At 43.7% G+C, this 42,017-nt stretch carries 37 protein-coding genes; 28 read left to right on the top strand and 9 right to left on the bottom strand.

All coding sequences use genetic code 11. From position 1 onward, the window contains the following. The first annotated feature begins 167 nt into the window (after positions 1–167). Positions 168–797 (top strand): tetratricopeptide repeat protein, encoded by a 630-nt coding sequence (locus tag H5300_RS13415; RefSeq protein ID WP_182796159.1) that lies wholly within the window; start codon positions 168–170, stop codon positions 795–797. 88 nt (positions 798–885) lie between these two features. On the opposite strand, the gene H5300_RS13410 is transcribed toward H5300_RS13415, so the two are convergent. Together H5300_RS13410 and nrfA are read right to left on the bottom strand one after the other, a co-directional pair. Continuing rightward, positions 886–1,230 (bottom strand): rhodanese-like domain-containing protein, encoded by a 345-nt coding sequence (locus H5300_RS13410; protein WP_182796158.1) that lies wholly within the window; start codon positions 1,228–1,230, stop codon positions 886–888. Positions 1,231–1,358: 128 nt separating this feature from the next. Continuing rightward, positions 1,359–2,789 (bottom strand): ammonia-forming nitrite reductase cytochrome c552 subunit, encoded by a 1,431-nt coding sequence (nrfA, locus tag H5300_RS13405; protein WP_017091593.1) that lies wholly within the window; start codon positions 2,787–2,789, stop codon positions 1,359–1,361. 481 nt (positions 2,790–3,270) lie between these two features. On the opposite strand from nrfA, the gene nrfB reads away from it, so the two are divergent. The 15 genes from nrfB (at position 3,271) to H5300_RS13330 (ending at position 18,005) form a co-directional block, all read left to right on the top strand. Further along, positions 3,271–3,855: a cytochrome c nitrite reductase pentaheme subunit gene (gene nrfB, locus H5300_RS13400; RefSeq protein WP_004733372.1), complete on the top strand. Its 585-nt coding sequence runs from the start codon at positions 3,271–3,273 to the stop codon at positions 3,853–3,855. A 3-nt stretch (positions 3,856–3,858) separates the two neighbouring features. Next, positions 3,859–4,545 (top strand): cytochrome c nitrite reductase Fe-S protein, encoded by a 687-nt coding sequence (gene nrfC / locus H5300_RS13395; RefSeq protein ID WP_004733373.1) that lies wholly within the window; start codon positions 3,859–3,861, stop codon positions 4,543–4,545. 2 nt (positions 4,546–4,547) lie between these two features. Then, the gene (gene nrfD / locus H5300_RS13390) at positions 4,548–5,522 is read left to right on the top strand and encodes a cytochrome c nitrite reductase subunit NrfD (RefSeq protein ID WP_065681530.1); all 975 of its coding nucleotides are present in this window, start codon (positions 4,548–4,550) and stop codon (positions 5,520–5,522) included. Between the two features lie 128 nt (positions 5,523–5,650). After that, the gene (locus tag H5300_RS13385) at positions 5,651–7,567 is read left to right on the top strand and encodes a heme lyase CcmF/NrfE family subunit (protein WP_182796157.1); all 1,917 of its coding nucleotides are present in this window, start codon (positions 5,651–5,653) and stop codon (positions 7,565–7,567) included. Further along, positions 7,548–8,102 carry a DsbE family thiol:disulfide interchange protein gene (locus H5300_RS13380; RefSeq protein WP_182796156.1) on the top strand — a complete coding sequence of 185 codons (555 nt, stop codon included), beginning with the start codon at positions 7,548–7,550 and terminating at the stop codon, positions 8,100–8,102. The genes H5300_RS13385 and H5300_RS13380 overlap by 20 nt, the downstream gene beginning before the upstream one ends. Beyond that, entirely contained in the window at positions 8,099–8,539 is a 441-nt protein-coding gene (gene nrfF / locus H5300_RS13375; protein WP_004733377.1) for a heme lyase NrfEFG subunit NrfF, read from the top strand. The genes H5300_RS13380 and nrfF overlap by 4 nt, the downstream gene beginning before the upstream one ends. A gap of 89 nt (positions 8,540–8,628) precedes the next feature. After that, positions 8,629–8,805, top strand: a complete 177-nt coding sequence (locus H5300_RS13370) for a hypothetical protein (protein WP_004733378.1) — start codon at positions 8,629–8,631, stop codon at positions 8,803–8,805. Between the two features lie 249 nt (positions 8,806–9,054). Next, the gene (gene ribA, locus H5300_RS13365) at positions 9,055–9,651 is read left to right on the top strand and encodes a GTP cyclohydrolase II (protein WP_004733379.1); all 597 of its coding nucleotides are present in this window, start codon (positions 9,055–9,057) and stop codon (positions 9,649–9,651) included. Between the two features lie 176 nt (positions 9,652–9,827). Beyond that, the gene (locus H5300_RS13360; RefSeq protein ID WP_102454259.1) at positions 9,828–11,087 is read left to right on the top strand and encodes an imelysin family protein; all 1,260 of its coding nucleotides are present in this window, start codon (positions 9,828–9,830) and stop codon (positions 11,085–11,087) included. Between the two features lie 110 nt (positions 11,088–11,197). After that, positions 11,198–12,586 carry a di-heme oxidoredictase family protein gene (locus tag H5300_RS13355; protein WP_182796155.1) on the top strand — a complete coding sequence of 463 codons (1,389 nt, stop codon included), beginning with the start codon at positions 11,198–11,200 and terminating at the stop codon, positions 12,584–12,586. Between the two features lie 158 nt (positions 12,587–12,744). Continuing rightward, positions 12,745–13,806 (top strand): imelysin family protein, encoded by a 1,062-nt coding sequence (locus tag H5300_RS13350; protein WP_182796154.1) that lies wholly within the window; start codon positions 12,745–12,747, stop codon positions 13,804–13,806. Beyond that, positions 13,796–14,884, top strand: coding sequence for a DUF1513 domain-containing protein (locus H5300_RS13345; protein WP_182796153.1), 1,089 nt, complete (start codon positions 13,796–13,798; stop codon positions 14,882–14,884). Before H5300_RS13350 ends, H5300_RS13345 begins: the two co-directional genes overlap by 11 nt. Before the next feature lie 80 nt (positions 14,885–14,964). After that, positions 14,965–16,503, top strand: coding sequence for a murein L,D-transpeptidase (locus tag H5300_RS13340; protein ID WP_182796152.1), 1,539 nt, complete (start codon positions 14,965–14,967; stop codon positions 16,501–16,503). Positions 16,504–16,702: 199 nt separating this feature from the next. Further along, positions 16,703–17,251, top strand: a complete 549-nt coding sequence (locus H5300_RS13335; protein ID WP_004733385.1) for a YcbK family protein — start codon at positions 16,703–16,705, stop codon at positions 17,249–17,251. A 100-nt stretch (positions 17,252–17,351) separates the two neighbouring features. Continuing rightward, complete coding sequence (locus tag H5300_RS13330; protein ID WP_004733386.1) at positions 17,352–18,005, top strand: MBL fold metallo-hydrolase; 654 nt, start codon at positions 17,352–17,354, stop codon at positions 18,003–18,005. 103 nt (positions 18,006–18,108) lie between these two features. Here H5300_RS13330 and H5300_RS13325 read toward each other — a convergent pair whose 3' ends face one another. Then, positions 18,109–18,924: a DUF2982 domain-containing protein gene (locus tag H5300_RS13325; protein ID WP_182796151.1), complete on the bottom strand. Its 816-nt coding sequence runs from the start codon at positions 18,922–18,924 to the stop codon at positions 18,109–18,111. Positions 18,925–19,144: 220 nt separating this feature from the next. Between H5300_RS13325 and H5300_RS13320 the strand changes: the two genes are divergently transcribed. The 9 genes from H5300_RS13320 to H5300_RS13280 all read left to right on the top strand — a co-directional run bounded on the left by H5300_RS13320 (position 19,145) and on the right by H5300_RS13280 (position 31,261). Beyond that, positions 19,145–19,537, top strand: coding sequence for a hypothetical protein (locus tag H5300_RS13320; protein ID WP_004733388.1), 393 nt, complete (start codon positions 19,145–19,147; stop codon positions 19,535–19,537). A 653-nt stretch (positions 19,538–20,190) separates the two neighbouring features. Then, a complete protein-coding gene (locus H5300_RS13315; RefSeq protein ID WP_102483140.1) occupies positions 20,191–21,285 on the top strand; it encodes a TRAP transporter substrate-binding protein in 1,095 nt (364 codons plus the stop codon). Positions 21,286–21,496: 211 nt separating this feature from the next. Further along, positions 21,497–22,084, top strand: coding sequence for a TRAP transporter small permease subunit (locus H5300_RS13310; protein ID WP_026012254.1), 588 nt, complete (start codon positions 21,497–21,499; stop codon positions 22,082–22,084). Positions 22,085–22,093: 9 nt separating this feature from the next. Continuing rightward, on the top strand, positions 22,094–23,377 hold the full coding sequence (locus tag H5300_RS13305) for a TRAP transporter large permease subunit (RefSeq protein ID WP_017083881.1): 1,284 nt from the start codon (positions 22,094–22,096) through the stop codon (positions 23,375–23,377). Between the two features lie 104 nt (positions 23,378–23,481). Then, complete coding sequence (locus tag H5300_RS13300; RefSeq protein ID WP_017078693.1) at positions 23,482–24,837, top strand: cache domain-containing protein; 1,356 nt, start codon at positions 23,482–23,484, stop codon at positions 24,835–24,837. After that, on the top strand, positions 24,830–25,468 hold the full coding sequence (locus H5300_RS13295) for a response regulator transcription factor (RefSeq protein WP_004733393.1): 639 nt from the start codon (positions 24,830–24,832) through the stop codon (positions 25,466–25,468). The genes H5300_RS13300 and H5300_RS13295 overlap by 8 nt, the downstream gene beginning before the upstream one ends. A 169-nt stretch (positions 25,469–25,637) precedes the next feature. Further along, the gene (locus H5300_RS13290; RefSeq protein WP_004733394.1) at positions 25,638–27,236 is read left to right on the top strand and encodes a BCCT family transporter; all 1,599 of its coding nucleotides are present in this window, start codon (positions 25,638–25,640) and stop codon (positions 27,234–27,236) included. A gap of 271 nt (positions 27,237–27,507) precedes the next feature. After that, positions 27,508–29,079, top strand: coding sequence for a BCCT family transporter (locus H5300_RS13285; RefSeq protein WP_004733395.1), 1,572 nt, complete (start codon positions 27,508–27,510; stop codon positions 29,077–29,079). Between the two features lie 298 nt (positions 29,080–29,377). Then, entirely contained in the window at positions 29,378–31,261 is a 1,884-nt protein-coding gene (locus tag H5300_RS13280) for a methyl-accepting chemotaxis protein (protein WP_017083880.1), read from the top strand. 349 nt (positions 31,262–31,610) lie between these two features. Here H5300_RS13280 and H5300_RS13275 read toward each other — a convergent pair whose 3' ends face one another. From H5300_RS13275 to H5300_RS13255, 5 genes are all read right to left on the bottom strand, one after another. Beyond that, complete coding sequence (locus tag H5300_RS13275; RefSeq protein WP_182796150.1) at positions 31,611–33,332, bottom strand: heme ABC transporter ATP-binding protein/permease CydC; 1,722 nt, start codon at positions 33,330–33,332, stop codon at positions 31,611–31,613. Further along, on the bottom strand, positions 33,325–35,109 hold the full coding sequence (locus tag H5300_RS13270; RefSeq protein WP_102455277.1) for a heme ABC transporter permease/ATP-binding protein CydD: 1,785 nt from the start codon (positions 35,107–35,109) through the stop codon (positions 33,325–33,327). The genes H5300_RS13275 and H5300_RS13270 overlap by 8 nt, the downstream gene beginning before the upstream one ends. A gap of 161 nt (positions 35,110–35,270) precedes the next feature. After that, positions 35,271–36,230 (bottom strand): thioredoxin-disulfide reductase, encoded by a 960-nt coding sequence (gene trxB / locus H5300_RS13265; RefSeq protein ID WP_012603688.1) that lies wholly within the window; start codon positions 36,228–36,230, stop codon positions 35,271–35,273. 392 nt (positions 36,231–36,622) lie between these two features. Beyond that, complete coding sequence (locus H5300_RS13260) at positions 36,623–37,351, bottom strand: oligogalacturonate-specific porin KdgM family protein (protein ID WP_060993197.1); 729 nt, start codon at positions 37,349–37,351, stop codon at positions 36,623–36,625. 66 nt (positions 37,352–37,417) lie between these two features. Next, a complete protein-coding gene (locus tag H5300_RS13255) occupies positions 37,418–38,974 on the bottom strand; it encodes a sulfatase-like hydrolase/transferase (protein WP_182796149.1) in 1,557 nt (518 codons plus the stop codon). A 411-nt stretch (positions 38,975–39,385) separates the two neighbouring features. Between H5300_RS13255 and agaR the strand changes: the two genes are divergently transcribed. Genes agaR through H5300_RS13240 form a run of 3 tightly spaced genes read left to right on the top strand, consistent with a single transcriptional unit; the run spans position 39,386 to position 41,915 of the window. After that, entirely contained in the window at positions 39,386–40,162 is a 777-nt protein-coding gene (gene agaR / locus H5300_RS13250; protein WP_060993199.1) for a transcriptional repressor AgaR, read from the top strand. Between the two features lie 47 nt (positions 40,163–40,209). Further along, complete coding sequence (gene kbaZ / locus H5300_RS13245; protein ID WP_114633704.1) at positions 40,210–41,511, top strand: tagatose-bisphosphate aldolase subunit KbaZ; 1,302 nt, start codon at positions 40,210–40,212, stop codon at positions 41,509–41,511. Further along, complete coding sequence (locus H5300_RS13240) at positions 41,508–41,915, top strand: SIS domain-containing protein (RefSeq protein WP_259397688.1); 408 nt, start codon at positions 41,508–41,510, stop codon at positions 41,913–41,915. The genes kbaZ and H5300_RS13240 overlap by 4 nt, the downstream gene beginning before the upstream one ends. Here the strand turns inward: H5300_RS13240 and H5300_RS13235 are convergent. Then, a partial coding sequence (locus tag H5300_RS13235) for an IS1 family transposase (RefSeq protein WP_220503464.1) occupies positions 41,916–42,017 on the bottom strand: 102 nt, incomplete at its 5' end.

Below are 42,017 nucleotides of genomic sequence, written 5' to 3'. Positions count from 1 at the left end.
TTATGGCTTATGGCTTATGGCTTATGGCTTAGGTCTGAGCACCAACCTTAACCCGTCGCTTTTATGCGAAAGTTTAAGCACTAAATCTCGAACGCTAAACTTTGATCAATAACGAGGCGGTGCGAAAACGATAGAGTAGGGATGGATCTAAATAAAAGGGATGTGGAATGGATATCTGGTTGTTGGTTGCTTTGATACTAATGAGCCTGTTTTTGATTGTGATCGTTATTGCCGCGAGCAACAATGGCAGCCATCTAAAAGGCAATGTGGTGATTTCTCTTACTGCAGTGGCTTTGAGCGTGCTGGTCTGGTCTCAACTGAAACAAGAGTTACCTCAACTTCCTTTGGATGATAGCAATAACTACACGGCGACAGACTTCGAAGATGATCTTCAGCAAAGCCTCAAACAAGACCCGAATCAATCCGACTTATGGTTTAAGCTTGGTGGTGTGTACATGCAGAAAGGGGAGTTTGATGCGGCATTCACTTGTTACGATTATGCGATTCGCTTAGATCCTCAAGCGCCTTCGGGCCTCTATGCTGCCAAAGCAACCGCACTTTACTATCTTCGTTCTCAAGCGATGAGCGATGACGTGAATGCGTTACTGGATCACTCCATGCAGCTTGATCCCAATGATCGTACGGCATTGATGCTGATTGCGACCGATCACTTCATTAGTATGCGCTATCAACAAGCGATTGATGCGTGGACTCAAATCTTAGATTCCAATCAAAAGGGCATTGATCGTGTTTCTATTATCCATTCGATCAACCAAGCCAAACAGATGATCCGCTAGGCTTGGTCAATAGGCTGTTCTTCCTGATTAGCCTTTGAAACGACTTACTTTTGAAGCGATTAGCCTCTAAAGCCATTAATCTCTCAAGTTATTGGCTTTCCTGCATTTCGATTAAGCCACCAGCATTGTGGATTTGAGTAAACCCTTGAGCGCGCAAGAATTGATAAGCTTGCCCTGAACGATTGCCACTGCGGCAATACAACACGATGGGTTGGTCTTTATCTATCTTAGCAAAGTGAGTAGCCACTTCAGAAAGAGGGTAGTTGATGGCGTTATTTAGATGCCCTTGTTCGAACTCTGCAGGTGTTCTGACATCAACCACTAATGCACCTTTCTCTATTAATTCCCACCCTGTCTCAGCACGCTCAGATGCGTGAACGCCTGAACTGAGTAGTGCAATACATAATGCCGAAAGCGAAAGTAAGATTTTCATTGTTTATTCCTTGAATTGGCGAGTGGATTAGGGGTATCGATATTGATGTGTCTTCCCCTAAAACCTAAAAAAACCAGCCACACAACAATAGTGTGACTGGTTTTTACTTAATGGTCTAATTGAAGAAACTAGTATTCGTAGTTGGCTTCACGCTTTTCAGCTTGCTCTTCCCATTTAGGAACAACCGTGTCTAAGAAGTGTTGTTTCTCAGCGTTCATCTTATCCATGTCCATTCCAAGCGCTTTTTGAGCCGCTTCTTTTGTCGAGATATCTGGAATTTCGATTGGATCGGTGATGCCTTTCTTCGCCAGTAGACGAACAATTTTAGTACGAGCATCCGCAGCGCGGTCAACGGCAGTACCTAGCACTTCTAGAGCGATTTCAGGTGCATGCATATGAATGCCGTGAGACGCAATAGCGTAGTCCCAACGCCATTGAGCGTGACGGATATCCAGTAGGATAGGCTCCATCTCTTGCTCTGTCGCACCCGCTTCCCATGCCGCGCCTGCTTCAAAGTGAGCGGCTACGATTTGTTTCTCAGCAGTCAGCTTCATGTTCAGAACTTGCGCTTTACGGCTTGAAACGATGTTACGCATGGTTTCTTTCGATTGAGTGTGACAGTTTGCACACGTATCTTCGAAGCGGTCGAATGGGTTACCCACTTTATGGTCGGTATAAACAGTGCCATCTTCTTTGGTCACTTTCGGCATATGACAGTCAGCACAAACGACTTTGTTCTTACCATGGATGCCTTCGCGCCATGTTTCAAAACCTGGGTGTTGTGCTTTCAGCATTGGTGCTTTCGATACTTTATGCGTCCAATCTTTAAAGTTGATTGCATCATAGTAGCGTTCCATGTCGCCAACGGTTGTACCTTGGTCCCAAGGGAATTTCACACCTTTGGTTGGCCCTGTGAAGTAGTATTCCACGTGGCACTGAGCACAAACAGAAGCTTGTTGGTCTAAGCGGCTTTGTTCATCAAACTTTTTACCAATCGTTTCAAATGCACGTTCAACGTAAGGACGAGTCACCTTAAGTGCTGGTTCACCATTTTTAAAGCCTTCGCTTTTGGTATCGTGACAGTCTGAACAGCCGATAGGGTTAATGATCTCGTTGCCAAGACGCGCCCACTTACCTTCGAAGTAACCATCTTCGCCACGTTCTTCAATAACACGTGCTACATCTGGGCTCTTACAGCTCCAACATGCCATTGGCATTGGGCCTGAGCTTTCGTCCGTTGGGCCGCCAGTACGAAGCGTTTGTCGTACATCGTCAATCGCATAAAAGTGACCACGTGCCTTGTTGTAATCTTTTGCGAAGCCGTAGCCAGCCCACATGATAACCATGTTGGGATCTTCTTTTAGTGCATCTTCAATAACTTCGCTTTCTGAAGTCTGTCTCCATGAATGATATTGATCTGGGTGGTTTTGCTCGAACTGGTCGTTACGAGGATCGCCAATTTCTTTTTGTTCAGACGCAGCAAAACTGGTCGCGCTTGCTAGTGATGCGCTAACCATTAATAGTGCTGTGACCGAATTACGTATCCAATGCTTTTTCACAGTGATATCTCCAATATACTGATTCTTATACCAAGCGTTGTGAGTTTGCTATTCAAATTAAGAACTGGAGAATTCCTGTTTATATTAATTCATAAACAAACACATTTTGTTACGTGTTGGATATAGCTTGTCTTAGATCAATTAATGGTAGTGACTTCAATCACGTTGAAGTTTATATACCCCTAAAGGGGTATTGGTTGGCAGTATTATTAAAATTTAATTGAGAATTATTATCATATATAACAATCAATTACCTAAATTGACCACGATATAAATAGGGTGATTGCGTTCACAGATTAACCCATCCAAATTTCGTATTACCCAATTAGAGGTATATTCTAACTATAGAAAGCGTTGTGGCTTATCCAAAATAAGAATTGATATCATTTAAGCGGTAATAATATCGTTTAAGGGTACTTTTGTTTAACCGGAATATTATTTAGTTGAGAGTTAAATAATGCCGGTATAAGGAAAGGATAAAATGGGCAATATTAAATTGGCCATAGTCATAATGCTTAAATCCCTTCTAGCATTCTGCCTCTATGGTTATTCCATTCATGCTGTTGCTGAGCCTGCTGTTACGCCAGTAGGAGAATCAACAAGACATGAAGTCGAATTAATCCGCGACAAAGACTACAAGTGTGTTCAATGCCATAAAGATTCAAAAGAAACGGTATTGGGTTCACATGGTGAAAGTGCACACGCTTTGCTTGGCCGCGAAGTAAATTGTACCGACTGTCATAGTTCTATTAGCCCCGATCACCGTGAAGGTGCGCCTGAAGTGGTGAAGTATCGCGAGGCTCAATCACAACCGGGAACTGAAAAGGTTTTCCTAGACCCTAGCTTAATTTTAGATGCCAATAGCCAATGTATCGATTGTCACAAGCCTGATGATCTGCGTGAAGCGAGTTGGACTCACGATGTTCACGCGCAAAACTTAACGTGTTCAAACTGCCATGATGTTCATGCGACTGAAGCAAAGGTGTTGGGCTTAGATAAGAAGCAAACCATCAAGCTGTGTGTGGATTGCCATTCAGACTTCAACCAGAAGAAAGAAGAGGAGTAATCTATGAGCTGCTCAAGAAGAAACTTTTTAGCAGGCGCTGGTGCCGTTATTTTTACCACAGGTGTAGCGGGAACTGCGGCGGTAACAAGTCGCAAGACGCTAGCCAATGTTCAAGAAGATGGCACTAAACGTTATGGAATGATTCATGACGAAACCGCTTGTATTGGTTGTACCGCCTGTACCGAAGCATGTCGTGAAGTAAATAAAGTACCTGAAGGTGTATCGCGCTTAGAAATTATTAAGAGTGAGCCCCAAGGCGAATATCCCAATGTTGATTACCGTTTTACTCGTAACTCTTGCCAGCATTGTGATAACGCACCTTGTGTGATGGTTTGCCCAACAGGCGCGGCCTACAAAGATGAAAAAACCGGCATTGTCGACGTTCATCAAGAGAAGTGTGTCGGTTGTGGTTATTGTCTATTGGCTTGCCCATATCAAGTGCGCTTTTTCCATCCTGAGAACAAGTCCGCAGATAAATGTAACTTCTGCCGTGATACCAATCTTGCACAAGGGAAGTTGCCTGCTTGTGTCGAATCTTGCCCGACCAATGCGCTGGTCTTTGGCGATCTAAATGACCCTGAGAGTGAGATAAACCAGGTGCTTCAATCTGAGGTGGTTTACAGAGATAAAGCTTATCTAGGTACTCAGCCAAAACTCTATAAAGTGCCACACCAAAAAGGGGAGATTTGATTATGAGTGCATGGGACGCAGCTTTTCAGTCTGGTACCGTGGTATGGGACTGGATTATAGCAATCTATCTATTTCTCGCGGGGATGTCGGCGGGTGCCGTAATGATCTCCATTTACCTAAAACGTAAGGTCATTGAAGGCGATCCTGCTCATAATGGTGTGTTAAAGGCCACGGCTTTTCTTGCGCCATTTGGGATCATTTCAGGTCTGCTTATCTTGGTTTTCCACCTGACAAAACCGTTATCCTTTTGGAAGATCATGATCTTCTATAATCCAACGTCTGTGATGTCGATGGGTGTGATCTTATTCCAAGTATATATGGTGATCTTATTCCTTTGGATCGGCATTATATTTAGAGATCAAATAGTCGTGTTCTTGAATGATCAAGCATGGCTAAAAGGCCGACTTGATTTTGTCGGTAATTGGATTGGCAAATTAGAAGTGTTTGAGAATGCTCTGGAAATATTCTTAGCTGTTCTTGCTCTGATGCTTGCCGCTTATACCGGATTCTTGCTTTCAGCTTTAAATACTTTCCCACTATTGAATAACCCAGTGCTGCCGATTTTGTTCTTATTCTCGAGCTTATCTTCGGGAGCGGCGGCGTGTATTTTATTTGGTGTGCTGGTCTTTAAAGAATCACCTCATAGCCTGACTATTTCATGGATTCACGGATTCGAACGTCCAGTCGTGATGTTTGAGTTGTTTGTTCTAATTACTTTCTTTACTGGGCTGATCTTCGCTGGTGGTCAAAGTGAACAAGCAGTATGGAATGCAATTGGTAGTGGTTTCTGGGCGAGTTGGTTCTGGTATGGTGTCATCGGTGTCGGTATGGTTTTACCGTTGCTGCTGAATGCCGTTACACCAACCTCAATCCGCCATAGCTCGGTGTATATTTTCTCCGTGACTTCGCTAAGCCTAATGGGCGTATTGATGCTACGAACTTTTGTTCTTTATGCAGGGCAGTTAACGATAGCTTAATTTTGCTCAAGTTTATTAGTGAGCAGATGTTGGATACTAAATATCTGCTTATTAATGAACATGCTTTAAACAAATATGAGATGCGTGTTCAGATCGGCTCTGCTCAAGCGGAGCCTTATTGAGGTGATATGGTCGGTTCTTTGGGGCTGTTTAGTTTAGTGTTGGTTGCTGTACTCAGTAGCATTATTGGTGTGCATTCGTTTTATCAAATGCTAAACAAACGGACGCAAAATATAGGTTTAATCCGCAGTTTCTCTCTTTCAAGTGCGCTGTTTTCTCTCACTTCTGTTGCATTGCTTGGCTATGCTTTTGTCAGTGATGACTTCTCTATTCTCTATGTCGCTGAACATTCAAATACTCAATTACCCTCATTTTTTAAGCTAGCAGCCGTATGGGCAGGCCATGAAGGTTCCTTGTTATTTTGGGTACTGACGATTAGCGTTTGGTCTGGCGTGATTGCCTTACAAAAACACTATTCGAATGAATACCAAAGCCGTGTGTTGTGGGTAATGAATCTACTGCTCGCGATATTTGCTTGGTTCACGTTATTCGCATCAAATCCATTTGAAATGAACTCGATCTTGCCGCTAGAAGGGCGTGACCTTAACCCAATGTTGCAAGATGTCGGGCTGATCTTTCATCCTCCATTACTTTACCTTGGCTATGTCGGTTTTTCTGTGGTGCTGGCATTTGCTGTAGCCGCTTTGCTGGTTGATCCTATTGAGTTTGATTGGGTTGCCCATTGTCGCAGTTGGTGTCTAGTCGCTTGGATCTTTTTAACTGCAGGGATCATTCTTGGTTCTTGGTGGGCGTATTACGAATTAGGCTGGGGCGGCTGGTGGTTCTGGGATCCTGTTGAAAATGCCAGCTTGTTGCCGTGGCTTACTTCAACAGCTTTACTGCACAGTCTAGGCGTTGCTAAGGGCAAACAACAGCTCTTGAAATGGTCTCTCAGCCTTGCTTTCATTACGTTTTGTTTGAGTATCTTAGGCACCTTTATTGTTCGTTCTGGCGTATTAACGTCGGTGCATGCTTTTGCCGTTGACCCAACCAAAGGTATCGCACTGCTACTTATATTAGTGTTGGTACTGGTGAGCTCATTTTCTCTGCTTATCATCAGAGGAGAATCTTTTGAATCTAATCCGATTACCAGCTTCGCCAGCAAAAGTTTTTTGAGCTTAGTTGCGGTACTCATTTTTGTCCTGGCGACCGCTGTTGTGGTGTTTGGTACGTTTTATCCAATGGTCTTTGAACTGCTTGGGTTGGGGAACATATCGGTAGGTGCGCCTTACTTTAATCTGTTGATTGCTCCTTTGGCTTTGCTTGCGTTAGCCGTCGTCGGCTTAGCCCCTTTACTGAGTATTAAACCTCAAGCGACTAAAGGTGTTATTACGCTGATCGCTCTAGTATCTATTGGTCTAGGGTTCGCCTGTTACGCTTTGCAAGTCGAGCAGACCCAAGTGATGGTATTAATGACATGGTCACTCGCATTTTGGGTTTTACTCACTCATGTGTATGGCTTGGCGGTAACGCGCGGCGCTAAGTTCCAAAGCAAAGTCTGGGTGATGACTTTTGCTCATGTCGGGGTTGCAGTACTCGCTGTAGGCGCTGCAATGAATAGCTATCACTCATTTGAGCGCAGCTATAAACTAAGCCCGGGCGCACAAGTAGAGTTCATGGATTGGACGCTTTCTCATCGTGATACCGAGCTTTATGTCGCCTCAAATTTTACCGCAGAGAAGGCGATACTAAACTTAGATGCCGACGATAAAAGATTTACCATAGCGCCAGAAAGAAGACACTACCAAGTTCGAGTCATGAACATGAGTGAGCCTGCAATGAAGTGGTTCTGGCATGGCGATGTTTATATCACCATGGGCGAGAAAGTAGATTCCACCGCTTATGCATTTCGAGTGCAGTACAAGGCGTATGCACGCTGGATCTGGTTTGGTGGGTTGTTCTCCATTCTTGGCGCTTTACTCTCATTGAGTCATCGTAAAAAGAAAACCGTTAAGGCGTCACAGTATGCATACCAGCGTTCGTAACAAGCTCATCACGTTAATTATCTTGGCATTAATGGTGGTGTTGGGTTTTGCCTTTGCGCTCAATAATAAGCAGCAATCGACGATTGTGTCGGAGCAAAAAAGGGCATTCCCAGAATTCATATCTACTGCGTTAGCGAATAGTGAAGGCATCAGTAGTAAACAGGAAATTACGTTGGCTGATGTCACTCAGCATCCTTATCAACTGGTTAATGTATGGGCTTCGTGGTGCGGTATATGTAAAACTGAGCACGCTTTTTTGCTCAAACTTCATGATAAAGGTATTCCAATTGTTGGGCTCAATTATCGAGATAACTCCGGGGCAGCGATCAATGTGTTATCGAGCGATGGCAATCCGTACTCAACGGTGATCAGTGATCCTCAAGGTAAGCTAGCGTTAGAACTCGGCGTAATCGGTACTCCTGAAACGTATCTGGTCGACGCTGACGGCCAAATCATTAAGAAGTTACTGGGCGTGATCAACAAATCAGTGTGGCAAGAAGAACTTGCGATGTATTTTGATGGTGCGAATGGATGATGAAGCCTTTAATACAAGCACTCGTTGTGCTGTCTACGCTTATGGTTATTAGTTTTCCGACTTTGGCAGAAGATCTGTTTACAGCCAGTAATAAGGATACGAGTATTCAAGTTGAACTGTTTGAGTTTGAAAACCCAGAACAACAGCAGCGCGCTATTACATTGGCAAAAACCCTACGTTGCCCGCAATGCCAGAATCAAAACTTGATTGAGTCGAACTCTCCAATTGCAAAAGACTTACGCCTCGTTGTATTCAATATGGTGAAAGCAGGGAAGAGTAATAATGAGATTACTCAATATATGACGGAAAGGTTCGGTGAATTTGTGCTCTATAAACCAGCAATGAGTGTTTCAAACTTATTACTTTGGCTACTTCCGAGCGTATTATTTCTCTTATTTATATATCTATCAGTAAAAAGTGTTAGAAAGAGCTCATAAAAATTATGTATTACTGTTTACCAATTGACCTGTATTTTGTAACATTAAAGGATTATAAAGGCTAAGCACTGTTATATAAGGATGTATCTGTGGATAACGTAATCTCAAATTTAAAGAAAGAGTTCCATACTCGTGTCCGATCTGACAAATGGGCAGAAAAATACAGTGCAAAGTCGAGCATTTCTACGCTTACTCAAGAAGAGTTAAACGAATTAGAGAACGCTTGGGTTCAGCTTGTCATCTGGAAGCAAACTCAAGTAAGTTGATCGTTCTGTAAAAAATCGTAGTCTTAGCCGCAACTGATTAATTTATAACCCCATGTTGGTCATTCCAATGTGGGGTTTTTTGTTACCTGAAAAATTATTGTTATAATATAACAATTAGTGCATGGTCGACCTTGAAAAAAATTGTTAACAGCCTCATAGTGTCTATCATTAGATAGTTAGCTACAAAATATTGCCTAGACATATAATGTAGTGTTGTTAAATACATCGAATTTTCAAGTGAGTATAGCTATGGCGGAAGTGCGTGCCAGAATAGATTTCAAAGTAGGGGTAACAAGCAGTATTGATGCTGAACTTCTGTCTTTTCATGGATTGAAAACAGATAAAGAGCATGTTGCTGTGATATTTAAATCAGCAGACAAGACACAAGACATACCTCTTGTTCGTATGCACTCTGAGTGCCTGACTGGTGATGTTTTCCATTCCTCTCGCTGTGACTGTGGCGAGCAGCTAGACGAAACCATTAGAATTATGGGTGAGACGGGTGGAGTGATTCTTTACTTACGCCAAGAAGGTCGTGGTATTGGTTTATACAATAAAATCGATGCATACCGCCTGCAAAGTGAAGGTATGAACACTTACGAAGCCAATAACCATCTAGGTTTCGGTGATGATTTGCGTGATTTTACTGAAGCGGCAGAAATGCTTCGTGCTTTAGGAACCACAAAAATTCGCCTAGTTACTAACAACCCAAAGAAAATCAATGAGCTGAAATCTTTTGGTATTGAGATTGAAGAAGTGGTGAACACCTCTGCTCATGTTAAGTCGGGTAATGAAAGCTACCTGAAGGCAAAAGTCTCACACGGTAAGCATAATCTGGATATCTGATTAGTCTCTTTGTTGCGCTTAACATAAAAATGTTTAAAGACCTCACATATGTGAGGTTTTTTTGTATTTATCTTGCAATAAAATTGTAAGTTTGTATTATTCCAATCCGTAGTGCAAATGATAATGGTTTGCACTATTACTACGAATAATAATTTAAAGCTCAACAAGGATGCTTCATGACTATTAAATCTTTAGTGACAAAAGCCGTAACTTCGTCACTCCTTTTTGCCTCTGCTTCTTCTTTCGCAGCAGTAACTCAAGATCAAGTTGTAGAACATTACGCAGATATTGCTCATGCCGTGTTTGCAGATTCCGTAATTACAGCAAAAGCGTTGAACTCTTCTATTGATACCTTCTTAGCTTCTCCTTCTGCTGGCAATTTCGAACAAGTAAAACAAGCTTGGCTTGAGTCTCGCGTACCTTACCAGCAGTCAGAAGTATTCCGCTTTGGTAACGTTGTTGTTGACGATTGGGAAGGCCAATTGAACGCATGGCCACTTGATGAAGGCCTAATCGATTACGTTTCGACTGATTACCAATATGAGCTTGGTAACGAAGGCGCTAGCGCAAACATCGTTGCTAATAAAACTTTCCAAATTGGTCAGACAACGGTAGACGCAACCAACATTACTCCAGAACTAATTGCAGATCTCAACGAGATCGGTGGCTCTGAAGCAAACGTAGCGTCTGGCTACCACGCGATTGAATTCCTACTTTGGGGTCAAGATTTAAACGGCACAAACAGCGGTGCAGGTGAGCGTGCTTACACTGACTTCGTTGTTGGCGCTGAGTGTACTAATGGTAACTGTGACCGTCGTGGCGCATACCTAAAAGCATCAGCTGAATTGCTTATCCAAGATCTAGAATGGATGGAAAAACAGTGGGCTGAAGGCGAGAAAGGTAACTACCGTCAAGAGCTTCTTTCTGAATCTAGCGACAACGGCTTACGTAAAATGCTATTTGGCATGGGTTCACTGTCTCTAGGTGAACTAGCGGGTGAGCGTATGAAGGTTGCACTAGAAGCAAACTCTACTGAAGACGAGCACGATTGTTTCTCTGATAACACGCACAACTCTCACTACTACAACGAGCAAGGCATCTACAACGTTTACACGGGTCTATATAAGCGTGAAGACGGTACTCTGCTTTCAGGTCCAAGCCTGTTTGACCTAGTAGAGCAAAAAGATGAGCAAGCTGCGAAAGAGATCCAAAAGCAGTTTGACCTAGCACGTGCACAAGTTGGTCAACTAGTAACGTCTGCTGAGAAAAACAACCAGCACTTCGATCAGCTAATTGCTGCTGACAACTCTGCGGGTAACGCACTAGTAAACAAAACGATTGTTGCGCTAGTGTCTCAAACCGCTGCGATTGAGCGTGCCGCTGGTGTTATTGGTATTGATAGCCTTAACCCAGACACGGCTGATCACGAGTTCTAAGAACCCGAGACGAAAACAATTAAGGGCTCTCATTGAGCCCTTAATTGTTTGTTATTCAAAAAAGTTACTCCCACATAAAAACTAAAATCAAAAACACCGCAAGGCAATGTATGAAGTCGTATCTATCAGCCTCACTATTAACCGCACTGTTTTTCTTATCGCCATTACATGCCCATGAAACTTACTCTGGTGGTAAAACGACTGTGAAGAAAGAGGGAGCGAATGCTTTTTCTCTTCCTGCAGCCAATCTACCAATGAGCAAACGCTTGGATTTCAGTGTTGGTAACAGTTTCTTCAGAAACCCTTGGGTACCTGCACCCTCATCAACCGATGCGCGTGATGGGTTAGGCCCACTATTCAACACCAACGGTTGTCAAAACTGCCATATTAAAGATGGTCGTGGTCATGCGCCTGAAAAAGGCGATGAGAACGCGGTTTCAATGTTAGTTCGCTTAAGTATTCCAGCCGAAACGCCAGAGCAGAGACAAGCCTTCATTCGTGATGGTGGTATTCCAGAACCGACTTACGGCGGCCAGTTACAAGATTTCGCGCTTCAAGGTGTGAAACCAGAGGGTAAAGTGAACATCAGCTACACAGATGTTCCCGTTGAATTAAAAGACGGCACAGTCGTGACTCTGCGTAAACCAACCCTAAAGATTATTGATCTTGCTTTTGGCGAGATGCACCCTAAAACAGAGTTTTCTGAGCGCGTTGCGCCGCCAATGATTGGCCTTGGGCTGATGGTGAGCATTTCAAAAGAAACGATTCTTGGATTTGCTGATCAGCAATTGGCCGACAAGCAAGGTATTTCAGGTAAAGCTAACTATGTTCTCGATGTTCAAACCAACGAAATGGCTCTAGGTCGTTTTGGTTGGAAAGCTGGACAGCCAAACCTAATGCAGCAAAATGCGGCGGCGTTTAACGGTGATTTGGGCTTAACGAGTCGCTTATTCCCGAATGAAAACTGCACATCAGCGCAATCAACCTGTGATGATTTTCCAAATGGTGGCAAACCAGAAGTCAGCGACAACATTCTAGATTTTGTTGAGTTTTATTCTCAGCATCTAGCGGTGCCTATTCGTCGTAATGTCGACAATCCAGTCGTTGTTCAGGGTAAAAAGCTGTTTAAAGACGCGGGTTGTCAAAGTTGTCACCAAGCTGAATTCCGCACGGCAGAGCGTGAAGGTTTACCGGCACTGTCTAAGCAGTTAATTAGCCCATATACCGATATGTTGCTGCACGATATGGGTGAAGGCTTAGCGGATAACCGTCCTGAGTATCTTGCGAATGGCCAAGAATGGCGCACAACACCTTTATGGGGATTAGGCTACACCAAAGAAGTGAATGGCCACACGTTCTTACTTCATGATGGTCGTGCGAGAAATATTATGGAAGCTGTGCTTTGGCATGGCGGTGAAGCAGAAATGGCGAAACAAAACGTTTTAGCTCTTAGTAGCAGCGAGCGTGAAGCGCTATTGGCGTTCTTAAACTCGTTATAGGCTGAGTTGAATTCAGTTTAGTTAACGGCTAATGACTTAAGAAAGCCGCTATCAAACCACTTAGCACCGCTGAACTTGTAGGAATACGAGTCCAGCGGTCGTTTCGTATTTAATGAACTCATATAATTAAAAGAAAAATTAGGAAGTAAGGTAACAGCATGACACATAAATTTTTGTTAATGCCTTTGTCGGTATTAATCATGGCAGGCTGCCAATCATCGGGTGAGCAAGCCGCTTCATCTGAGGTTAACGGTGTGTCTTATCAAGCAGACACGACCGACCACATCAGTCGCAGTGTCTATCAACAAGAGTTTGATTCTGCAGTCCTATTCGCCAAGCAAGCCAACGAGCTAGAAGTCTTGATGCAGGGTTACTGCCAAACTAATGATGTTGAGTTAGGTGCTTTGAAAAGTCAGTGGCAGCTCACCATGAACCGCTGGATGGCACTACAAGGCCAAGAAAGAGGCCCAACAGCAGCGCTTGAAGAGAGCTGGAATGTTCAATTCTGGCCAGACAAAAAGAACACGACGGGTCTTAAGATGCGTCAGCTAACTCAGCAGAAAAAAGCTTGGACTCAAGACGAAATCGCGCAGCAGAGTGTGACCGTTCAAGGGCTAGGTGCGTTGGAATGGTCGCTTTATGACGAGCAATCGCCACTGCTTCAAGACAAAGCGCTAGGTTGCCAATCATCACAAGCGATTACTGAAAACTTAGCGATTAAGTCATCTTCGATTGCACAGGCATGGCAGGTTAACCCTTGGCTAGCGCTAGACGAGACTCGCTGGGAGTCTGAATACATCGCTTTATTGACCAACCAACTTGATTACAGCATGAAAAAGCTGAGTCGCCCGATGGCGAAAATTGGTCATCCGCGTCCTTACTTCTCAGAATCATGGCGTGCACAAACCTCGATGACTCAACTAAAAGCGAATGTAGCAGCACTTCAGAATTTGTACCTTGCCGATGGCAATGGTCTAGACGGCTTGTTGAGAGAGAAGGGCTTAAACGACCTAGCTGATCGCGTTGCTGACCAGTTCACATTGACGCTAGATACTTGGCCTACAGACTCAAGCTTGTTTGAGTTATTGCAGAGCAAAGAGGGCTATAGAGATGTGCTGACTCAATACAACAAACTAGAACGTTTGAAGTACCTCATTCATGAAGAAGTGGCGATAGAGCTTGGCGTGGTAATAGGATTTAATGCTACCGATGGTGACTGATACTACTCGAAGAACGCTACTCAAAGCTGCACTGGGTTGTGCAGCTGTTCCATTGCTTCCGTTTGGCTGCGCTAGTCGCTCTGGTGCTGTGAGCTCCTCTAGTGAGCCTCAATTAATCGGTTGTGCGCTGAACGGGCGAGGCCAATATTCAGCGGTTGTGGCTGACGAATATGGAATGCCATTGAGTCAGCTGCCGATCCCAGATCGTGGTCATGGCGTCGCGATTTGCCCAACCTCATCACATGCGGTGGTTTTTGCTCGTCGTCCTGGTGACTATTTTATGGTGTTTGACTATAAAAACGGTCAGCAGATCAAAATGGTCGTAAAAGGTAACAACCGTCACTTCTATGGTCATGGCGTTTACTCATTAGATGGTAAGTTACTGTATGCCACTGAAGGGAAAACGGACAGCAGCCAAGGTGTGATTGGCGTTTACGATGTCGAACAAGGCTATCGTAAGGTCGAAGAGTTCAGCGGGTTTGGTATTGGGCCTCATGAAGTGATCATCATGCCGGATGGTAATCTCGCGATCGGCGTTGGTGGCGTTCATACTGATGGTAGAACACCGAAAAACCTCGATTCGATGCAGCCGAGCTTGAGTTATGTTTCTCCTGAAGGTGTGTTACTTGATCAGGTTGAATTGTTGGATAAGAAGCTGAGCATTCGACACTTAGCCCATGATGGTGCTGAAACCGTGCTTTGTGGCCAGCAATATCGTGGCGAACCAGATGAGTATCCTTCGCTATTGGCGATGCATACTAAAGGAGGACAGTTTGAATCACTTAACGCAGAGCCAGAGCAATGGGCAAGGTTCAATCACTATATCGCAAGTATTGCGGCGTCAGACGATTGGATTATTGCGACTTCGCCAAGAGGCAACTGCTACGGTATTTGGTCTAAAGAAACCAAAGAGTTAGTAGAACTCTCTGCATTATCTGATGCTTCTGGCGCTGTGCTGCTTGATGGTGAGTTTCGACTAAGCTCTGGGGCGGGAAGTGTGGTAAGCCAAAGCAAGCCTTATGAGAAATCAACTCAACAATCATCGGTCCAGTGGGATAACCATTGGAGTTCAATCTGATTTATAAAGCCTCTTAAAAATAACATGCTTACTCCTATTTCTTTGCCATACTTATGAGATGGTTGGTGATGGAGTTAAGCATGTTCGCAAAATACTTCTGTGGATTATTAGTTCTAGTTTCTGTGCACGCATGGAGCTATACGAGTTCTGACGAGAGCCGATTTATTCCGGCTGATTCAGAGCTCTCTTTTATGCTGATTTATCCAGAGCTTACCCAGAGTATTTATCAAGACTCTTCTCTGCCTATTCTTTGGGATTCACCTGAACTTGTTAAGGCGTTTGAATTTCAATTGTCGCTTCTCGAACAAGCTCAAATGGCACCACTCTTCGAGCGACAACTCAAGCAAATTCGTCACTATCAATCTAATGCTCAATGGCAAGAGTTGGACATATTACTCACCGATACCTTTATCTACTACCTGAGCTACGTTGAAAATGCGCCGCTTGCCGGTAAAGAGTGGTACTTCTCGGGCAAGCTGCATTCCAAATTACCAGCGCCTTCTCCGCATATTCTGATGAGATTAAAAAGCAGCGTTGCCAATGATTACTTATTGGAGATGGTGTTGTCTTACGCGCCGCCTGTTGGGGATTTTGACCAATTCAAAGCAACCTATTCGGTGTTAGAAACCGCCTCTGAACTCAATATTGAACGATATAGACAGAAAGGTTTGAAGCGCTTGGGTGACGAGCTTTCAGACAAAACGGTTCTTGTTGAGCGCATTGCCTTGGTTGGTGTTGATACCTCGATGATCGCGGTTGATTTTCCCGAGTTCGATCGAGATCTGCAAACGGCGATTAAATCTTTTCAGCGCATGCACGGCCTTACAGACGATGGGATCGTCGGGCCAGATACGATCAAATGGATCAACATGAGCTTTGATGATCGATTGACTTCATTGGCTCTGAATGCCGAGCGTGTTCGTTTGTGGCCTAGAGACAGAGACTCTCTCATCGTCGTCAATGTCCCTAGTTTTGATATGAAGTATTGGGAAGATGGTGAAGAGGTCTTTGAGTCCAAAGTCGTGGTGGGCAGAAAGTCGCGAAAAACACCACTTTTAGAGATAAATCTCGATTCGGTCATCCTAAACCCGACTTGGAATGTGCCATGGAAAATCATGGTCAAAGACATCTTGCCTAAGGTGAAAGCGGACGAAAGCTATCTAGATACACACAACTTCCAAGTGATTGACGGTTGGCGCACTATGGAGACGGTCGACACCACTGAGATCGATTGGCAGACCATCAATTTCAATTCTTTCCCATATCGAATGCGTCAACAGGCGGGCTCACGTAATGCACTAGGTTTGTACAAGTTCAACACACCTAACAAGCGAGCCATCTACCTGCACGATACGCCAAGTAAAGGTCTGTTTAATGACGACTTCCGTGCTTATAGCTCCGGCTGCATACGTGTTGAACATGCAGAGGAATTGGCTGAGTTGTTGTTTGCTACTAAGGTAAGGAAAGTGCCTAACCAAAGTGATGACCTTGCTCCTAATACTAAGGTGCGACTCAAGAAGCGAATCCCCGTACATATCATTTATCAAACCGTATTGTTTGAAGAAGGGGGCATACAGTATCGTGGTGACATCTATCAATATGATAAAGAGGGTGGTTAATTATCAGCGAAGCCAATAAGGGTGATCTTGACCAAAAAATGACAACTAAGCTTCTATTGATAAAATTATAATGTGGATCAATAACTAACCGTGCAAAGGTTACAAATACTAACTTTTTGGGCGGTTTTTGTACGTTGACGCAGCAATTACCATTATGTATCGTGCATTTTTCGTTCGATCTAATTGGTTTTTTTGCTGTATGTCTCAAAGTTTATTTTCACGCCGTCAGTTTCTGACTTACGCTGGTGGTACCGCTGTTGTCGCCTCAATTACTCCTTCTATCGCTTTTGCTTCATACCCTGATCAACCAAGAACGATTAGCATGAACAATCTTCACACTGGTGAACGATTAGAGACCTGTTATTTCGATGGCACTAACTATGTTGGTGACGAGATGGCACGCCTCAGCAAATTATGTCGCGATTTCCGCCGTAATGAAATTCACCCAATGGATAAGAACCTGTTTGATCAGATCACTCAGATTCAAAATGTCTTAGGTATTCAAAAAGAAGTTCAAATCATCTCTGGTTACCGTTCTCCTGCGACCAATGAAGCATTGCGCTCTAAGTCGAGTGGCGTAGCTAAGAAGAGCTACCACATGTTGGGTAAAGCGATTGATTTCCGTATTGATGGCGTCAACCTAAAAGAATTAAGAGACGTAGCTAAAAGTCTGAACGCGGGTGGTGTTGGTTATTATGCGCGTAGCAACTTTATCCATATCGATACTGGCCCAGTTCGCAGCTGGTAGCGCTAGGCTTAGATTGCGAGCGAAACGGTAGGGACTTGTCAAAGTAGACATCCAATGTCATAGTTTGCCCAAATTTCAGTTTGCCCTTTAAGGTTTGTATATGTCTCTCAAGTATCAAGTTGTCCCTGTTACCTCTTTCTCTCAAAACTGCTCAATTGTGTGGTGTGATGAGACAATGGAAGGCATCGTTGTCGATCCGGGCGGTGATGTTCAACAGCTGGCTGCGATCATTGAAGAGCTAGGTGTTAAAGTGGTGAACTTGGTTCTGACGCACGGTCACTTAGACCATGTGGGCGGCACTGTACCGCTTGCTGAGATCTTGAACGTGAACATTGTTGGCCCGCATAAAGCCGATAACTTTTGGCTTCAAGGTCTAGAGAATCAAAGCCAGATGTTTGGTTTCCCACTGTGCAAAGCCTTTGAACCAAACACATGGTTGGAAGAGGGCGACAAAGTGACTTTTGGTAACCAAGTGATTGATGTGATTCATACTCCGGGTCATACGCCTGGTCACGTTGTACTGTTCAGCGAGCAAGCGCGCATGGCGTTTGTTGGTGATGTTTTATTTAACGGTGCTATTGGTCGTACGGATTTCCCTCAAGGTGATTTCAACACGCTGATTGCTTCAATCAAGACTAAGCTTTGGCCACTAGGCAGCGACGTAACATTCGTTCCGGGTCATGGCCCTGAGTCTACATTTGGCCGTGAGCGCGCATCAAACCCATTCGTAGCAGATGAAATGCCTCTGTACTAGGTCTTTGATTTAATAGAAGAACGATTGAAAATGAAGCTTAGCTTTTCCTATGAAAGCTAAGCTTTTTTATTGCGTGCGAGTTTATTTTTAAACCTGTTTAATTTTAATCAGAAAGACGCCCGGCAGCCGCCAAGTAGCGTCGAGCAAGTCCAATAAACTCTTCTCCACTCATATTCAAATCTTGAGTTGATATGAAAATATCGTAGCCGTGGAAACCCCTCTGATATTTCATCCTATTCGCAAGCATCGCCTGCAATCCTGAATAGTCTTTAATCACTGCGTTTTGCGCATTCGATTTATGGGATTTCGATTCATGGGATGAATCTGGGCTAGTCTGTGTTTGGCTATCGTTGAAGATAACCTCGTCAGTATTTTGTGACTCTTTATATCTGTTCAGTTCCACACAACCGCTCTCAGTGCAGCGAGCATGGTAATGCGATGAGTCGAGCACCATATCTTCAAAGTTTGACTCTTTACCCGCTTGCTTGGCGCCCAGATACAAAAGTGCTCGCTGGCTCAGCAATAACTCGCAAGTGATTTTAGGGCAAATTGAATCGAGGTAGGGCGAGTAATCTTTAACCTTGATACCAACCCAAGGAAGAGGTTGATGCCACCCATCTTGTTCGTAAGTACATAGGCCAATCTTTTCAATATTACTCCACTTTAAAACCCACCCACCTTTATAAAAATGCTGCTGAAAATGCGTCGGTGTGAGAGTGAACATCACTCTGCTGCGCAACATTAAATAATAACCAGTTCCGAGTAGGGCAATAATGCAAAATGCACCCACGATCAGTAACTTTGGATTGTCACTGTACAGAGCAACGATCAAGCAAACGAAGCCTAAAACAACGGCCAGAATACGGTACGAACGTGTGAACGAAGGCAAAGAGAAATTTGTAAGGTGACGAGTGTCCATAGGCAACACCAAGTTTTCATATTTTTGTCTGGATGGATAACCAGTGTATATGACCCTGAATTGATAAGTCGATGATTAAATAATAGACGCTAGTAGACAATATCGGTATTTTTCGTCGACTTTCGGCGCTTCACTCTACAAATAGCTCCTGTTTTTTGGTATAAATCGCGCTTCAAATTTTCACCACTGCGAAAAGAGCAGTGAACTGGAGAAATATTCAATGAGACTTGCTCATAAGCGTAAGGTGCAGGCTAAACTGCAGAAACGCACTAAAGCGGCTGTAGTTAAAGCAGTGGCAACGCCGAAAAAAGCGAAGCCTGTCGCAGAGAAAGTTGTAGCAGAAAAAACTGTAGCAGCAAAACCAGCGGTAGAGAAAGCAGTAGCAGCAACTAAAGAAGTTGCAGTAGCACTGACTCCTAAGCAACAACAAGTTCTAGACATCGTTGTTAGCAATGCTGAAGGCATTAACCCTAAAGGTATCGGCCTAGCAGCTGGTCAAGAAGACGCGAAAGCAGCTTCATGGGCAACAGGCGCATTGAAAAAACTTCTTGAAGAAAACCTAGTAGCGAAAGAGCAACTTGCAGGTAACAAGGTTATCTACAAAGCTATCTAATCCCGCGGGATTACATTCGCTTCGTTAAAGTTTTTAAGCCTCGATTTTCGAGGCTTTTTTGTATCTGACGGATCATGTTAATCCCAAACCCAAAACCAGAACCCAATCCCAAACTCAAACTCAAACTCAAACTCAAACCCCTAAACCCCTAAACCCCTAAACCCATACTTATATTCAAACCTAGCATTCGAACCTAGCCCCAGAAGCCTTATTCCCAATCGGCTGATCTCTTTCGTTATTCATCTGTCTGTCGCGTGTCCCATGTTTCGAATCAGTAAGCACCAAAGTAGGGCGTCTGATTCTCTGAAACCTTGATTCTCATGGATTGAATGCATTTAGGTGCGTATTTGATCTGTGGTGTGAATAGAGCTTCATCACGAAATGGCAATCAATTGTTAACGGTATTTAATTATTAATACTTAGGTATTTATCAATAAGCATTTCCCTGATGAATGGAGTAAGTCCTTTAAAATCGACATAACTCAATTATCTCCTACGTAGTTCTACGTAATCCTTTGGTCTAATACGCAGTTTGTGTGGGCCTGTCGTGCGTGCTCTCCCTGATATCTAGTTGCCTCATCAAGGTGCACTCTTATGTTGAACCATAAAAAATACTCACAGAAAGAGTGTTAATCCAACAAAAGGACGTGAACATGAGTCTCATTTCTAACTCCCTCACACGAGTTTTTAAAAACGTTGCGGTTACTGCAGCGGCTTGTTTAGCTTTGGTCGCCACTGGCGCCACAGCTGCTGATAAGGTTTATCGCTTGAAGCTTGCTGAAACATGGGGACCAAACTTCCCTGTTTTCGGTGATGCAACCAAAAACATGGCTGCGATGGCTGAGAAAATGTCGAATGGTCGACTGCAAATCAGAATCGATTCAGCAAACAAACACAAAGCACCGCTTGGCGTTTTTGACATGGTTAAGTCTGGTCAATACGACATGGGTCACTCAGGCTCTTACTACTGGAAAGGTAAAGTTCCAAACACTCTTTACTTCACTTCTATGCCTTTCGGTATGACGCCAGCAGAACAATACGCGTGGTTCTATCACGGTGGCGGTATGGAGTTGATGGAGCAGGTTTACTCTCCACACAACCTAATGTCGTTCCCGGGTGGTAACACGGATATTCAGATGGGTGGTTGGTTTCAAAAAGAGATCAACAGCGTTGAAGATCTGCAAGGTCTGAAAATGCGAATCCCAGGCTTTGCTGGTGAGATCCTTGCGGAGCTAGGTGCTAAGCCGACTAACATTGCCCCTGGTGAGCTTTACACGTCTTTAGAGCGTCGCACAATCGATGCACTAGAGTGGGTGGGTCCATCACTTGATTTGCGCATGGGTTTCCACAAGATTGCGCCTTACTACTACACAGGTTGGCATGAGCCGGGTTCAGAGCTGCAATTCCTAGTGAACAAGCGTACATGGAACAAGCTTCCTGAAGACCTACAAGAAATCTTGCGTGTTGCAATGCGTACAGCGGCTTACGACATGTATACACAAGCAACGCACGAAAGTGGCAAGAACTGGGTTTCAATGAAAACAGAATACCCAGACGTACAAGTTAAAGATTTCCCGCCTGAAGTCATGTCGGCACTGAAAGAAGCGAACGATCGCCTACTTGCTGCACATGCTGAGAAAGATGAGTTGGCGAAAGAGATCCAAGCTTCACAAACAAGCTACCTAGAGCAAGTGCGCTCTTGGACGGATATTTCACATAGAGCTTATCTAAATAGCCAAGCGAAATAATCGACAGTTGTTGAACTGAAGCTAAATGAACCCAAAGCTGTTCTTGTTAGGTAACTAAGAGTGACTAAGCGGCGGGTTCATTTTAAACATAATAATTAAGCAGGATAAATCCTGTAACAAGATCCCAAGAACCCTTTCTACGTCGTGCATCTTGTTAGCGCTACTTGTTTTAGTTGCCCTAACTCTAATACGCGATGTCTTTTCAAATTCCATGGAGTCGGGAATGCGAAGTCTAATTTATATTGAACGCCTATTTAATCGTATCGGTGATGCACTGGGATGGCTTTCCAGTATGTTGTTTATCCTTCTTGTTGCGAACGTTGTGTATGACGTTGTGATGCGATACGCCTTTAACGATGTGTCTATCGCCTTCCAAGAAATGGAATGGCATCTATTCTCAGCTGTTTTCCTATTAGGTGTTCCTTATGCCATCAAAGCGGGTGGCCACGTGCGAGTGGATGTTTTTTACGAACAACTCAGCTTCAAGGCACAAGCGATTATTGACCTAATAGGCACCGTTGTCTTCCTGCTTCCTTTCTGTTTGCTGGTGGCTTGGTTTGGTATCGATGTGGCCAAAGAGAGTTATAACCTGGGTGAAACGTCGGGCGATCCCGGTGGCTTGCCGTATCGTTGGATCATTAAAGCGATGATCCCACTGTCGTTTTTCTTGATGGCAGTCAGTGGCGTTGGCTTGATTCTGCATTCGTTGAACAAGATTTTTAATCCGCACCTTATCCATGCAAATAACACGCATGCAAATAATACTCACACAAACAATACTCACACAAAGAATAAGTAGAGGCTGAACATGATTGGAATAGTAATGTTTTTCGTAGCCTTGTTTGCACTTTTACTTGGCTTCCCGGTCGCGTTCACCTTTGGTGGTATCGCGTTAATCTTTGGTGTTTGGGCTGAAGGCATCGAAATGTTCGCCTTCATGCCATATCGAATTCAATCGATCATGGAAAATACGGTGCTGATGGCCGTTCCATTGTTCGTTTTCATGGGGCTTGTTCTGCAAAAGACCAAGCTTGCTGAGCAGTTGCTTGAGTCAATGGGACGACTGTTTGGTGGTGTTCGTGGTGGTATTGCGATCTCGACGGTACTCGTGGGTTCACTGCTTGCGGCTTCAACGGGCGTAGTAGGTGCTTCTGTGGTTGCCATGGGTCTTATCTCGTTGCCAGTTATGCTCAAGTACAACTACGACAAAGGCTTAGCCTGCGGCACTATTTGTGCGTCTGGCACGTTAGGGCAAATCATTCCGCCTTCTATCGTACTGATCTTATTAGGTGATGTACTCGGTGTGCCAGTAGGGGACTTGTTTCAAGCGGCGATTTGGCCGGGCGTAATGTTGGTGGGCGCGTATATCGTTTATATCTTGATATACGCCAAGCTTAACCCAGAAGCGGCTCAACCAATTGAACGTGATGACTCAATTAGTCGTAAACAAGAAGTCATCAATGCACTGAAAGCTATCGTACCGCCACTCGCGCTGATCATTGTGGTATTGGGCTCTATCTTCGCGGGTGTTGCCACGCCGACAGAGTCAGCTGCATTAGGTGGCGCGGGTGCCTTGGTACTTGCTTTGCTGTACGGTCAATTCAGTTGGTCGATGGTGTATGAAGCGTCCAAAGAAACGGTGAAAGTCACGGCAATGGTCTTTGCTATCTTGCTTGGTGCGACGGCATTCTCGATGGCGTTTACCTATACTGGCGGTGACTATCTAGTTGAAGAGTGGATGCTGCAGTTGCCGGGTGAAAAATGGGGCTTCTTGATCATTACCATGTTGGTGATTTTGATTCTGGGTTTTTTCATCGACTTCGTAGAAATCTGTTTCATCATCGTGCCGATCATTGCGCCTGTTGCTGAACTGATGGGCATCAACATGACTTGGTTCGCTATCCTTATCGCGATGAACCTACAAACCTCCTTCTTAACGCCGCCATTTGGTTTTAGTTTGTTCTATTTGAAAGGGGTTGCACCGAAAGGCGTCACCACAAAAGACATCTACCGAGGCGTGATGCCGTTCATTCTGATTCAAATCCTCGTACTTGGATCACTTCTCGCTTTCCCTTCTTTCTATGGAATGTGAGTGAAGCCAAGAATGTGAATGATATGTTTCAACGGCTATCTATAAATTGCTAAAGTAAAACGGCTTATTGATGTTCAGTAAGCCGTTTTTTGTGAGGGAAAGGAATGCCTCTAAAAGCTAAGCTGATTTTGCTGACGCTACTCCCGTTGCTACTGGTCACGGCGAGCATAAGTTGGATCTCGTTACACCAAACCAAGACGTTGGGTGCGAAAGAGGTCGAGATCTTCAGAGACAGCTTAATCAAGTCGCGTGAAAACGCCCTCAAAGACACGGTCGACCTCGCATTCGATGCGATCGAACATATCTACAACGACCCCGATATCAAAGAAGCGCAAGCCAAAAAAGAAGTTCGAACCATATTGTCTAAACTTAGATATGGCTCTGATGGTTATTTCTTCGCATATGATCGCCACGGAACCAACTTGGTTCATCCGATACAGCCGGAATTGATTGGAAAAAATCTGCTTCAATTGCAAGATGAAGATGGTGATTTTCTGATAGAAGCACTGCTAAGAGAGGCGCAAACCGGAGGAGGATTCCACCAGTATTTGTGGCAAAAGCCCTCGACTGGGGAAGTGGTCTCTAAGCTGAGTTACGCCGCTTGGTTAGAGCGTTGGGATTGGATGATTGGCACGGGTTTGTATATTGAAGACGTGCACCAAGAAGTGGCTTCGATGCAGGCTGCGATCAACAAGAATATTGAAACCACGTTCTTCTCGATTGTGGTGATTCTTAGCGTGACGGTGGCGGTTATTATCGTGCTGACGTTGGCCATTAACATGCATGAACATCGAATCGCGGATAATAATTTAAAAGAGCTCGCCCATAAAACGGTGATGTTCCAAGAAGACGAGAAGAAGCATTTAGCGCGAGAGCTACATGACGGTATTAATCAATTATTAGTATCAAGTCGTTGCCACTTAGAACTACTTGGTAATAAGTTACAAAATGAAGACCTCAAAGCGCATTTGAATAAGTCGCAGCATTCATTGATGCGAGCGATCGAAGAGGTGAGGCACATCTCGCATCAACTTCGCCCAAGTTCTTTGGATGATATCGGCTTAGAAGCGGCGCTGTCTTCGTTGTTATTGGATTTTCAGGCGCACTCGGGTATTGAGGTTGAAACCTTGTTTAGCACTCAGCCCGGAAAATTGAAATCAGAGGCCGCGACGACCTTATATCGAGTGGTGCAAGAGTCCCTAAATAACATAGAGAAACACGCACAAGCGACCAAAGTAACGGTTATCGCGCAGCAAATTGGCAACGTGTTACAGCTTCTAATCCAAGACAACGGTGTCGGTTTCAATACCTATAAAGCGATGGAAAAACGAGGGATCGGTCTACGTAACATGAGAGAGCGAGTGGAATTCATTGGTGGTGATTTTGAGCTGATGAGTGAGATTGGCCTTGGAACGGAAATTACAGTGTTACTGACACTAGAGGGATTAATGAATGAGTGAAGTTATTCGAGTTGTGATCGCTGACGATCACCAAGTGGTACTGGATGGCTTTATGGCGAGATTGGAACTTGAGCCAGATATTAGCGTGATAGGTACGGCCAGTAATGGATTAGAAGCGGTTGAGGTCGTTAAGTCTCTGCGCCCTGATGTGGTGTTGATGGATATCAGCATGCCTATCATGAACGGCATTGATGCGACCCATCTGATTAAAGAAGAAGACCCAGAAGCGAAGGTGTTGATGCTGACTATGCATAACAACCGTGAATACATCATGAAGGTGATGCAATCGGGCGCAGTCGGCTATATGTTGAAAGAGATTTCGGCTGAAAAAATGGTGCAAGCGATCAAAACGGTCAATCAAGGCTCGACCTATTTTTGTGAAAAAGTGACACAGAATTTGTTCACTCAGCCGATTACTCCCACGCAATCTGTGAAAAATCCATTGAGCAGGCGTGAAGAAGCGGTATTGAAATTAGTCGCAAAAGGGGAGAGCAGTAAAGAGATCGCGAAGGGTTTGAATATCAGTTACCGAACGGTTGAAACCCACAGACAAAACATCAAGCATAAACTGGATATTCACTCTACGGCAGAGCTTGCCAAGTACGCTGTCAATTCGGGGCTTGTGGAGTAATCGTACGCTAAATGACACTAAATGTGTAATTTAATTACTAAATGTGTAATTCAGCCCTGCTTTTTGGAGGTTTTTTTAGTATTTTTGCGACAGGTTGATATTCTTCTTTTCGAAATTTAGGTGCAGAATGCAATGTTGCAAACTGTGCGCTACCAATTAGAGAGGAAGCATGGAGCCTGTAAAAGATAGGTATAGTATTGAAAATACCGATTATACAGTAGGACAAGATAACGTTCAGAAATGGGGTTTTGATGTTCACAACCCAGTATTTGGAATCAGTGCAGGAGCGATCATTGTCTTCTTGGTTGCACTTCTAGTCGCAGATCCAGAAACCGCAAAAGCGGCACTGGATGGAATCAAATGGAAAGTCATCGGTAACTTCGATGGTTTCTTCATGTGGGCAGCCAACATCTTTGTTATCTTCTGTTTTGCCCTCATTGTCTCCCCGTATGGCAAGATACGTATTGGTGGCAATGATGCCAAAGCAGAGCACTCTAACCTGTCTTGGATGTCGATGTTATTCGCCGCAGGAATGGGTATTGGCCTGATGTTCTGGGGTGTAGCTGAACCCGTCGCTTACTTTACTGGTTGGTATGAAACACCGCTCGGTGTTGAAGCTTATTCTCCTGAAGCGGCTAAGTTGGCATTAGGTGCAACCATCTACAACTGGGGTCTTCACGGTTGGTCGATTTACGCTGTTGTTGCTCTAGCCCTCGCTTTCTTCACATTTAATAAAGGGTTACCGCTTTCAATTCGCTCAATCTTTTACCCACTATTAGGTGATAGAACTTGGGGTTGGTTTGGTCATATTGTTGATATCGTTGCGGTATTGGCAACACTATTTGGCCTTGCAACATCATTGGGCCTAGGCGCACAACAAGCGACCAGTGGTATTAACCATGTGTTTGGTACCGATGGTGGTATTGGCATGCAGTTAGTTGTTATCGCAGTGGTTACTTTCTTAGCAACAATGTCAGTCATTCGCGGCATTAACGGTGGTGTAAAGGTTCTGAGTAACATCAATATGTTGGTTGCTTTGGGTTTACTTATCTTTGTGACGATCGCTGGTGGTATGGCGGGTATTAAAGCAATCCCAACCGCGCTAATGGGTTACATTGAAAACTTTATTCCTCTAAGTAATCCTCATGGTCGTGACGATGAAACTTGGATGCAGGGTTGGACGGTATTCTACTGGGCTTGGTGGATGTCTTGGTCACCATTCGTTGGTATGTTCATCGCTCGTATCTCTAAAGGTCGTACTATTCGTGAATTCATCGTCGCTGTATTGTTCATCCCAACGACAGTAATCATCATCTGGATGGCTATTTTCGGTGGTATCGCGATTGATCAAGTGGCGAACAAGGTGGGTGAGATAGGCGTGAATGGTTTGCAAGATATTACGCTTTCTCTATTCCACACTTATGATGCGCTACCAATGAGTTCTATGCTTTCTGTAGTATCGATTGGTTTGATTATGGTGTTCTTCATCACCTCGTCAGATTCAGGCTCATTAGTTATCGACAGCATTACTTCTGGCGGTAAAGTTGATGCCCCTGTTCCTCAACGTGTATTTTGGGCGTTGATGGGCGGTGCGATTGCAGCCGTTCTATTGTGGGTTGGCGGTACAGAATCCATTCAAGCACTGCAAGCTGGAACGGTATCAATGGCGCTACCATTTGCGTTCATATTATTGCTTATGTGCCTAAGCTTATTGTTAGGTTTACGAACTGAAAATCAATTAGTTAACCAGCAAAATGCTTTGAGCTAAAAGTATTTTCTGAATAAAGGTCGACAGGGTCGGCCTTTTTTTCGTCATATACTTAAGTGATTTCGTGAATTTTGTTGGAAAATTAATCGAACCGATTCTGGTTTACTGAAAACAATAAGTTAACCTGCTAAACTTCAGACATCCAAGTATTTGAATTATTGTGACAACAGCTTGTACTACTTGGATTGTATGTTCGAGTTTGTGATTAAGTCGCAGGTAAGTAAGGAATACGAGGTCAATAGACCCTATTAGTATTCCGTAGAGAGGGATAATGACTAAAGGTATAGATAAATACAGTATCGACAGTACGGATTACACTGTCGGTCAAGATAACGTCCAAAAATGGGGTTTTGATGTTCATAACCCAGTATTTGGTATCAGTGCAGGACTTATTGCTTTGTTCCTGATCGGTATTCTGATTACAGATACCGCTTCAGCAAAGGCAGCTCTGGATGGCGTTAAAGGCCAGATCATCAATTCGTTTGATTGGCTTTTCATCTGGTCGGGTAATGTTTTCGTTGTTTTCTGCTTAGGCTTAATTGTTTCTCCGTATGGTAAAATCCGCCTTGGTGGTGTTGATGCGACGGCAGATTACTCATTCTTCTCTTGGCTATCGATGCTGTTTGCCGCAGGTATGGGTATCGGCCTAATGTTCTGGAGTGTGGCGGAACCCGCTGCTTACTTCACGGGTTGGTTTGAAACCCCGTTAGGTGTTGAACCCAACACACCAGAAGCTGCTAAGTTGGCGCTAGGTGCAACCATGTATCACTGGGGTCTACACCCTTGGGCGATTTATGGCGTAGTAGCACTGTCACTTGCGTTTTTCTCTTACAACAAGGGATTGCCTCTTTCTATTCGTTCTATTTTCTACCCAATCTTGGGTGATAGAGCGTGGGGTTGGGCTGGTCACATTGTTGATATTCTGGCGGTTCTTGCAACGCTGTTTGGTTTGGCGACGTCGCTGGGCTTAGGTGCACAACAAGCAGCAAGTGGTATTCAACATGTCTTCGGAATCGAGGCTGGCTTAGGGTTACAAGTTGTTGTTATTACCGTAGTAACGTTATTAGCGGTCGTGTCAGTGCTTCGCGGTATTGATGGCGGCGTTAAAGTTATCAGTAACATCAACATGTTGGTTGCTTTCTTACTGCTTATCTTAGTGGCTCTAATCGGCTATGCGGTGAGTTTAGGTTCTATCCCAACAACCTTTATGGCATACGTTGAAAACATCATTCCTTTGAGTAATCCTCATGGTCGTGAAGATGAAGCGTGGATGCACGGTTGGACGGTATTCTACTGGGCTTGGTGGATTTCATGGTCACCATTCGTAGGTATGTTTATCGCGCGTGTTTCTAAAGGTCGTACGGTTCGTGAGTTCATCACAGCGGTTCTGATTGTTCCAACGACTGTTACTATCATTTGGATGTCAGTATTTGGTGGCATGGCGATTGACCAAATCGTGAATAACGTTGGTATCCTTGGTCAAGATGGTTTGACTGATGTATCACTAGCGATGTTCCAAATGTTTGATGCTCTACCGTTCGGTACGCTGCTATCAATCATTGCGGTTATCTTAGTTCTAGTATTCTTCATTACGTCGTCTGACTCAGGCTCTCTAGTTATCGACAGCATCACTGCTGGTGGTAAAGTTGATACGCCTGTACCTCAACGTGTGTTCTGGGCGTTCCTAGAAGGTGCGATTGCTGTCGCTCTATTGTGGGTTGGCGGTACTGAAGCAGTACAAGCTCTACAAGCGGGCGCAATCTCTACGGCATTGCCATTCACCATCATTCTATTACTGATGTGTGTGAGCTTGCTAATGGGTATGCGCACCGAGAAGCGATAGACTGATCGTTAATCGACTTTCCATTTGGTTGAAGTCGAATATAAAGTAAAAAGAAAGGCAGAAGAGGAAACTCTCCTGCCTTTTTTGTATCTATTTTACAGTCTAGAGAACAGTATATTTCGATGGAATTACCTTCAAAATAACGCCTTAAATTTGGCGACAAGCCAAGGAATTGACATTCGATAAGCCAATGGTTTGCTTAAAATTATATTACGTTATTAAATTATAAAATCGCTCGAATTTAATACTGATATTGGGTAGTATGCGCGAGATTTCCCACTACTCGTGAAACTTTGACATGAAACTAACACTTAAGCAGAAGTTAATAGGTGCTAGCCTATCTGCTGTTGTCGTTATGGCAACAGCGTTAACTTGGTTATCAGCAAACCAATTATTTGAACAGACTCGTAATGGCGTATACCTGCGAGCTGAAAGCGTATCAGAAGCAGCATCTGAAGGTATTAAAAACTGGATTGATATCCGCACCGATATCGCATCTGCATTTAATGACTTTTCACGAGAGGATGATGTTGTTCCTTTCCTTAAGCAAGCTCGTGTAGCGGGTGGCTTTGACGATATCTTTTTAGGTACTCCAGAAGGCGGAATGTACCGTTCACATCCTGAACGCAATCGCGCTGGTTACGACCCTCGTCAACGTCCTTGGTACCAAGAAGCAAACGCTGCAGGTAAGCAAATCATTACCACTGCTTACCAAGATGCAATCACTAAAGCATTGCTAGTAACAATTGCAGAACCTGTGCGTCATAACGGCAAACTTGTTGGTGTAGTGGGTGCAGACGTACTTATCGACCAACTAGTGAACGATGTAATCAGCCTTGATGTTGGTGACAATGCGAACGCAATGCTAATTGATGCCTCTGACGGCACATTCCTAGCACACCCAGATTCAGCACTAAGCTTGAAGCCAGTAAGTCAGCTTTCAAACGACATCTCTATGCCAATTATTGAGAACGCAGTGCGTACGGGTAGCATCGAGATCATCAAAGAGCGCGGCGCAGAGAAGCTGCTTTACTTCACGAAGGTGCCTAACACTAACTGGATCTTCGCGGTTCAGATGGACAAAGCAACAGAAGAAGCGAACCACTCAACACTACTTACTCAGTTGATCACAACGGCGGTCATTATTACGTTAATCGTAATCGTATTAGTATCTTGGTTAGTGAGCTTCCTATTCCGTGATTTGAACCGTGTTTCAGCGGCACTTGAAGAAATTGCTTCAGGTGAGGGCGACCTTACTCAACGTCTTGAGCCTAAGAGCGATGACGAGATTGGTAAGCTTGCTGAAAACTTCAACCGTTTTGTAGGCAACATGCACACCATGGTGATCAAGCTAAGCGAAGTATCTGCTGCGCTAGGTAACCAAGCACGTCAGACGGCTTCTCAAGCTGAAGAACGTAGTGCTCGTATCCAAATGCAACAAGACGAGATCAACATGGTAGCAACAGCCGTTAACGAAATGGCTGCAGCAACACAAGAGATCGCGGGTAACGCTGACCACACTGCACAGAACTCATCTGAAGCGGTTGGCGCGTGTGAGCACGGTACTGGTCAAGTGACACAGACTCAAAGCTCTATCCAAAACCTTGCTCAAGAAGTTCAAATCGCAACTAACGTGATCCTAGAACTTGAAGAGCACGGCAACAGCATCAACGCTATCTTGTCTAACATTCAAGGTATTGCAGAACAAACGAACCTACTTGCACTTAACGCCGCTATTGAAGCAGCACGTGCCGGTGAACAAGGTCGTGGTTTCGCCGTAGTAGCGGATGAAGTTCGAGTTCTGAGCCAACGTACACACGGTTCAACGCAAGAGATTCAGCAAACTATTGAGTTGCTACAAGGTACAACAGGCAAAGCGGTTAGCATCATGAACGATAGCCGTAGTCTTGCTGAAACCAGTGTTGATGACGCGAACTCAGCGGCTGCAAGCCTAACGCAAATCCATGCTGCTGTTGAACGCATTAGCGACATGGCAACACAGATTGCTTCTGCTGCAGAAGAGCAAGCGTCAGTAACGTCTGAGATTACTCGTAACACTGAGGGAATCCGTGACGTATCTAACGAGCTAGCAGACGAAGCGCACCAAGCTGCAGAGCAAGCTGCTCAGCTGTCTGAACTTTCTCACGAGCTAGAAAGCGAAATCAGCCGCTTCAAGCTTTAAGTGATTAATCTGTAATAGCATTATTTAAAAGCCGAATGTGAATATCACATTCGGTTTTTTTGTGCGTGCTAGTTAGAGTTATGAACCCTTAACTAGTTGTTCGGATAGCCTGGGAATTTAGCTTTAAGGGCTGCACGAGTAGGGAAGTATTGCTCCATAAATTTAACCATCGCAGGGTCGTTCGCTTGTCGTTTTTAAGCTGTTTGGTATTGGCATCAAGGTCAGTACTTATTGTAAGTGACTGGCCAAGTTTGATTGGAGAAGGGTGTAGTTCAGGAGAATCACAGACACAAAAAAGCCCGAGTATAAACTCGGGCTTTGAATGGTTTTCTTTATAACTTATGAGGCGCTAGATTGCCTGACGAAGTTGGAAATAACGTCCTTCTTCGTTTAACAGTTTCTCATGAGAGCCGTTTTCAACAATCTCGCCTTGTTCAATCAGAACGATAGAATCCATCGACTCCAGACCAATCAAACGGTGCGTAATGAAGATCACCGTCTTGCCTTCGAAGTGCTTCTCGAACAGCGCCATGATGCTCTGTTCAGTTTGCTTATCTAAGCCTTCTGTCGGCTCATCTAGAAGCAGGATAGGGGCATCATGAAGAATGGCACGTGCGATACCAATACGGCGCTTCTCACCACCAGACAGTTGACGACCACCGTCACCTAACCAGCTATCAAGCGCGTTGTTCTCAAGCAGCTTTTCTAGGCCAACGTCTTTTAGGATGTTCGCTAAGTGATCATCGGTTGCTTCTGGTCTTGCAATCAACAAGTTGTCACGCAAAGTACCGTTCAAGATATCGACACGTTGGCTCACGACACTGATTGATTCACGAAGCTGTGATTCGTTCCATTGAGTGAGTCCAATACCTGCGATAGAGATATGGCCTTGCTTTGGATCCCAGTAGCGAGTCAGTAGTTGAATCAGAGTCGATTTACCAGAACCCGTTTGACCAACAATCGCAACCTTGTGTGTGGCAGGAATCGTTAGGTCTACAGCGTTCAGAACACTGCGCTCAGAATCAGGGTAGTTGAACGTCACGTTTGAGAACGTAATATCAAGCGGCTTGTTGATGTCGAGTTTATCTTCAGCAAACTGAACTTCAGGCTCTGACAGAATCACTTCATTCAAGCGACGAGCAGAAGACAGAGTTTGACCTAAATGCTGGAACGCACCTGCAATTGGCATTAATAGCTCGAAGCTTGCCATGGTTGCGAATGCCATTAGCGCGATGAACGGGTCTGGTGCATTACCACCCACACCGTCAGCCGCAAGCCAAAGCATAAGAACCAACGTCAAACCGTTGAACAGCATTAGCGCTGCTGAAGCCATACCGGTAAGGTTAGCATTCACAAACTGATTCGCCATCAGCTTTCGTTGAGTCTCTAGAATGGCATTGCGGTAACGCTCTTCAGCACCAAACAGAGTTAGCTCGCTGTAGCCTTCAATCCAATCTAGCGTAGTCACACGAAGATCCGCTTTGTTCTGTGTCAGTTCGCCGCCGTTACGCTTACCCAGCTTGTAGAACAAGATTGGCCAAACCAACAGCATGATAAGAAGGATAGAACCTAAGATTAAACCTAGTGAGCTATCGAACCACATCAAGAATAGAGTCAGGAAGAAAATCCCAAACACACCCACCGTCACAGGGCTTACTAAGCGCAGGTACACGTGATCCATCGCGTCTACATCAGCAACCAAACGGTTGAGAAGGTCAGCATCACGAAGGTTTGAGATACGACCTGGGATCAGCGGAGCCAGCTTCTTGAAGAAGAAGATACGTAAATCAGTTAACAGTTTGAATGTTGCATTGTGGCTGACAACACGTTCACCCCAACGACCCGCAGTACGGCTCATTGCCAAACCACGTACACCACCACCCGGCAGCATGTAGTTGAAGGTTTCACGCGCAATCGTAAGGCCAGCAACCGCAGAAGCTGAAATAAACCAGCCTGATAGCGTTAACAAGCCGATAGAAGCCGACAGAGTTGCAAAAGCCAATAGCATGCCTAGCGATAGGCCAAACCAATGCTTTTTATAGAGTTTCAGGTAAGGCAGTAAATCACGCATCTAAATTACCCTTATTATCTTGTTGAGCTAAGTTCGCGTTCAGCATCTCTTCAAACAAACCACCCGCAGTCGAAAGCTGAGAGTAATGACCTTGTTCAACCAGACCACCATCGCGCATAACCAGAATATTATCGACTGATTTAAGAGGAGCGAGTTGGTGCGTCACAAGTAGGGCAGTGCGGCTTTCAATGTTGCTATTGATGCCTTTCATCACTAACTGTTCGCTACGAGTATCTAGGCTGGCTGTTGGTTCATCTAATAACCAGAACTGACCGTCTTGAATCATTGCGCGAGCCAGAGCCAAACGCTGAGATTGACCAACAGACAGGCCGCCAGAGCGATCAGAAATCATATAATCCAAGCCGTGCTCGTTTACGAACTCGCTAGCAAATGATTGCTCAAGTGCATTCTCGACAACTTGGTCAGCGATATCATGCTTACCTAGAGTGACGTTGTCACGAATGCTACCATGCAGTAGTAACGGGTTTTGACCAACCCAGCTAATGGTTTTACGCCAAGAGGCTAAGTCGAGGTCACGCAATTCAATATCATTGATTTTCAAGCTTCCTTCATAAGGCATGAAACCAAGGATGGCATTGATCAAACTTGTTTTACCCGCACCACTTGGGCCAACTAACGCAGTCGATTGGCGAGTGTTCAGTGCGAACGAGATAGGACCAACTAATTGAACACCTTCCGGGCTTAACACTTTTAGGTCGGTAGCTTCAATATTGATGCCTTGAGCTGAATCGAGTTGAGTGTTACCTGATTTAACCTTAGTGATGTCTGTTTCTAGGAACTCGACAATACTTTCGGCTGCGCCAACCGCTTGTTGTTTCGCGTGGTAGAAAGTACCTAAGTCACGCAGAGGTTGGTAAAACTCTGGCGCTAAGATAAGGATAAACAAACCAGCGAATAGCGTAATGCCTGCACCGTAGTGACCAAAGTTCAGCTCACCGATGTAAGTGAAACCAAAGTAAACCGCGGTCATCGCGATAGAGATCGACGTGAAGAACTCAAGTACCGCAGAAGACAAGAAAGCGATTTTCAACACATCCATGGTGCGCGTTCTGAACACTTCAGATGCACCTTTCAATACTTCTGTTTCAGCGTTGGTGCGGTCAAATAGACGAATAGTCGTCATTGACTGCAAACGGTCGTAAAAGTGACCTGAAAGACGCTGCAGCGCTTTGAAGTTTTTACGGTTGGCATCGGCCGCTTTCATACCAACAAGTGCCATGAACATCGGCACCAGTGGAGCCGTAATCAAGAAGATCAGTCCTGCTGCCCAGTTTACTGGGAACACCACAACTAAAATAATGAATGGAATCATTACCGATAAAGACATCTGAGGTAAGTAACGAGAGAAGAAGTCTTGCATGTCTTCTACTTGTTCTAGCAACAGCGTTGCCCACGTACCGGCAGGTTTACCTTTAATGTAAGCAGGGCCTAACTCACGTAGTTTATCTAGGATGAGTTGCCTTATATAGACACGGATCTGTTCACCACAGCGATAACCTGCGATTTCACGTCCCCATGTACAGCCAGCACGGCCAACGACCGATAATGCCAAGCCTGCGAAATGACCAACCAGTTCAGATTTATCGACATTCTCGATGATCAGCTGGTGAAGAATAGAGGCGAGAAGAGCTGCTTGAGCAATTAAGAACACGCTTGAAAGTACGCCAAGGCTAATCGCAATCATAAGCCAGCGTTTCGCTAACTTACTCTGTTGCTTAAGCCACTTGTTCAAGCTGCGTTGTTTTTTCTTATCCATTATGAAGGCTTAATGATAATTATTATTTGTTGAGGGCGGCTAGTATACAAAAGAAAGCCCAGTGGATATACCACTGGGCTCTAGGGATTTACAACAAAATGTGATGACGCCCTGCATCTACTGAGGCGAGAGCACCGATAATCAAATCTGCAATCTCAGATTTACTTATCGTTAAGGCCATCTAGGAAGCGTTCAGCATCCAGTGCAGCCATACAACCTGTACCAGCAGAAGTGATTGCTTGGCGGTAGTTGTGGTCCATTACATCACCTGCGGCGAACACGCCTGGGATGCTGGTTTGTGTCGCGTTACCTTCAAGACCAGACTGAACGATGATGTAGTCATCTTTCATGTCGACTTGGCCTTTGAAGATTTCAGTGTTTGGTTGGTGACCGATAGCAATGAATGCGCCCATTACTTCGATATCTTCTGTCTTATCAGACTGAGTATCTTTAATACGAACGCCCGTTACGCCCATGTCGTCGCCTAGAACTTCGTCTAGCGTGCGGTCAGTGTGAAGAACAATGTTGCCGTTCTCTACTTTGTCCATTAAACGTTTCACAAGAATCTTTTCAGCGCGGAACGTGTCACGACGGTGAACAAGGTGAACTTCAGACGCGATGTTAGATAGGTAAAGTGCTTCTTCAACAGCCGTGTTACCACCACCAACAACCGCTACTTTCTGGTTGCGGTAGAAGAAACCATCACACGTTGCACAAGCAGAAACGCCGCGGCCTTTGAATGCTTCTTCAGAATCTAATCCTAGGTACTTAGCTGATGCACCCGTTGAGATGATCAACGCATCACAAGTGTACTCGCCAGAATCGCCTTTAAGACGGAAAGGGCGGTTAGATAGGTCGACTTCGTTAATGTGGTCGAACAGGATCTCTGTTTCAAAGCGCTCTGCGTGCTCTTTCATGCGATCCATTAGAGCTGGACCCGTTAAACCTTCAGGATCACCCGGCCAGTTTTCTACTTCTGTTGTGGTGGTAAGCTGACCACCTTGCTGCATACCGGTAACTAGTACTGGGTTTAGGTTTGCACGAGCAGCGTAAACTGCAGCTGTATAGCCAGCAGGGCCAGAACCAAGAATCAATAAATTACAGTGCTTTACGTCGCTCATGAGGACTCCGAAATTGAAATTGTTTTTATTTATAATCGCTTAGGATTGTATGGAAAATATGGAGGCAATAAAAGGTTAAACAAGGGCTGAAGTGTAATTAATCGTTATAGGTTAGAACATAAGCTATTTTTAGGAACTTAGGTACATCAAGGGATGTTGGATTATTAATAGCTTAGATAGTCAGCAGAACTGCATATATAGTTGAAAATGTTCATTTCGGTGAAATTTTCGCGACTAATCATTGTATGTCGCCAGAAGGTATATGGGCATTAAACCAAGAGGTATGTCATTTATTTAATGAGTTGTGCACGCATTGGAAATGCAAAAATCTCAAAGAGGAGGAGGCCATACAGTCTCCTCCTATAAATCTAATTATAACCTCGAATTAGCGTTTACCATGTGTATTTTATGCCAACACGATAACGAGTTTGACGATTATCGCTGTAACTGTCTTGTCTTACGTTACCAACCTCAACAAATGGACGCCATTTAGTGCCATCCGGATTTACAAAACTATACATGATGCGGAAATTGTGTAAATAGTCATAGCTTTCGTTATCAAATTGAGGTTTTGCATCATCAGTCATTTCATTCCAAATTTGGAACTCATATTGAAAATCCCATTTACCAGTGTTGTAGCCAAGCCAAGTATCTACTTCTTGAATTTTAGAGGTATAGCTTTCGCCTGCTTTATTAGTTTGTGAATAATCCCAAAGTTTCCATTTATAACGTGCTTGTACTCTAAAACCGTTATCAAAAGAGTGGTTCACACGAACATAAGGAACATAAACTAAACCGTCAGGATTAAAGTCAAGTGATGAACCAACTAATCCCGTCGTATTTTCCGCAATTTTATCGTAATAGAAAATAGAGAGTTCAGAGCCATTCATACTCATCTCATCAAACATCTGATCTTCGTCTTTATTGTTGTACCTTGCATCTAATTCAAACCCAATATTCTTCCCTGTATCTAAGAACATTTTTACTCTATCTGCATGTTTGTTATTACCATCTTTATATTCATGACGGTATTCCACAGTTGTTTTATAGTCATTTGCTAAGGCTTGAGACGCAAATACGGCTAAACCAGAAGCGATAATGATTTTGTAAGATTGTTTCATAATATTCCCTATTTATTATTAGTGTTTCACTGCTAAATCTTGAATGTATTTTTTATATTGATTTAATTAGGTGTAAGCATTAGCGGTATTTTTAGGTATTTCTGTTGGGCGCCAAGGGTCACCTGTATGCTCAAGCCAAGGCATAAGTTCATCTTGAATTAATTGAGTAATTAGCTCTGATTGTTGCTCTGCGATGTTTTTCATTTGATACGGATCTGCTTGGTTATCATGAAGAACATAGGTCAGTGGTTTACCTATTTTTCTGTCAATCATAAGCGTGTATTTTTCGTTTCGGATACCACGTCGACCGTAAGATTGTCCGCCATAAGGCATAAAGGTATAAAACTGAGAGGTGGGTTTTTGGTCGCCACTTTCTCCTTTTATTGTTTTTGAAAAATCATTACCTTCTACAGTATCTGGGATTAGATCGTTCATGCCCATTAACCCGAAGAGTGTTGGGTAGATATCAGGGGCTGAGAAAAGAAGATCGTCTGATTTTGGTGTTATTTTCCCAGGCCAGCGGAACATCATTGGAATTCGCATCGCTTCTTCATAGTGAACATTTTTAGTTGGGTTTCCATTAGAGCCCATACAGCAACCATGATCAGAGAAGAAAACGACCAAGGTATCTTCGGTAAGATTCAAAGCATCAAGTTCGTCGACAATACGACCAAATTGTTCATCTACACCATTGACCATCGCCATGTATTCTTTGAAATATTCAGGCCCATAACCGTCAAGGTATTCTTTATCCCATATGACATTTGGGCGAGAGTTTAGCTCTCTTGAACTCTTGTTAAATCGATCAAGATATTTTTGAGGGACTTGATCATAAGGAGAGTGAGGAGGGTTCATTGAAACAACAAGGGTAAAAGGTTTCGTGTTATCTCTATATTCACCATTTTCATTTCTTAGGTAGTTAATAGCGATATCAGCTTCATGCTCAGGACTCCATTGATTAATACGAAGTGGTTTATCCCGAGGCGTATCGTTCGTCCAATACATTGGTGTTAAATGTTTATCGTAAGTCCCGTATGAATACCAAAAATCAAAGCCATGGCGACGATCTGGCGCCGTCCAATCATTCCAATAACGGCCTTCCATTGGGTTGTTGTAGCTAGGAACGAAAGGCGCTTCTGGAGTATCTAAATGCCACTTTCCGATATAGCCCATGCTATAACCTTCTTTGCTTAGAATATCGGACCATGTTGATTGTTTTTTTTTCAACTCAATTCCAAAGTCTTTCCCACCAAACATCCCAGGGGTTGCTGTATGACTATTTCCTTGAATACCATTGCGATATGGGTATTGCCCTGTCATTAACATTCCTCTAAATGGAGTACATAAAGGAAAGTTTGAAACTGCTTGTTTTAATACTGAACTTTGTTTAGCAAATCTATTTAAATTAGGAGTAAGAGAAGGATCTTGATTCATAAAACCAAGAGCTTGAGCTCTCATTTCATCAGGAAAAATAATCAGTAGATTCGGGCGCTTAACTTTTCTAGTTAGTTTGCCCATCGGATCTTGCACTGTGTTTTTTTGGCAACCAGTTATTGCAGACGTTGCTGCAAGCGCTCCTGTTGCTGCGACACCTTTTAAAATGTCACGGCGAGTAATAGACATAATGTCTCCTTTCTTATTCTATTTTTGTAGGGTTACGTTATTGGTTATTTATTTTCGAATTCTTGCGGATCGTAAGTGATCGAAAGATGACTTGCTGTGTTAGGGATCACAAATATTAAGAGTGATGATGGCGTTTTAATCAAAGGTGATTTTCTTTTTCCATAGATATAAAGATAAATGAAAGGCAAGTCGCATTAACTATGCGTTTTATTTGGTATTTTTACTTTCAAAGAGTAATATATGAAGAAATACGAAAATTAACGTAAGATAAAAACAAAGCGAAAATTAACGAAAGAATGTGAAAGAGATCAAAAGTTTTATACTTCCATATTGTGGGAATAATTTTTAGGTGTAAGGTTAATTCGAAATCAAACGAAAGAGATTTCGTTGGTTTTAGGGAGACGAGAAAAAATGATTAGTGCTGTCGAAAGGCGCATGGAAATCGTAAACGTGGTGAACCAAGATGGTAAAGCACGTGTAGAGGACCTTGCTGCACGATTTGATGTCTCTAGTGTCACTATTCGCAGTGATCTGAGCTTTTTAGAAAAGAATGGGTATGTTGTTCGTTCTCATGGGGCGGCGATTCCAAATACTGGCGTAATTGCAGAACTTACGGTTCATGAAAAACGCCATCAAAATATTGGAACGAAATCCTCCATTGGGTATGCAGCAGCGCAGCTGATAGAGAATGGTGACACCGTTATTCTGGATTCAGGTACGACTACGCGAGAAATTGCATCTAACTTAAAGTTGTTAGAGCAAGCTGTAGTCATGACTAATGGTCTAGATGTAGCTATGGAGTTAGCATCAGCTTCTGGTATAGAAGTATTGATGTCAGGTGGAGTTCTTCGTAAGAAGGCTCTCTCTTTCTCTGGATCTCAAGCAGAGGCAAGCCTGAAGAATTACCGTTTTGATAAGGTTTTTCTTGGGGTTGATGGTTTTGATTTGAGGTCAGGTATCACCACACATAACGAACAAGAAGCAAGTTTAAATCGACTTATGTGTGATATTTCAGAACAAGTCATTGCTGTTGCGGATTCTACCAAATTTGGTAAGCGCAGCTGCCATATGATTAGAGAGTTTGGAAATATTGATATCTTAGTAACGGATTCTGATATTCCCGAAGAATATTTACAAGGTCTTCGTGAAATGAAAGTTGAAGTTATTATTGTAGAGAAAGATAAATAACCTAACTAACTCCATAGCTGCATTTAGATACAGTATGGAGTTAGTAAATGAACACCTTTCAACACCTTGTACAGCGTCATAAAGCGGGTGAACAAAATGGTATTTATTCTGTTTGTTCTGCACACCCGCTTGTTATTGAAGCGGCGCTCTCTCAAGCGTTAAGTGATGATTCCTTGCTATTAATTGAGGCAACTTCTAATCAAGTTGATCAATTTGGTGGCTATACAGGTATGAAGCCAGCTGATTTTCGAGATTTCGTTTTAGAGCTAGCCCAATCACTTCATTTTCCAGTGGATAAACTTATCTTGGGTGGCGATCATCTTGGACCTAATCGCTGGCAAAAACTAACGGCTAAAGAAGCCATGATAAATGCTGACGATCTCATTGCAGCTTATGTTGCTGCTGGATTCAAAAAAATCCATCTTGATTGCAGCATGTCTTGTTCTGATGATCCAAGCCCTCTTTCTGATGAAATTGTTGCCGAACGTGCAGCAAGATTAGCTAAAATTGCAGAAAAAACTGCAAATACATGTTTTGGCCATAGTGATCTTGTTTATGTTATTGGCACTGAAGTCCCTGTTCCTGGAGGCGCTGCAGAAGAGTTAGATACCCTCCAAGTTACTTCTCCGGAAGCTGCTCGAAAAACGATCCAAGCACACCTATTTGCATTTGAAAGAGCAGACATTGCGGAATGTTGGCAACGTGTTGTTGGGTTAGTTGTGCAGCCTGGTGTTGAGTTTGACCACACTGGCGTGATTGATTACCGCCCTGAAGACGCAACCGAACTGAGTAAAGTTGTGAATGATTTTGATCACATGGTGTTTGAAGCTCATTCAACGGATTATCAAACCGATAAAGCCTATCAATCCCTTGTTAAAGATCATTTCGCTATTTTGAAAGTAGGACCAGCGTTGACTTTTGCTCTACGCGAAGCCTTATACAATTTATGTGATATCGAAGAACAACTTATCCCTAAAGCACATTGTTCAGATCTGCGTGAGCATATCGAAAAAGAAATGTGTGACTCTCCAGAATATTGGCAACCGTATTATCAAGGTAATGAAGCTCAACAACGTTTTTCTCGTAGCTACAGCTTTAGTGATCGAATTCGTTATTACTGGCCAGATGAAAATATTAATCAAGCACAAACAACGTTGTTTAATAATTTATCCCGTAGTGGCATCCCACTTCCTTTACTCAGCCAACATTTATCTGCGCAATTTCATGCGGTTCGTGAAGGACAATTAAGTTCAGATCCGAAAGCATTAGTACTCGACAAAATTCGTCAAACTCTTCGTAGTTATGCGAAGGCATGCAAACAAAATAAAGAAGAAGGCATTGCATTATGAACCATTACCTTGGCTACTCAGTATCAGAATTAGAACAGCTTTCCGGCTTTTGGACAGCAAAAGAAATAACACAACAACCAATGAGCTGGAGAAAAACTAACTCAATAATTCGAGATAATATTGTTGAGATCTCAGCTTTTATGGAGGGGTGGGATACTCATACTGAACGCAGAATTATATTAACTGGTGCGGGTACTTCTGCATTTGCAGGGCAAGCTATTGCTCCGACATTATCTCGTGTATTGAAGTGCCGTGTAGAGGATATTTCAACAACTGATATTGTGTCGAACCCCGCAGAAGTATTAGCAGAGGATATTCCAACATTATTGGTTTCTTTTGCCCGTTCAGGTAATAGCCCCGAAAGCGTAGCTGCTGTAAATCTGGTCATGACTCCAATCTGTTGATTAATGGTAAAACTCTCGTTCGATAAAGGTGCCGATGACCTTATCGTGCATTTCTTCTGATCTCGAGAAACCGATAGTTTTTCGAACGAGTCTCTTTAAGCG

The organism is Vibrio sp. SG41-7 (assembly GCF_014164465.1).
GTDB lineage: Bacteria > Pseudomonadota > Gammaproteobacteria > Enterobacterales > Vibrionaceae > Vibrio > Vibrio splendidus.
This window is presented reverse-complemented; position numbering and strand designations above follow the sequence as displayed.

What these genes read in the sequence shown, in the direction of transcription:
- H5300_RS13290 (WP_004733394.1), top strand. Translation starts at nt 25,638, where the DNA reads ATGGAGCCTGTAAAAGATAGGTATAGTATTGAAAATACCGATTATACA.
- H5300_RS13270 (WP_102455277.1), bottom strand. Translation starts at nt 35,109, where the DNA reads ATGGATAAGAAAAAACAACGCAGCTTGAACAAGTGGCTTAAGCAACAG.
- H5300_RS13275 (WP_182796150.1), bottom strand. Translation starts at nt 33,332, where the DNA reads ATGCGTGATTTACTGCCTTACCTGAAACTCTATAAAAAGCATTGGTTT.
- trxB (WP_012603688.1), bottom strand. Translation starts at nt 36,230, where the DNA reads ATGAGCGACGTAAAGCACTGTAATTTATTGATTCTTGGTTCTGGCCCT.
- nrfB (WP_004733372.1), top strand. Translation starts at nt 3,271, where the DNA reads ATGGGCAATATTAAATTGGCCATAGTCATAATGCTTAAATCCCTTCTA.
- H5300_RS13385 (WP_182796157.1), top strand. Translation starts at nt 5,651, where the DNA reads ATGGTCGGTTCTTTGGGGCTGTTTAGTTTAGTGTTGGTTGCTGTACTC.
- H5300_RS13350 (WP_182796154.1), top strand. Translation starts at nt 12,745, where the DNA reads ATGACACATAAATTTTTGTTAATGCCTTTGTCGGTATTAATCATGGCA.
- H5300_RS13320 (WP_004733388.1), top strand. Translation starts at nt 19,145, where the DNA reads ATGAGACTTGCTCATAAGCGTAAGGTGCAGGCTAAACTGCAGAAACGC.
- H5300_RS13260 (WP_060993197.1), bottom strand. Translation starts at nt 37,351, where the DNA reads ATGAAACAATCTTACAAAATCATTATCGCTTCTGGTTTAGCCGTATTT.
- H5300_RS13345 (WP_182796153.1), top strand. Translation starts at nt 13,796, where the DNA reads ATGGTGACTGATACTACTCGAAGAACGCTACTCAAAGCTGCACTGGGT.
- ribA (WP_004733379.1), top strand. Translation starts at nt 9,055, where the DNA reads ATGGCGGAAGTGCGTGCCAGAATAGATTTCAAAGTAGGGGTAACAAGC.
- H5300_RS13315 (WP_102483140.1), top strand. Translation starts at nt 20,191, where the DNA reads ATGAGTCTCATTTCTAACTCCCTCACACGAGTTTTTAAAAACGTTGCG.
- H5300_RS13415 (WP_182796159.1), top strand. Translation starts at nt 168, where the DNA reads ATGGATATCTGGTTGTTGGTTGCTTTGATACTAATGAGCCTGTTTTTG.
- H5300_RS13330 (WP_004733386.1), top strand. Translation starts at nt 17,352, where the DNA reads ATGTCTCTCAAGTATCAAGTTGTCCCTGTTACCTCTTTCTCTCAAAAC.
- nrfC (WP_004733373.1), top strand. Translation starts at nt 3,859, where the DNA reads ATGAGCTGCTCAAGAAGAAACTTTTTAGCAGGCGCTGGTGCCGTTATT.
- nrfF (WP_004733377.1), top strand. Translation starts at nt 8,099, where the DNA reads ATGATGAAGCCTTTAATACAAGCACTCGTTGTGCTGTCTACGCTTATG.
- H5300_RS13360 (WP_102454259.1), top strand. Translation starts at nt 9,828, where the DNA reads ATGACTATTAAATCTTTAGTGACAAAAGCCGTAACTTCGTCACTCCTT.
- H5300_RS13410 (WP_182796158.1), bottom strand. Translation starts at nt 1,230, where the DNA reads ATGAAAATCTTACTTTCGCTTTCGGCATTATGTATTGCACTACTCAGT.
- H5300_RS13305 (WP_017083881.1), top strand. Translation starts at nt 22,094, where the DNA reads ATGATTGGAATAGTAATGTTTTTCGTAGCCTTGTTTGCACTTTTACTT.
- H5300_RS13280 (WP_017083880.1), top strand. Translation starts at nt 29,378, where the DNA reads ATGAAACTAACACTTAAGCAGAAGTTAATAGGTGCTAGCCTATCTGCT.
- H5300_RS13300 (WP_017078693.1), top strand. Translation starts at nt 23,482, where the DNA reads ATGCCTCTAAAAGCTAAGCTGATTTTGCTGACGCTACTCCCGTTGCTA.
- H5300_RS13340 (WP_182796152.1), top strand. Translation starts at nt 14,965, where the DNA reads ATGTTCGCAAAATACTTCTGTGGATTATTAGTTCTAGTTTCTGTGCAC.
- H5300_RS13335 (WP_004733385.1), top strand. Translation starts at nt 16,703, where the DNA reads ATGTCTCAAAGTTTATTTTCACGCCGTCAGTTTCTGACTTACGCTGGT.
- agaR (WP_060993199.1), top strand. Translation starts at nt 39,386, where the DNA reads ATGATTAGTGCTGTCGAAAGGCGCATGGAAATCGTAAACGTGGTGAAC.
- H5300_RS13310 (WP_026012254.1), top strand. Translation starts at nt 21,497, where the DNA reads ATGGAGTCGGGAATGCGAAGTCTAATTTATATTGAACGCCTATTTAAT.
- H5300_RS13255 (WP_182796149.1), bottom strand. Translation starts at nt 38,974, where the DNA reads ATGTCTATTACTCGCCGTGACATTTTAAAAGGTGTCGCAGCAACAGGA.
- H5300_RS13240 (WP_259397688.1), top strand. Translation starts at nt 41,508, where the DNA reads ATGAACCATTACCTTGGCTACTCAGTATCAGAATTAGAACAGCTTTCC.
- H5300_RS13380 (WP_182796156.1), top strand. Translation starts at nt 7,548, where the DNA reads ATGCATACCAGCGTTCGTAACAAGCTCATCACGTTAATTATCTTGGCA.
- kbaZ (WP_114633704.1), top strand. Translation starts at nt 40,210, where the DNA reads ATGAACACCTTTCAACACCTTGTACAGCGTCATAAAGCGGGTGAACAA.
- nrfD (WP_065681530.1), top strand. Translation starts at nt 4,548, where the DNA reads ATGAGTGCATGGGACGCAGCTTTTCAGTCTGGTACCGTGGTATGGGAC.
- H5300_RS13355 (WP_182796155.1), top strand. Translation starts at nt 11,198, where the DNA reads ATGAAGTCGTATCTATCAGCCTCACTATTAACCGCACTGTTTTTCTTA.
- H5300_RS13295 (WP_004733393.1), top strand. Translation starts at nt 24,830, where the DNA reads ATGAGTGAAGTTATTCGAGTTGTGATCGCTGACGATCACCAAGTGGTA.
- H5300_RS13325 (WP_182796151.1), bottom strand. Translation starts at nt 18,924, where the DNA reads ATGGACACTCGTCACCTTACAAATTTCTCTTTGCCTTCGTTCACACGT.
- H5300_RS13285 (WP_004733395.1), top strand. Translation starts at nt 27,508, where the DNA reads ATGACTAAAGGTATAGATAAATACAGTATCGACAGTACGGATTACACT.